The sequence below is a fragment of the Serratia sp. 201 genome (assembly GCF_037027545.1).
GTDB lineage: Bacteria > Pseudomonadota > Gammaproteobacteria > Enterobacterales > Enterobacteriaceae > Serratia > Serratia bockelmannii.
Genome location: NZ_JAXCHC010000003.1, coordinates 513325 through 569548, shown reverse-complemented (window position 1 = coordinate 569548; position 56224 = coordinate 513325). Strand labels below are relative to the sequence as shown.

Annotated in this window: 55 protein-coding genes and 1 tRNA gene (2 of these 56 running past the window's edge); 26 read left to right on the top strand and 30 right to left on the bottom strand. The window is 59.0% G+C overall.

The window, feature by feature from the left end:
- The 3 genes from galR to WA302_RS18305 form a co-directional block, all read left to right on the top strand.
- On the top strand, positions 1-863 hold the 3' portion of the coding sequence (gene galR, locus WA302_RS18315; protein WP_028127674.1) for an HTH-type transcriptional regulator GalR. 157 nt of this gene lie to the left of the window's left edge; the window shows 863 of its 1020 coding nt (coding positions 158-1020); its start codon lies beyond the left edge, outside the window; the stop codon is at positions 861-863.
- A gap of 158 nt (positions 864-1021) precedes the next feature.
- A complete protein-coding gene (locus tag WA302_RS18310; protein ID WP_049206122.1) occupies positions 1022-1366 on the top strand; it encodes a type II toxin-antitoxin system RelE/ParE family toxin in 345 nt (114 codons plus the stop codon).
- Between the two features lie 5 nt (positions 1367-1371).
- Positions 1372-1674, top strand: coding sequence for a helix-turn-helix domain-containing protein (locus WA302_RS18305; RefSeq protein WP_025304078.1), 303 nt, complete (start codon positions 1372-1374; stop codon positions 1672-1674).
- 27 nt (positions 1675-1701) lie between these two features.
- Here the strand turns inward: WA302_RS18305 and lysA are convergent, their stop codons facing one another.
- Positions 1702-2964: a diaminopimelate decarboxylase gene (lysA, locus tag WA302_RS18300; protein ID WP_089196221.1), complete on the bottom strand. Its 1263-nt coding sequence runs from the start codon at positions 2962-2964 to the stop codon at positions 1702-1704.
- Between the two features lie 133 nt (positions 2965-3097).
- Here lysA and WA302_RS18295 point away from each other — a divergent pair, with 133 nt between their 5' ends.
- Positions 3098-4021, top strand: coding sequence for a LysR family transcriptional regulator (locus WA302_RS18295; RefSeq protein WP_049208169.1), 924 nt, complete (start codon positions 3098-3100; stop codon positions 4019-4021).
- 27 nt (positions 4022-4048) lie between these two features.
- On the opposite strand, the gene WA302_RS18290 is transcribed toward WA302_RS18295, so the two are convergent.
- On the bottom strand, positions 4049-4957 hold the full coding sequence (locus tag WA302_RS18290) for a LysR family transcriptional regulator (RefSeq protein ID WP_025304081.1): 909 nt from the start codon (positions 4955-4957) through the stop codon (positions 4049-4051).
- Positions 4958-5065: 108 nt separating this feature from the next.
- Between WA302_RS18290 and WA302_RS18285 the strand changes: the two genes are divergently transcribed.
- Both WA302_RS18285 and WA302_RS18280 read left to right on the top strand, forming a co-directional pair.
- Entirely contained in the window at positions 5066-5950 is an 885-nt protein-coding gene (locus WA302_RS18285; protein WP_025304082.1) for an MBL fold metallo-hydrolase, read from the top strand.
- A 68-nt stretch (positions 5951-6018) separates the two neighbouring features.
- A complete protein-coding gene (locus WA302_RS18280) occupies positions 6019-6666 on the top strand; it encodes a DsbA family protein (protein ID WP_025304083.1) in 648 nt (215 codons plus the stop codon).
- A gap of 28 nt (positions 6667-6694) precedes the next feature.
- On the opposite strand, the gene WA302_RS18275 is transcribed toward WA302_RS18280, so the two are convergent.
- Positions 6695-7402, bottom strand: coding sequence for a hypothetical protein (locus tag WA302_RS18275; protein WP_049206125.1), 708 nt, complete (start codon positions 7400-7402; stop codon positions 6695-6697).
- A 205-nt stretch (positions 7403-7607) separates the two neighbouring features.
- Here WA302_RS18275 and WA302_RS18270 point away from each other — a divergent pair, with 205 nt between their 5' ends.
- Positions 7608-9335 (top strand): ABC transporter ATP-binding protein/permease, encoded by a 1728-nt coding sequence (locus tag WA302_RS18270; RefSeq protein WP_025304085.1) that lies wholly within the window; start codon positions 7608-7610, stop codon positions 9333-9335.
- A gap of 36 nt (positions 9336-9371) precedes the next feature.
- On the opposite strand, the gene agaF is transcribed toward WA302_RS18270, so the two are convergent.
- The 6 genes from agaF to agaR are packed head-to-tail and all read right to left on the bottom strand — an operon-like array spanning position 9372 to position 14052.
- Entirely contained in the window at positions 9372-9806 is a 435-nt protein-coding gene (agaF, locus tag WA302_RS18265) for a PTS galactosamine/N-acetylgalactosamine transporter subunit IIA (RefSeq protein ID WP_025304086.1), read from the bottom strand.
- 10 nt (positions 9807-9816) lie between these two features.
- A complete protein-coding gene (locus WA302_RS18260; RefSeq protein WP_025304087.1) occupies positions 9817-10710 on the bottom strand; it encodes a PTS system mannose/fructose/sorbose family transporter subunit IID in 894 nt (297 codons plus the stop codon).
- On the bottom strand, positions 10700-11479 hold the full coding sequence (gene agaW, locus WA302_RS18255) for a PTS N-acetylgalactosamine transporter subunit IIC (protein ID WP_019455697.1): 780 nt from the start codon (positions 11477-11479) through the stop codon (positions 10700-10702). Before agaW ends, WA302_RS18260 begins: the two co-directional genes overlap by 11 nt.
- A gap of 14 nt (positions 11480-11493) precedes the next feature.
- Positions 11494-11970: a PTS N-acetylgalactosamine transporter subunit IIB gene (agaV, locus tag WA302_RS18250; protein ID WP_019455696.1), complete on the bottom strand. Its 477-nt coding sequence runs from the start codon at positions 11968-11970 to the stop codon at positions 11494-11496.
- A gap of 1 nt (position 11971) precedes the next feature.
- Positions 11972-13255: a D-tagatose-bisphosphate aldolase, class II, non-catalytic subunit gene (locus tag WA302_RS18245; RefSeq protein ID WP_336064652.1), complete on the bottom strand. Its 1284-nt coding sequence runs from the start codon at positions 13253-13255 to the stop codon at positions 11972-11974.
- A gap of 23 nt (positions 13256-13278) precedes the next feature.
- Positions 13279-14052, bottom strand: a complete 774-nt coding sequence (agaR, locus tag WA302_RS18240) for a transcriptional repressor AgaR (protein ID WP_004931804.1) — start codon at positions 14050-14052, stop codon at positions 13279-13281.
- Between the two features lie 503 nt (positions 14053-14555).
- Here agaR and WA302_RS18235 point away from each other — a divergent pair.
- Complete coding sequence (locus WA302_RS18235; protein ID WP_142591605.1) at positions 14556-15776, top strand: CynX/NimT family MFS transporter; 1221 nt, start codon at positions 14556-14558, stop codon at positions 15774-15776.
- Between the two features lie 183 nt (positions 15777-15959).
- Here the strand turns inward: WA302_RS18235 and WA302_RS18230 are convergent, their stop codons facing one another.
- Together WA302_RS18230 and WA302_RS18225 are read right to left on the bottom strand one after the other, a co-directional pair.
- Positions 15960-16073: a YmiA family putative membrane protein gene (locus tag WA302_RS18230; protein WP_049232362.1), complete on the bottom strand. Its 114-nt coding sequence runs from the start codon at positions 16071-16073 to the stop codon at positions 15960-15962.
- Between the two features lie 388 nt (positions 16074-16461).
- Positions 16462-18114 carry a multidrug ABC transporter permease/ATP-binding protein gene (locus WA302_RS18225; RefSeq protein WP_025304090.1) on the bottom strand — a complete coding sequence of 551 codons (1653 nt, stop codon included), beginning with the start codon at positions 18112-18114 and terminating at the stop codon, positions 16462-16464.
- Between the two features lie 178 nt (positions 18115-18292).
- Here WA302_RS18225 and WA302_RS18220 point away from each other — a divergent pair, with 178 nt between their 5' ends.
- The 3 genes from WA302_RS18220 (at position 18293) to lldD (ending at position 22302) form a co-directional block, all read left to right on the top strand.
- On the top strand, positions 18293-19213 hold the full coding sequence (locus tag WA302_RS18220) for a LysR family transcriptional regulator (protein ID WP_049208175.1): 921 nt from the start codon (positions 18293-18295) through the stop codon (positions 19211-19213).
- 323 nt (positions 19214-19536) lie between these two features.
- Positions 19537-21120, top strand: a complete 1584-nt coding sequence (locus tag WA302_RS18215; protein ID WP_043139775.1) for an L-lactate permease — start codon at positions 19537-19539, stop codon at positions 21118-21120.
- A 42-nt stretch (positions 21121-21162) separates the two neighbouring features.
- Positions 21163-22302, top strand: a complete 1140-nt coding sequence (gene lldD, locus WA302_RS18210; RefSeq protein WP_025304093.1) for an FMN-dependent L-lactate dehydrogenase LldD — start codon at positions 21163-21165, stop codon at positions 22300-22302.
- Between the two features lies 1 nt (position 22303).
- On the opposite strand, the gene WA302_RS18205 is transcribed toward lldD, so the two are convergent.
- Positions 22304-23113 carry a MoaF C-terminal domain-containing protein gene (locus tag WA302_RS18205; RefSeq protein WP_197837475.1) on the bottom strand — a complete coding sequence of 270 codons (810 nt, stop codon included), beginning with the start codon at positions 23111-23113 and terminating at the stop codon, positions 22304-22306.
- Between the two features lie 35 nt (positions 23114-23148).
- Positions 23149-24366: an MFS transporter gene (locus WA302_RS18200; RefSeq protein ID WP_197832460.1), complete on the bottom strand. Its 1218-nt coding sequence runs from the start codon at positions 24364-24366 to the stop codon at positions 23149-23151.
- Positions 24367-25083: 717 nt separating this feature from the next.
- Here WA302_RS18200 and WA302_RS18195 point away from each other — a divergent pair.
- Entirely contained in the window at positions 25084-26001 is a 918-nt protein-coding gene (locus WA302_RS18195; RefSeq protein WP_060448428.1) for a TIGR03571 family LLM class oxidoreductase, read from the top strand.
- A 158-nt stretch (positions 26002-26159) separates the two neighbouring features.
- Positions 26160-26591: a VOC family protein gene (locus WA302_RS18190; RefSeq protein WP_049296182.1), complete on the top strand. Its 432-nt coding sequence runs from the start codon at positions 26160-26162 to the stop codon at positions 26589-26591.
- A 6-nt stretch (positions 26592-26597) separates the two neighbouring features.
- Here the strand turns inward: WA302_RS18190 and WA302_RS18185 are convergent, their stop codons facing one another.
- Positions 26598-28142, bottom strand: a complete 1545-nt coding sequence (locus tag WA302_RS18185; protein ID WP_049208178.1) for a BCCT family transporter — start codon at positions 28140-28142, stop codon at positions 26598-26600.
- Between the two features lie 158 nt (positions 28143-28300).
- Between WA302_RS18185 and betI the strand changes: the two genes are divergently transcribed.
- On the top strand, positions 28301-28897 hold the full coding sequence (betI, locus tag WA302_RS18180) for a transcriptional regulator BetI (RefSeq protein WP_025304099.1): 597 nt from the start codon (positions 28301-28303) through the stop codon (positions 28895-28897).
- 9 nt (positions 28898-28906) lie between these two features.
- Here the strand turns inward: betI and WA302_RS18175 are convergent, their stop codons facing one another.
- Entirely contained in the window at positions 28907-30676 is a 1770-nt protein-coding gene (locus WA302_RS18175; protein ID WP_060448450.1) for an ABCB family ABC transporter ATP-binding protein/permease, read from the bottom strand.
- A gap of 181 nt (positions 30677-30857) precedes the next feature.
- Between WA302_RS18175 and WA302_RS18170 the strand changes: the two genes are divergently transcribed.
- The gene (locus WA302_RS18170; protein WP_336064651.1) at positions 30858-31715 is read left to right on the top strand and encodes an AraC family transcriptional regulator; all 858 of its coding nucleotides are present in this window, start codon (positions 30858-30860) and stop codon (positions 31713-31715) included.
- Positions 31716-31749: 34 nt separating this feature from the next.
- Here the strand turns inward: WA302_RS18170 and actS are convergent, their stop codons facing one another.
- Together actS and ycaC are read right to left on the bottom strand one after the other, a co-directional pair.
- On the bottom strand, positions 31750-32499 hold the full coding sequence (actS, locus tag WA302_RS18165) for an amidase activator ActS (RefSeq protein WP_025304102.1): 750 nt from the start codon (positions 32497-32499) through the stop codon (positions 31750-31752).
- A 188-nt stretch (positions 32500-32687) separates the two neighbouring features.
- A complete protein-coding gene (ycaC, locus tag WA302_RS18160) occupies positions 32688-33317 on the bottom strand; it encodes an isochorismate family cysteine hydrolase YcaC (protein ID WP_025304103.1) in 630 nt (209 codons plus the stop codon).
- Between the two features lie 189 nt (positions 33318-33506).
- Between ycaC and WA302_RS18155 the strand changes: the two genes are divergently transcribed.
- From WA302_RS18155 to WA302_RS18145, 3 genes are all read left to right on the top strand, one after another.
- Positions 33507-34373 (top strand): LysR substrate-binding domain-containing protein, encoded by an 867-nt coding sequence (locus WA302_RS18155; protein WP_158523811.1) that lies wholly within the window; start codon positions 33507-33509, stop codon positions 34371-34373.
- A gap of 127 nt (positions 34374-34500) precedes the next feature.
- Positions 34501-35070: an HdeD family acid-resistance protein gene (locus WA302_RS18150; protein ID WP_043142563.1), complete on the top strand. Its 570-nt coding sequence runs from the start codon at positions 34501-34503 to the stop codon at positions 35068-35070.
- A 135-nt stretch (positions 35071-35205) separates the two neighbouring features.
- The gene (locus WA302_RS18145) at positions 35206-35544 is read left to right on the top strand and encodes a hypothetical protein (protein ID WP_025304105.1); all 339 of its coding nucleotides are present in this window, start codon (positions 35206-35208) and stop codon (positions 35542-35544) included.
- 173 nt (positions 35545-35717) lie between these two features.
- Here the strand turns inward: WA302_RS18145 and WA302_RS18140 are convergent, their stop codons facing one another.
- Together WA302_RS18140 and WA302_RS18135 are read right to left on the bottom strand one after the other, a co-directional pair.
- A complete protein-coding gene (locus WA302_RS18140; RefSeq protein ID WP_099817455.1) occupies positions 35718-36326 on the bottom strand; it encodes an OmpA family protein in 609 nt (202 codons plus the stop codon).
- Between the two features lie 3 nt (positions 36327-36329).
- Positions 36330-36806, bottom strand: coding sequence for a hypothetical protein (locus tag WA302_RS18135; protein WP_197835981.1), 477 nt, complete (start codon positions 36804-36806; stop codon positions 36330-36332).
- Between the two features lie 389 nt (positions 36807-37195).
- Here WA302_RS18135 and WA302_RS18130 point away from each other — a divergent pair, with 389 nt between their 5' ends.
- From WA302_RS18130 to WA302_RS18120, 3 genes are all read left to right on the top strand, one after another.
- Positions 37196-37810: a 2OG-Fe dioxygenase family protein gene (locus tag WA302_RS18130; protein ID WP_319869801.1), complete on the top strand. Its 615-nt coding sequence runs from the start codon at positions 37196-37198 to the stop codon at positions 37808-37810.
- Positions 37807-39039 carry a cysteine desulfurase-like protein gene (locus WA302_RS18125; RefSeq protein WP_025304109.1) on the top strand — a complete coding sequence of 411 codons (1233 nt, stop codon included), beginning with the start codon at positions 37807-37809 and terminating at the stop codon, positions 39037-39039. The genes WA302_RS18130 and WA302_RS18125 overlap by 4 nt, the downstream gene beginning before the upstream one ends.
- A 295-nt stretch (positions 39040-39334) precedes the next feature.
- Complete coding sequence (locus WA302_RS18120) at positions 39335-40327, top strand: LacI family DNA-binding transcriptional regulator (protein WP_025304110.1); 993 nt, start codon at positions 39335-39337, stop codon at positions 40325-40327.
- A 120-nt stretch (positions 40328-40447) separates the two neighbouring features.
- Here WA302_RS18120 and WA302_RS18115 read toward each other — a convergent pair whose 3' ends face one another.
- The 4 genes from WA302_RS18115 to WA302_RS18100 all read right to left on the bottom strand — a co-directional run bounded on the left by WA302_RS18115 (position 40448) and on the right by WA302_RS18100 (position 44925).
- A complete protein-coding gene (locus WA302_RS18115) occupies positions 40448-41845 on the bottom strand; it encodes a c-type cytochrome (RefSeq protein ID WP_261456820.1) in 1398 nt (465 codons plus the stop codon).
- On the bottom strand, positions 41842-43494 hold the full coding sequence (locus WA302_RS18110) for a GMC family oxidoreductase (protein ID WP_049208193.1): 1653 nt from the start codon (positions 43492-43494) through the stop codon (positions 41842-41844). Before WA302_RS18110 ends, WA302_RS18115 begins: the two co-directional genes overlap by 4 nt.
- A complete protein-coding gene (locus WA302_RS18105) occupies positions 43491-44078 on the bottom strand; it encodes a sugar dehydrogenase complex small subunit (RefSeq protein WP_049206132.1) in 588 nt (195 codons plus the stop codon). Before WA302_RS18105 ends, WA302_RS18110 begins: the two co-directional genes overlap by 4 nt.
- Positions 44079-44454: 376 nt before the next feature.
- Positions 44455-44925, bottom strand: coding sequence for a YhcH/YjgK/YiaL family protein (locus tag WA302_RS18100; RefSeq protein ID WP_025304114.1), 471 nt, complete (start codon positions 44923-44925; stop codon positions 44455-44457).
- 573 nt (positions 44926-45498) lie between these two features.
- Between WA302_RS18100 and WA302_RS18095 the strand changes: the two genes are divergently transcribed.
- Entirely contained in the window at positions 45499-46449 is a 951-nt protein-coding gene (locus tag WA302_RS18095; protein ID WP_197822583.1) for a 2-hydroxyacid dehydrogenase, read from the top strand.
- A gap of 87 nt (positions 46450-46536) precedes the next feature.
- Entirely contained in the window at positions 46537-47847 is a 1311-nt protein-coding gene (locus tag WA302_RS18090) for an MFS transporter (protein WP_060448423.1), read from the top strand.
- Between the two features lie 202 nt (positions 47848-48049).
- Here WA302_RS18090 and WA302_RS18085 read toward each other — a convergent pair.
- From WA302_RS18085 to prfB, 3 genes are all read right to left on the bottom strand, one after another.
- Positions 48050-48123, bottom strand: a tRNA-Gly gene (locus WA302_RS18085).
- Positions 48124-48270: 147 nt separating this feature from the next.
- The gene (lysS, locus tag WA302_RS18080) at positions 48271-49788 is read right to left on the bottom strand and encodes a lysine--tRNA ligase (RefSeq protein WP_004931697.1); all 1518 of its coding nucleotides are present in this window, start codon (positions 49786-49788) and stop codon (positions 48271-48273) included.
- 9 nt (positions 49789-49797) lie between these two features.
- Positions 49798-50896, bottom strand: a protein-coding gene (gene prfB, locus WA302_RS18075; protein WP_096242572.1) for a peptide chain release factor 2 whose coding sequence is annotated in 2 segments (ribosomal slippage) — positions 49798-50820 and positions 50822-50896 — 1098 coding nt in all. Because the reading frame shifts where the segments join, the coding sequence is not laid out codon by codon here.
- A 261-nt stretch (positions 50897-51157) separates the two neighbouring features.
- Here prfB and WA302_RS18070 point away from each other — a divergent pair.
- Together WA302_RS18070 and WA302_RS18065 are read left to right on the top strand one after the other, a co-directional pair.
- Positions 51158-51544: a type II toxin-antitoxin system RelE/ParE family toxin gene (locus WA302_RS18070; RefSeq protein WP_049296187.1), complete on the top strand. Its 387-nt coding sequence runs from the start codon at positions 51158-51160 to the stop codon at positions 51542-51544.
- A complete protein-coding gene (locus tag WA302_RS18065; RefSeq protein WP_025304117.1) occupies positions 51537-51881 on the top strand; it encodes a helix-turn-helix domain-containing protein in 345 nt (114 codons plus the stop codon). Before WA302_RS18070 ends, WA302_RS18065 begins: the two co-directional genes overlap by 8 nt.
- Before the next feature lie 50 nt (positions 51882-51931).
- On the opposite strand, the gene recJ is transcribed toward WA302_RS18065, so the two are convergent.
- The 3 genes from recJ to xerD are packed head-to-tail and all read right to left on the bottom strand — an operon-like array spanning position 51932 to position 55335.
- Complete coding sequence (recJ, locus tag WA302_RS18060) at positions 51932-53665, bottom strand: single-stranded-DNA-specific exonuclease RecJ (protein ID WP_033639478.1); 1734 nt, start codon at positions 53663-53665, stop codon at positions 51932-51934.
- A gap of 6 nt (positions 53666-53671) precedes the next feature.
- The gene (dsbC, locus tag WA302_RS18055; RefSeq protein ID WP_025304118.1) at positions 53672-54388 is read right to left on the bottom strand and encodes a bifunctional protein-disulfide isomerase/oxidoreductase DsbC; all 717 of its coding nucleotides are present in this window, start codon (positions 54386-54388) and stop codon (positions 53672-53674) included.
- 26 nt (positions 54389-54414) lie between these two features.
- Positions 54415-55335: a site-specific tyrosine recombinase XerD gene (gene xerD / locus WA302_RS18050; RefSeq protein WP_154747450.1), complete on the bottom strand. Its 921-nt coding sequence runs from the start codon at positions 55333-55335 to the stop codon at positions 54415-54417.
- Between the two features lie 85 nt (positions 55336-55420).
- On the opposite strand from xerD, the gene fldB reads away from it, so the two are divergent.
- Positions 55421-55939 (top strand): flavodoxin FldB, encoded by a 519-nt coding sequence (gene fldB, locus WA302_RS18045; RefSeq protein WP_025304119.1) that lies wholly within the window; start codon positions 55421-55423, stop codon positions 55937-55939.
- Positions 55940-55976: 37 nt separating this feature from the next.
- On the opposite strand, the gene creD is transcribed toward fldB, so the two are convergent.
- Positions 55977-56224, bottom strand: the 3' portion of a protein-coding gene (gene creD, locus WA302_RS18040) for a cell envelope integrity protein CreD (RefSeq protein WP_025304120.1). 1117 nt of this gene lie beyond the right edge of the window; only the last 248 of its 1365 coding nucleotides appear in the window; its start codon lies beyond the right edge, outside the window — the gene reads right to left on this strand; its stop codon occupies positions 55977-55979.

The following is a 56224-nucleotide window of genomic DNA, read 5'->3' as shown; positions in this document are numbered from 1 at the left end:
CGCTGGCGCAGCAATCCACCGAGACGCTGGGCCTGATCGTCTCCGACGTTTCCGATCCCTTCTTCGGCGCAATGGTCAAAGCGGTCGAGCAGGTGGCCTACGCCACCCATAATTTTCTGCTGATTGGCAACGGTTACCACGACGCCGAAAAAGAGCGCCAGGCGATTGAACAGCTGGTGCGGCACCGCTGCGAAGCGCTGGTGGTGCACGCCAAAAGGCTGAGCGATCAGGAACTTTGCGGCTGGATGCAACAGATCCCGGGCATGGTGCTGATCAACCGCACGCTGCCGGGCTTCGAAACACGCTGCGTGGCGCTCGACGATCGCTACGGCGCCTGGCTGGCGACCCGTCATCTGATCCAGCAAGGGCATCAGCGCATTGCCATCATCTGCTCCACCCACCAGATTTCCGACGCTACCGACCGGCTGCAGGGCTATCTCGACGCGCTGCGGGAACACGGTATCGCGGTGGATGAAAAGCTGATCGCCTATGGCGAACCGGACGAGATCGGCGGCGAACAGGCGATGACCGAGTTGCTCGGCCGCGGCCGTTCGTTCTCCGCCATTACCTGCTATAACGATCCGATGGCCGCCGGCGCGCTGTCGGTGCTGAGCGATAACAGCGTCGACGTACCGGGGGAAATTTCGCTGATCGGTTTCGACGACGTGTTGATTTCGCGCTACCTGCGCCCACGCCTGACCACCATTCGCTACCCTATCGTCGCGATGGCCACCCAGGCGGCAGAGCTGGCCCTGGCGCTGGCCAACCGGCAACCGCTGCCGGAAATCACCAACATGTTCAGCCCGACGCTGGTGCGCCGCCACTCGGTCGCCACCCTCAACAACGCGCACGAACAGCCGTAATGACATCGCTGCATGGGTGAGCAGTCACCCATGCGTTCATATTGCGTAGCCCGCCGCATTTCCCGCTTTTGGATTTTTTCCGCTCCCTGCGTTCGTGCATATTGATCGAACAATAACCTTTACGCTATATAGCCTAAACGCTATATTCTGAGCGTGTCATGTGGCAAGTGGTGACCGTCGAACGGTTCGACGACTGGTTTTTAGCGCTGAACAACGCCCAGCAAACCAGCATCCTGGCGGCGATCTTCAAATTACAGACGTTCGGCCCGCAGTTGGCGCGGCCGCACGCCGATACGCTGCATTTTTCCGACGCGGCCCGGCAGTTGAAGGAGCTGCGCGTTCAACATCGCGGGCGCCCTTTCAGAGGGTTTTTCGCTTTTGACCCACAGCGGCAAGCGGTATTGCTGTGCGGCGGCGATAAAACTGGCGACAAACGCTTTTACCAGCGCATGTTGCCCATCGCCGCCATGGAGTTTTCACATTATCTGGCAACCCGGAGGTAGTACAGATGGCCAAACCTTTATCCCAACTGATCGATAAACTCGATCCCGCCGTCGTTGCCGCAGCCAGGCAAAAAGCGGACAAGGAAATTTTCGAACTGCGGCTGGCAATGCTGAGGGAAGAGCTGGCGGTCTCTCAGGTTGAATTGGCGAAGCGGCTCGGCATCAGCCAACCCTCCGTCGCCAATTTGGAAAAGCGCGGCAGCGAAATAAAGCTGTCGTCGCTCAAACGCTATATCGAGGCGATGGGCGGCACGCTATCGCTGGATGTGCAATTGCCCAATGGCCAGCACCGCCGCATGACGCTGTAAAGCGGGCGCCAGGCGCCCGCCCGCTGATCAGATAAGCTCCAGCGCGATCAGTTCTTCGATGGTTTGGCGGCGGCGGATCAAGCGCGGCTCGCCGTTTTCGAACAGCACTTCAGGCAACAGCGGACGGCTGTTGTAGTTGGAGGACATCGATGCGCCGTAGGCGCCGGTATCGTGGAACACCAGATAATCGCCGATCTGCACCGGCGGCAGCTCACGGGTTTCCACGCCGCCGCCCGCCTGCTGGGTGAAGACGTCGCCGGATTCGCACAGCGGCCCGGCGATCACCGTGTCGCGCAGCGGTTGCCCCGAGGTGTCACGCCCATCGGCCGGCAACAGCGAAATATGGTGATAGCTGCCGTACATCGCCGGGCGCATCAGATCGTTAAAACCGGCATCCACCAGCACAAAGTGGCGGCTGCCCATGTTTTTCACCGCCCGCACCTCGGCCACCAAGACGCCCGCTTCCGCCATCAGGAAACGCCCGGGTTCAATCTCCAGCTGCACCGGGTGCCCCAGATGCGCGGCGATGCGCTCACGCGCCCGGTTCCACAAACCGAAATAGTGTTCGGTATCGATCGCCTCTTCGCCGTACTGATACGGGATAGACAGGCCGCCGCCGGCGGAAATGGCGCTGATGTCATGACCGAGATCGATCACCTGCTGCACCATCGCATCGCAGACGCGCTCCAGATGCTGGTAATCGACGCCGGAACCGATGTGCATATGCACGCCGATCAGTTTCAGGCCGTAGCGGCGGATTTTCTCCACCGCCTGCGGCAGATCGGCATACCAGATGCCGTGCTTGCTGTTTTCGCCGCCGGTGTTGGTTTTCTGGCTATGGCCGTGGCCAAATCCCGGGTTAATGCGCAGCCACACCGGATGCCCTGCGGAAACCTGGCCGAGCTGATCCAGCATGTCGATGGAACCGGCGTTAACCGGGATCTTCAATTCGCTGACGCGCGCCAGCGTGGCATGATCCAACACGTCCGCGGTAAACACGATCTCACTCGGTTCGCCGCCCGGCTGAAAACCAGCCTGCAGCGCCCGTTCGATCTCGCCCAGCGACACCGAATCCACCTTCACGCCCTGCTCGCGCATCAAACGCAAAATATGAATGTTCGAACAGGCCTTCTGTGCGAAACGAATGGTGTCGAAGTGGCGCAGTTGAGCGATGCGCTGGCTGATGATGTCCGCATCATAGGCCCAGACCGGGCAACCGAAACGCTGCGGCAAGGCCAGCAGGTTAGCGGCATTCAACGCGGTGGAGGTGTCGTGCAACGAGCGAGGCATGGCGATATTCCCAATTCGAAAATGACGGCAGATAGAGTCATAGTGCCGCACGCTGAACTGGGTGGAAAATATCTATTTAGCCGCAGTCTATTCATTTATGATATGGCTTTCTCTACAGTCGAGCGGCCTTGCCATGCACAGCATCTCTTTGCGGCAGATAGAAATCTTTCGGGCGGTGATGACCACCGGCAACCTGACCGAGGCGGCGGCCCTGCTGCAAACCTCGCAACCGACCGTCAGCCGCGAGCTGGCGCGCTTTGAGAAGCTGATCCGGCTGCAGCTGTTCGACCGGGTGCGCGGGCGCTTGTCCCCCACGGTACAGGGCCTACGGCTGTTCGAAGAGGTGCAACGCTCCTATTACGGCCTCGATCGCATCGTCAACGCCGCCGCCGGCATCCGCCAGTTTCAGCAGGCGCAGCTGTCGATCGTGTGCCTGCCGGTATTTTCCCAATCGCTGCTGCCGGCGGTGTGCCGGCCCTTTATCGAACGTTACCCGGAAGTCAGCTTCAGCGTGATCCCGCAAGAGTCGCCGCTGCTGGAAGAGTGGTTGTCGGCCCAGCGCCACGATCTCGGGCTGACGGAAACCACCCTGACGCCGGCGGGCACCGAGCGGGTAACGCTGATGACGTTGAATGAAGTCTGCGTGCTGCCGGCGGGCCATCCTTTGCTGGCGAAAGACCCACTGACGCCGCAGGATTTCGCCGGGCAGAACTTTATCAGCCTGTCGAGCACCGACAGCTATCGCCACTTGCTCGATGCGCTGTTCGCCGAGCAGGGCGTCGAGCGCCGCATGGTGATGGAAACGCACAGCGCGGCGTCGGTGTGCGCCATGGTGAGGGCCGGCGTGGGGGTGTCAATCGTTAACCCGCTGACGGCGCTCGACTATGCCGGCAACGGCGTGCACGTGCGATCCTTCAGCATCGACGTACCGTTCACCGTCAGCCTGATACGGCCGCTACACCGCCCTTCGTCGGCGCTGGTGACGGCCTTTATCGACCATTTGCATCAACAGGCCGCACTGTTCTCCGCTCGCCTGGCCGCTGCCGTCAAGCGGTGAAAACGGCGTGGGAATGTTGCCGAAGCCTCAGCGCAGCGTCGCCTGCCACTGCGGATCGCTGGCGAACCACTCCACCAGAAAGTCCAGCATGGTACGCAAGGTGGCAGGCATCTGGCGGCGCGAGGTGTAGATGCCGTAGATGCCCATCGACTGCGGCCGGTAACCCGGCAGCAGCTCCACCAATTCGCCGCTGGCCAGCAGCGGCGCCGCCGAATAGTAGGGCTGCATGGAAATGCCCGCGCCCTGCACCGTGCCGGCCATCAGCACCACCGACTCGTTGGCGCTCAGGTTGCCGCTGACCGCCACCGCCGATTTCACCCCCTGAGCGTCAAAGTGCCACAGGCTTTTGCCGAAATAGGAATAAGTCAGGCAGTTGTGCAACGCCAGATCCTGCGGCTGGCGCGGCGTGCCGTGCGCCGCCAGATACGCCGGCGCGGCACACACCACCGATGCGCAGGTGGACAGCGGCCGGGCGATCAGGTTGGGATCCAGCTCGTTGGTGATGCGCAGCGCCAGATCGATGCGCTCTTCCACCAGATTCACCGCCCGGTTGTTCATCTGCAGATCGACCGCCACCTGCGGATGGCGCTTCAGATACTGAGCGACCGCCCCCACCAGCGCCGTTTGCCCGAGCGATTGCGAACAGGTGATGCGCAGCAGGCCGCGCAGTTCGTCGCTCTGCCCTTCCTCCACCAGATCGATTTCCCCCGCCAGCGCCAACATTTGTCGGCAGCGCTCCAAAGTACGCTCCCCGGCGTCGGTCAGACTAAGCTTACGGGTAGTGCGGTGCAGTAAACGCGCCCCGGCCCATTGCTCCATCTGCGCCAGGTAGCGCGTCACCATCGCGCGCGACATCTCCAGCGTTTCCGCGGCGGCGATCATGCTGCCGCGATCGACGATGGTGACAAAAACCTCAGCGGCGGTAATGCGATCCATAATTAGTCCGATTTATGCAACGAATAATTGCTTATTATCCGGTTTTTCTATCGCTTTATGCAACCTAACATCATTACAACATTAACCGATACCTAAGGACCTCTGCCCATGTTTAAGAAATCACTGTTAACTCTGGCCTTCACCGGCGTCGCCACCCTGAGCACTTACGCCACCGCTGCCGATACCCTGACCATGGAAGTGTATAACCCAGGCGAGAAAAGCGTGTTCCCGGTGTCTTCCGAAATCGTCAGCGGCAAACACGAAGTGGCGCTGATCGACGCTCAGTTCCAGCGTAACGATGCTGAAGAGCTGGTGAAAAAGATCAAGGCGACCGGCAAGAAGCTGACCACCGTTTATATCAGCCACTCAGACCCGGATTTCTATTTCGGTCTGGACGTGATCAAGGCGGCCTTCCCGGAGGCGAAAATCATCGCTTCGCCTGGCACCATCAAAGACATCAATGCGACCAAAGACGGTAAAGTTGCCTACTGGGGCCCGATCCTGAAAGACAACGCGCCAAAAACCGTGATCGTGCCGCAGCCGCTGCAAGGCGATAGCTTCACCATCGACGGCCAGAAAGTGGAAGTGAAAGGCTTGAACGGCCCGACCCCCGATCGCACCTTCGTGTGGATCCCGGCGCTGAAAGCGGTCGTGGGCGGCGTCGCGGTCGCCGGTGACAATATCCATCCGTGGATCGCCGACAACCAGAGCGTGGAATCGCGCCAGCACTGGCAGCAGACGCTGAAAAATATCGAAGCGCTGAAGCCGCAGGTCGTCGTACCGGGTCACTTCCTGCCGGGCGCCGCGCAAACGCTGGCATCGGTGCACTTTACCCAAAAATACCTGACCACGCTGGAAGCCGAACTGCCGAAGGCCAAAGATTCCGCCGCGCTGATTGAAGCGATGAAAAAGCACTACCCGACGCTGAAAGACGAATCGAGCCTGGAACTGAGCGCAAAAGTGCTGAAAGGCGAGATGAAGTGGCCGCAATAAGCGCCCCTGCGTGATTGAACCAGCCCTGGCGCCGCGGTGAACTGCCGCGCGCCAAGCGAGGAGTAAAAATGACCGAAACCACTCTGCATTATATTTTCGATCCGCTGTGCGGCTGGTGCTACGGCGCCGCGCCGCTGGTGAAAGCGGCTCAGAGCCTCCCCGGGCTGAAGGTCGTGCCGCACGCCGGCGGCATGATGACCGGCAACAACCGCCGCCAAATCACCGACGAATGGCGCAACTACGTCATTCCGCACGACAAACGCATCGCCGAGATGACGGGCCAGCCTTTTGGCGAAGCCTATTTCAACGGCCTGCTGCGCGACACCACGGCAGTGATGGATTCCGAGCCGCCGATCACCGCTATCCTGGCGGCGGAGAAACTGGCGGGACGCGGGCTGGACATGCTGCACCGCATTCAGCGGGCGCACTACCAGGAAGGCCGGCGCATCGCCGACACGCCGGTGCTGGAAGCGTTGGCGAAAGAGCTGGGGTTGCCTTCGGCGGCGTTTATCGCCGAAATGCGCTTTAGCAGCGGCGCGCCGACCGCGCAACACATCGCGGAAAGCCGGGCGCTGCTGGCCAAAGTGCAAGGCCAGGGCTTCCCGACCTTTGCGCTGCAGGACAGCGAAGGCCGCCTGCATCTGCTGCCGGCCGGCAACTATCTGGGTAACGTGGAAGCCTGGAAAAACCTGCTGGGCGCCGCCGCGCTGGCGTAACCCTTCTCGCCCCGATCGCCGGGGCGGGTCATTCGACCCGCACGAACCGCCCTTCCGCCCGCACGTTGTGACCGAACCCGCAATCCCCCCGCGTGTGCATCTCCAGCGCTTGCTCGCCAAACTCCAGCATGACGTCGCAGACCTGCGCGCTTTCCGAGTCATGCTGATGGTAGACGGCTTTGCCGTGCTCAATGGGCAGCTCGGCGGTGAAATCGCCCATGTTCGGCCCGTAATACAACCCCATCTGCGGCATGGCGTAGCCGGAAAAATCAATCAACCACCGCTCGCCCTGCGGCTTCACCGTCACTTCGCTCCACACGCCGCGCCCGGCGTATTGCCAATACACGCCGGCCGGCCCCTGCGGCTGTGGCCACTGCGCCAGGCGTTGGCGCAACAGGCTCATGTTGTGCTGCGATTTGTCATCGTGCGGCGCCAGCGCCAGATAGGCCTGCGCCTTGAGCAATTCGCCGGCGTGCATCAGCGACAACGCCACGTTGTTGTAAGCCGTGGCGACAGCCTGCTCGCTCAGGCCGCAAAACTCGCTCCAAGCCGCCTGATCGCGAAAGATGTCGGCGGCTTTAGCGTAATCCTGCCGCTGATAGGCCTTTTTTCCCAGTTCGGCGTAGCTCGCCACCTTTTGGCAGTCGGCGGCGATGTCCGGCTCGTCAATGTGCGCCCAGGCCCGGACGCTGGCGAAGACGCCGCAGGTCAGCAACAGAGGAAACCAAGCCTTCATCGTTTATCCTTTCTGCAAAAATTCGGCGCCAGTATAACCGCCCGGCGCCGGAGTGTATGCCGCAATTGCGCCCAGCTGCACGCTGCCGGCGATTCAGCCGCTTTATTTCAAACGGTTAGCGGAGTTAAAACTGCTTACAGTCACGGTTTGTTTGTTACCGGCCCGCAGCCCATGCTGAACGAAATACCGCAATTATCGAGCCGTTATGAACGCAACCCCCTTGCAGAAACACGCCGTGTGGCAGCTGATCAAACCCTTTTGGGTGTCGGAGGAACGATGGCGCGCCTGGATGATGCTGATCGCCATCGTCATCCTGTCACTCGGCCTGGTCTATATCAGCGTGCTGATCAACCAGTGGAACCAGGTGTTCTACGATGCGTTGCAGAACAAAAACTACCCGGTGTTCAAGGCGCAGCTGTGGCGCTTTACCTATCTGGCGCTGATTTTTATCGTGTTGGCGGTCTACAAGATCTACCTCACCCAGGGGCTCCAGATGCGCTGGCGGCGCTGGATGACGGAAAAGTTCATGGGGAAGTGGTTGGCGCACCAGGCGTATTATCACACCGAGCAGCAACAGATCGTCGATAACCCCGATCAGCGTATCGCGGAAGATCTCAACGTATTGACCCAATATACCCTGTCGCTGTCACTCGGGCTGCTCTCCAGCCTGGTGACGCTGTTTTCCTTTATCGACATTTTATGGCACGTCAGCGGGCCGATGACCTTCGCGCTCGGTCAGCACGCCATCACGCTGTCCGGCTATATGGTGTGGTTCGCGCTGCTGTATGCGGTGCTGGGATCGCTGCTGATCTGGTGGGTCGGCAAACCGCTGGTCATGCTGGGCTTCAACCAGGAACGGTACGAGGCGAACTTCCGTTTCGGCCTGATCCGCATCCGCGAAAACAACGACGCCATCGCGCTGTACCACGGCGAACCGCGCGAGGCACAGCAGCTAGGCGATCGTTTTGACACCATTCGCAGCAACTGGTGGGCAATTATGCGCATCACCCGGCGGCTGAACATTGCCACCAACTTCTACAGCCAGTTCGCCATCGTGTTTCCCCTGCTGGTGGCCGCGCCGCGCTATTTCTCCGGCGCCATTCAGATGGGCGGCCTGATGCAGATCGCCTCGGCCTTCGGTCAGGTACAGGGGGCGCTGTCGTGGTTTATCGACGCGTTTAACGACTTGGCGACCTGGAAAGCCTGCGTTAACCGTTTGGCCGGCTTCAACGCCGCCGTCGATCAGGTTCACCATCAGCCGCGCGGCATTCAGCTGCGGGAAGAGGCCGCCCATCCGTTAACGCTGGATAATCTCAGCCTGAACTTACCCGACGGCCAGCCGCTGCTGGCCGGCGCCAAGATGACGCTGCAACGCGGCGATCGCCTGCTGATCGTCGGCCCTTCCGGCTGCGGCAAATCGACGCTGCTGCGGGCCATCGCCGGCATTTGGCCTTACGGCGCGGGCGCCATCGGGCTGCCGGCCAACGCCAATACCCTGTTCCTGCCGCAGCGCAGCTACATTCCGATCGGCACGCTGCGCGAGGCGCTGAGCTACCCGAGCCAGGCGACACAATACAGCGACGAGCAGCTGATGCGGGTGCTGGAAAACTGCCGCCTGAAGCACCTGCAGCGCTGGCTGGATACCGCCGCCAACTGGAGCCACCGCCTGTCGCCAGGCGAGCAACAGCGGCTGGCGTTCGCCCGCGCCCTGCTGATTCGCCCGAGCATCCTGTTCCTCGACGAAGCCACCAGCGCGCTGGACGACGAAACCGAGCAACTGATGTACTGCCTGCTGGTGGATGAACTGCCGGACGTGACGCTGATCAGCGTGGCGCACCGCAACAGCGTGGCGAAGTACCACCAGACCTGCTGGCGCTTCAGCCGCAGCGAAGATCAACCGGCGCGCCTGGCGCTGAGCCCGCTGCCGGTATAACCCGCAGAGCCGGGCGCTACTGCGCCCGGCGTTCGTTCAGATGCCGTCGGTCTGCACGTCTTCGCACTTCACTCGGCGGCGCTCATGCCACAGGCTGGTCAGGCCCCGTTTGCCGCACGCCAGCGCCACCTCGCGAAACTCATCCAGGCTCAACCCGTCGCGCTCCAGCATCATTTCCGCCGCCAGCTGCATATTGACGCCGGTGAGCACTTCGCAATCGCCCTGCTCATCCGCCAGTTCGCAGGCACTGCGAAACGGCGAACCGCCGAGCATATCGGTCAGGAACACCACGCCGTCCGGCTGCATCACCGCAGCCAGCGCCGAGCGTAGGGCGTCCCTGAGCTGCGCGGTACTCATCTGTTCGGGGAAATCAACCGCCGCGCAGTGCCGCTGCGGCCCCACCACCTGTTCCACCGCCTGCAACAGCCCGGTGGCAAAACCGCCGTGGCCGGTAATCACAATGCCTGGCATCGCTCGCTCCTCACAAAATGCCGATAAATTTGCCCACTACGCCAATCGCTACGGTGACGCCTATCAGCTTCACCGGTGAGAATCCGCGCTTCATCAGGAAGAAAATAAGCAGCGTGAAACACAGCGGCAATAAATTGGGCATCAACTTGTCCAGCACGTCGGTCTGCAAGGCCACACTGGCCTTGCCGGCATGCATTACCAGCGGCGTGGACAGGTGCACATACGACGCCACCAGCGCGCCGATCACCGTCATGCCAACGATCGACGCGGCGTGAGAAATGCGCCGGGTGTGGGTCTTCAGCAGCGCCAGCGCGCTGGTGCCGGCCTGATAGCCGTAGTGCGCCAGCCCAAAACGCAGGCCGAAATGAAACAGGTTGAACAGCAGCAGGAAGACGATAGGCCCGAACAAGCTCCCTTCCAACGCCAGCGAAGCGCCTATCCCGGCACAGATCGGCAGCAGCGTCAGCCAAAATAGCGCGTCGCCGATACCGCCGAGCGGCCCCATCAGCGCCACTTTCACCGCGCGAATGGTGGAGATTTTCTCCTTGTTCTGCTCCATCGCCAGCACCAGGCCGGACAGGAAGGTGACGTCGAACGGGTGCACGTTGATAAATTCCATGTGCATCTTCATCGAGTTGGCCAGATCCTGCGGGTTGCGGTGGATCTTGCGCAGCCCAGGGATCAGCTGATACAGCCAGCCGCCCGCCTGCATGCGTTCATAGTTGAACGACGCCTGCAGCAGCAGCGAACGCCAGGCCATGCGGTTGATGTCGCCGCGCGTCAGCGCCTCGGCGGGCTGGCTGTCCAGATAGTCGTCCTGCTCCACCTGGCTGGTGGCCAGCGCCTGCGCCATGCGCTGCTCGGCCTTTTGCGCCAGCAGATCGTCGGAATCGTTAAATGCCATCTTCGGCGTCCTCCTGCGGAGCGGGCCGGGCGGTCGCCTCTGCCGCGCCGCGTTGCGTGTTGAAGAAATCAATCAAAGCGATCGCCAGGGCGCCCAGCGCCACTGCCAGGATCGGCAGCTTGAGGAACGTGACCGAGATGAAACCGAGGATAAAATAGGCCACGTAGGTTTTTTTCATCATCACCTTCATCAGCAGCGAGAAACCGATCGCCGGCATCATGCCGCCCGCCACCGCCAGCCCGTCCAGCAGCCAGCCCGGCGCTTTCTGCACCATGGCGCTGGCCGCGTCGGCGCCGAAGTAAATCGGTAGGAACGCCACCACGAAATAGAAGATGAACAGGATGCTGATGCCGAGATAGTTCACCCGTTCGATGCCGCGCCAGTTCAGCTCTTTCACCATGCGATCGCAGCGGTGCATCATCGGTGAGAACAGCGTAAACAGCAGCGTGATGCAGCCCTGCACCGCAATCGAGAACGGCACTGCCACGCCGATCGCCACTTTAGGATCGGCCTTGGTCAGAATGGCGAACGCGGTGCCGATCACCCCGCCGATCACCACGTTCGGCGGTTGGGCGCCCGCCAGCGGCACCATCCCCATCCACACCAGCTCCAGCGTCCCGCCCACCAGCAAGCCGGTGTAGACGTCACCCAAAATCAGCCCCACCAGCGGCCCCATCACCACCGGCCGGTGGAAGTGGGTTAGACCGTCGAACAGGTCAACCCCCGCCAATCCGGCCAACAGCGCAATCAATAACGCATCCGTCAACATGCTTCCCCCCAGGCTCAAAAGAGCAATTTGCCGATCGCCTCACCCGCCTCATCCGGCACCCGGCGCACTTCGCACTCCACGCCCAGCGCCGCCAGCGCGCGGAACGCGGCCACGTCGCCGTCGTCCAGCGACACCGTTTTGTGCACCTGCCGCTTCCCCTCGGCGAAGTGCATATTGCCGACGTTGACGAAACGGATCGGCACCCCGCCGCGCACCAGCGTCAACACGTCCTGCGGTGTTTTGCACACCAGAAAAATCTTCTGCCTGTCCGCCGCCTTGTGGATCACGTCGATGGTTTTCTGCAGCGTGAAGTAGCGGGTCTGCACCCCTTCCGCCACCACCATGTCCATCAGGTTCTGCTGCACCGGATCGGCGGCGGCCTCGTCGTTGGCCACCACCACCAGGTTGGCGCCGAGGGTATTGGTCCAGGTCACACCCACCTGGCCGTGCACCAGGCGATTGTCGATGCGGGTCATTAAAATGTTCGGCATGTCAGCGGCCCTCCGGGTAACAGGCGGCATGGTAATCGTCGAGCACCTGCGTCACTTTATGCAGCACCCACTCCTGCGGATCGGCGCTTAATTCGCCGGCGTTCAGCGCCCGCGCCTGATCCGGCAGGTACTGGCTGAGCAGCGCCAGCGGTGCCGGGCTGCGGCGCAGGTTGTCCAGCAACCCGTCGACGGCCTGCTGCACCTGCGGCTGCGGCCAGTAGTAACGCACCCGATCGCTCAGGCTGTAGTGGCGATCGAGAAACTGCTGGTGCGGCGTGCCGTGGTAATAGCGGCTCCACTGCTGCGGCTGCTCGCGCATCACCTGCTCCAGCGTGGCGCACAGCTGCGCCGACTGGCGTTCCCCCAGCCATTCACGCTCGATGCGATCGAGGGCGAACAGCGCTTCGCGCAGCGCGAAGGTCAGCGCCGGCCCCACCTTCAGGATGGCGAAGTGATCGCGCACCAGTTGGCGGTAGGCCTGCGGTGGTTGGTAGTCCGTAGAGTGCGCTTCATAGATCATGCCCGGCTGCCTTTCGATGAAGTGGCTCAATGCGTCGGCGCGCTGCGGTTGGTAATGCTCAACGCTGTGGTGATCGAACTCGACGCCCGGCTGTACCACCAGCGCGATAGTTCGCTGCCAGGCATCGTTCAGCTCGGCTTTTTGCCAGGCGATGCGGTGCGTTTCCAGCGTTTGCGCCACCGCCTGCGGCGTGGTGACCTGCAGACCCGCCAGCGCCTCCTGCGCGCCGCCCGGGACCGGCACTTCGGTGCCGATTACATAGACCGGCGCTTCGCCGCCGCTCTGCGCCCAGGCCCGCTCCGCCACCGCGCACAGGCGCGCCGCACGCTCGGCGACCGTGGCATCCCCCAGGGGCGAGGGATCGCCGGCGCACGACATGGAACAATCGAGGTGAATTTTGCGAAATCCGGCGCGAACGTAATCGTCGATCAAGGTTTCCGCCAGCGCCATCGCCTCCTGAGCCGGGCGATCTTGCCAAGCGTTGGGCCCCAGGTGATCGCCACCCAGCCACACGCGCTCGCGCGCCAGGCCCACTTCATCCGCCAGGCGCCACAGCGCATCGCGGAACTGGGCCGCCGTTTGGCCGGTATAGCCGCCGAATTGATTAACCTGGTTGGACGTCGCCTCCACCAATACCGGCGTGCCGCGCGCTTTGGCCTGCCGCAGCGCGGCCTTCAGAACCCAGGGATGGGCGGAACAGACGGAAAAGATCCCGACCGGCATACCGGCCTTGTGCTGCTCGACAAGCTGTAACAACTGCTGCATGAAGCCCCCATGCAGGCGCCCTGCTACCGATCGGCGATGATGACCTCCACGCCCAGCTCGGTTAACGCCCGCTCGTAATCGTCCGGAAGACGGCTGTCGGTGATCAGCCGATGGATTTGTCCGGCTTCGCGAATCATGCAAAAGCTCTTGCGACCGAATTTGCTGGCATCCGCCACCGCGATAATCTCGCGTGCCACCTCGCACATCACGCGATTGAGGTGCGCCTCACCGGGGTGAGGCGTGGTGATGCCGGCGCTCAGATCGAACCCGTCGACGCCCAAAAACAGTTTGTCGAAGCGGTACTGACGCAATTGCTGCTCGGCAGCCGGACCGTAGAGCGAGTAAGAGTTGCGGCGCACGCTGCCCCCCAGCACCATGACTTCCACCCCGTCGTTTCCCGAAAGCTCGTAGGCAATGTTCAGCGCATTGGTCATCACCACCAGATCGCGCCGCCCCTTCAGGAACGGCACGATCTGCGCGGTGGTGGAACCGGAATCGAGGATCAACGCATCGCCATCGCGCACATAGCCGGCCGCCGCGTTGGCGATCAGCGTTTTGACGTCGCGATTCAACCGCCCTTTGTCCCGCAACGGCCGATCGAAAGCGAATTGCTGATTGAGCATCGCGCCGCCGTAAGCGCGCAGCGCACACCCTTTTCGTTCCAGAAAGCGCAGATCGTTGCGGATCGTCACCGTGGATACCGCAAACTGTTTGCTGAGCTGCTCCACGCGCACGCTGCCGTGCTCGCATAACAGATCGATAATGTGTTCACGTCGCTTTGCGGTATTCACTGGCATGAGCTGCGGTCCTCAGGTTTCCGGCATCGCCGGGGAGAAGATGGCTTTCGCTCTACTGCGCAGGCATTACAGCAAAGCGAAAGCAATGAAATTGTGATCGGGCTTACAGCCCCGTTTTAGCAAAAAAACCGCCAAAAAACCTTTCGAATCGAAACGAATCGAAAAGCAAAAAGTGGAATGGGAGAAAAATGAAATGCCATGACGAGCGCTAACCCCCGGAGCGCTGAGACGTGGGCTGCACGGAAAGCGAAAGCGGCGCATGGTGCGCCCCACGCCATGACTTTTAGTTCACTCAGTGACCAGGATCACATAATGATAATTATCCTGCGGCCGGCGGGGATTAACCGCCACCATCCCGCCGGGCCATCCCCTTGTCAGTACGAGCCATCTTCCCTACACTTGCGATCAGATATCGGCCCCTTGTCGGTACGTAAGCGTTAACGTCAATCAACGCATCACGCCATGCAGCGCTGATTGACTGCATGCCCTGGTGCGAGGAACCCATGCCGCAACCCGCTTCATCCCCAGCGTCCACCGCGACCCCGCGTCGCCGGTTACACCGCCCTATTTTGCTGATCGTCGGCATTATGCTGATCGCGGCCAACCTGCGCGCCGCCCTGACCAGCGTCGGCCCGCTGCTGGAGCAGATCCAGCAACAGCTGGTGTTGTCCGCCACCGCCGCCGGCCTGATCAACTCACTGCCGCTGATCCTGTTCGCCATTCTCTCGCCGCTGACCCCAGCGCTGGCGAAACGCATCGGCATCGAGCGCACCCTGGGCCTGGCCCTCGCGCTGCTGGTCTGCGGTATCGTGCTACGTTCCCTGCCGCAAGACGCCATGCTCTGGCCGGGCAGCGTCCTGATCGGCGCCGCCATCGCCTTCGCCAACGTGGTGCTGCCAACGCTGGTGAAAAGAGATTTCCCACATCGCGCCGCCGCGATGATCGCTGCCTATGCGGCGGTGATGTCACTGGTTGCCGCCATCGCTTCCGGCCTGGCCGTGCCACTGGCCTCCCTGGCCAACCTCGGCTGGCGGTTCTCTTTGCTGTGTTGGGGTTTGCCCGCGCTGCTGGCGCTGTTGGTGTGGCTGCCGCAGCTGCGGCGCTCCGCCACCCCCGTCGCCAAAGAGCCGCAGCCAACAGAGCTGCAACGCTATCGCTCTCCCTGGGGCAGTGCACTGGGTTGGCAAGTAGCGATGTTCATGGGGCTGCAATCGATCGCCTTCTACACCATCATCGGCTGGTTCAGCGCCTTTGCCGCCAGCCACGGCACCTCCGCTCAGCAGGCGGGTTTCGAACTGTTCGTTTACCAGGTGGTGGCAATCGTCGCCAACTTTGTCATGGTGGTGATTTTGCCGCGTGCGCGCGATCAGCGGGCAATAGCGTTGGGCAGCTCGCTGCTGATCTTCATCGGCGTCGGGGGATTATTGGTGCAACCCGCCAGTTCACTGGTGTGGCTGACGTTTGCCGGGTTGGGGGCGGGGAGTTCGCTGGTGCTGGCGCTGTCGTTCTTTGGATTGCGCAGTCAGCATCATCATCAGGCGACGCTGCTGTCGGGTATGGCGCAATCCGTCGGTTATCTGTTAGCGGCGCTGGGGCCCACCCTATTTGGCTTACTGCACGATCTGACGGAAGGCTGGCGCTGGCCGTTGATCGCCCTGCTCTGCCTGACCGTCTTGCAAATGCTGTTCGGCGCGTTGGCCGGCCGCAGCCGCGTGATCAGCTAACGCTGCGGCGCGATGGGGGCCGCGCCGCCTCAGAGTCGGTGTCCTGCCATAAATCTTCAATAAAGGCGCGCTGCTCATCGCTCAGCACCCATGACGGCGGAATTTTGGACGGTGCGCGACGCTCAGCGCCCTCACGGTTTTTAGCCTGCTTTTTGTTCACGAATCGCCTTCCTGCTTAACCTGCTAACTCAGTAACCAGTAAATCACGGCGGCGGTTAACAGCCAGAATAGCCCGCTACCGATAAACACACACAGCCATGCTCTACGTTTGATATCAGATCCATCCTTGCTCACCACAGCGCCCTCAACCAATAGATTAAACCATTCAAACATTAATTATCGATCTGTTTTAACGATCAATAAAGTCGTTTTTTCCTATGGAAATTTAAAAAACAGCTGCTAGCCATAGATCTGCATTACCGCCCTGGTAAGAACGGCACCGTGGATATCACTGTTATCGGCAGGCGATAACTTGAATTGATAGGCGAACGAACGTGCAGTGTGTCATACCTTGAAAGGTCAAAATTAAACCACTGGTAAATAATTCAACTATCAATTATTTGACTGGCCGTAAGCCAAATCGACAACAGACAGCGCTAAAGGCGGGGGATAAAATGAAACGACATACTGGGATCATACGAAGAGAAGCACCGGCCCGCTTTGGTCTCGCCCGGGCCGGCGTGAGTTAACCGATTCTGCTGACGGAATCCCGGCTGGCATGTTCACGCTCGCTGCCGGTCAGCTCACGTAAATGACCCGAGCGCATCTCAAGCAACCGATCGGCGTATTCGAAATAGTGATCGTCATGGCTGATGGCAAACACCGTTTTGCCCAGCGCACGCAGTTCTGGCAATAGTTCACGATAGAAAATGCGCCGGAATTGCGGATCCTGATCCGCGGCCCATTCATCCAACAGCAAGATATCGCGCTGTTCCGCCACCGCCAGCAGCAAAGCCAGACGCTTGCGCTGCCCCTGCGACAGTTGCGGATTGGTCACCCTGGTGCCGTCGAACTGCAGTTTGCTTTTCATATTCAACCGCTCGAGCCAGGCGGCGACCAGCTTCGCATCGGGTTCACCGCCTTCCGGCCCTTGTAAACGATCGAACTGATGAAAATCGGTGAAAATCGCCGAAAATAGCCGGCGGTAGTCCGGCATATCCGCCGCGGTCTGGGCGACGCCATCCAGCACGATGTGGCCGCTCACCGGTCGGTACAATCCGGTCAACAGCATCGCCAGCGTTGACTTTCCGCTGCCGTTGCCGCCGATCAAAAAGACCAGCTCGCCACGCCGCAGCGTCAGATTAAGCGGCCCGACGGCAAAACCGGGCTGCTGTTCCTTATCTGCATAGTGAAAAACCACGTCACGCAGCTCCAGCGTCTGCCAGGAACGGCAGGCGGCGACAGGGAACGCCGGTTGGTACTCGGCCAAGTGCAGCGTCTTCAGCTTGTTGAAGGCGACTTCGGCGCTGACCAGCGTCGGAAACGCCCCCACCGCCTGCAGTAATGGCGTGCGCAAGAACAGCAGCGTCAGGGAATAGGTGGCAGCCACCGCCGAGTCCGCCCATCCCAGGCTGTTAGCCATAAAGAACACCAGCCCAATCGCGCCTAACATCATGATATTTGACCAGTTGAGCGCACTCAAATGGAAGGTATCGGCGCGAATGATATGGTGGCGGTAAGCTTGCGCATCGGGTTGATAGGTCTGTTCGTACAGCGCCTGCGCTCGCTTGCGGTTTAACGTCAGTTCCTTGCGACCGTCAATCACCGATTCGTAATGATGATAGAGACGCTCTTCCGACTCGCGCAAACTGGCCATATGGCGATAAACCCGCGAGACCAGGCAGCCGCTGCCCACCACGGTGACGGCGACCCACACCGCCGTCACCGCCAACATTTTCGGCGATAACCACCCCAGATAGGCCGCCGACCCCAAGGTTAAAATCACCCCTTGCACCAGTTCGGGCAAGCGCACGAAGGCGACGGTGATATTGCGGACATCGCTGGACAGGCTCGCCAACAATGAGGCGCTGCCTAACTGTTCAAGGCGTTCAATATCGGTATCCAGGATGCGCTTCACTAACTGCCCGCGCAGGCGGTAGACGAAGTAATGGCCCAATGTCGTCAGCGCCAATTGCGATCCCAGCGTGACCGCCATCAGCAATGCCAGCAGGGCGAGAAACATTGGCAGTACGGCCAACGCATCGCCGCCGGCGTCCATCAGGTATTGATTGATAAACGCAATAATACCGATGCCTAAGCCGGCGCTGGTCATGGTCAATGCCATAACCGCCAGAAATGGCCAACGATACTGGTGATAAACCACCCGTAGCAGTTCCATGAAAAAACCTCTGAAGTCGCGATCTGGCAGGCATTGTAAGCGGCACGAGAATGAGATCAAGACGAATTCTCATTGCTCGCGCAGCCTCTGATTTCGACGCCAAGGGCATTTTGATGATTGCTTATTGAAACGAGAGACTTACACTGACGCCTCTATCCGCTGAAGGGAACAGCCGATTATGCTCGCCACTCACGAATACGCCAACGACCTGATTCTGTTCGCCCTGATTGTCGACTACGGCTCGTTCAGCAAGGCCGCGGAGAGCGCCGGCATCACCAGTTCGGTGGTCAGTAAACGCATCGGGCGGCTGGAGAAATCCCTGGGCGCCCGGCTGCTGTACCGCACCACGCGCAGCCTGACGCTGACCGAAAGCGGCCAGGCGCTCTACCAACAGGCCAAAGAGATCGGCGCCAAAGTGCAGGAGGCACTGTACGCCGTCAGCGAAAAAAGCGAAGAATTAACCGGTACCATCCGCATGTCGGTGCCGACCATTTCGGGCGAGCTGCTGCTGAGCGAGAGCGTGGCGGAGTTTTGCGCACTGCATCCCAGTCTAAAGGTCGAAATGCGGCTGGAAAACCGCTTCGTCGATCTGGTGGAAGAAGGCATCGATCTGGCGATCCGTACCGGCACTATGCCAGATTCGAGCCTGATTGCCCGGCCGATCTTCGATTCCCGCTGGGTGATCGTCTGCTCGCCGGGCTATTTGGAAAGCCACCCGGAACCACGCAGCGCCGAAGACCTGCTCGGCCACAATTGCCTGACCTACACCTACCAGGAGAGCGGCACCGCCAACTGGCTGATGAAACGGCCGGGGCGCAACGAAATCTACGAGCTGCAGGTTAACGGCAACCTGTCGGCCAACAATGCGCGGGCGATCCGCAAAGCGGTGATCGGCGGCCACGGCATCGCCATGGTGCCGCGCTGCATGGTGTATGAAGATTTGCAGGACGGCAAACTGACGGAGATCCTGGCCGGCCACTGCGGCAAGGTATTGGGCATTTACGCCGTCTATCCTTACACCCGCAATCTGCCGTTAAAAACTCGCCTGCTGATCGAACATATCATCGGTTCCTACCAAAATATCAGCCATTATTTTTGAGTTTTCCTCTCGGATTATTTCCCCGCTACCGCAAAAGCCCGCGGGGATTACGGCATTTTTGGACATAATCTATTGAACATTAGCGCCTAATTAATGTGAGCTCGCGCACTCATCACACAGCAAAGATACCTATCACACTGATTTTAAATCAATTAATTTAACCCCTTCTACCGGCGATTTTCTCACCGCCGACGCCGTTCGCCGATGTTAAAAAATTACCGCATGGCATCGTCACCAACGTTGTGATTAGAATGAAAATGTTGCGGTAATTAACCTTTCAGCTACATATCTCTGCCCATAAAAATAATAACCCTGAGGATCTTATGCCCCTGCTTTTTAGTATTGCGCCCATCGTCCTACTGATTTGGATGATGACCAAAAGGAATGGCGTGCCCTCTTACCTCGCCCTGCCGCTGACGGCCGCCGCGGTGTATGCCGTACAGCTCCTGTGGTTCGATGCCTCGCTGCGGCTGCTGCATGCGAATATCATCACCGCGCTGGTGTCGACGCTGACGCCGATCACCATCATCGCCGGCGCCATCCTGCTCAACAAACTGATGCAGGTAAGCGGCGCGGAAAACGTGGTGCGGCGCTGGCTGGAAACCATCAGCCCCAATCCCGTGGCTCAGCTGATGATTATCGGCTGGGCATTCGCCTTTATGATCGAGGGTGCCAGCGGCTTCGGCACCCCGGCCGCCATCGCCGCGCCGATTCTGGTCGGGCTGGGCTTCAACCCGCTGCGCGTCGCCCTGCTGACGCTGGTAATGAACTCGGTACCGGTCTCCTTCGGCGCCGTGGGCACCCCCACCTGGTTCGGCTTTGCCAATCTCGGCCTGTCGGACGCCAGCCTGCTGGAGATCGGCCGGCAAACCGCGCTGATCCACTTCATCGCCGGCTTCGTCATTCCTCTGCTGGCGCTGCGCTTTATCGTTTCCTGGCAGGATATCCGCCGTAACCTGCCGTTTATCCTGCTCAGCGTGCTGAGCTGCACCCTGCCCTATCTGCTGCTGGCCCAGGTGAACTATGAGTTCCCGGCGCTGGTCGGCGGCGCCATCGGCCTGGCGCTCTCGGTGCTGCTGGCACGCGGCGGCATCGGTCTCGCCCGCAGCGACAAACTGCAGAACGCCGGGCAGGCGGTGCCGTTCTTGCAGGTGGTCAAGGCCATGACCCCGACCCTGCTACTGATTGCTATTCTGATAGTGACGCGCGTGCATCAGTTGGGCCTGAAGGCGCTGCTCAACAACACCACGCTGCTGTGGCAGGAAAACCTCGGCTGGCTCGGGGAGCTGCGCATTAGCCAGGCGCTGATCGTCGAACTGCAGCAGGTACTGGGCACCTCCGCCGCCGCCGGCTACAAAACGCTGTATGTCCCGGCGCTGATCCCGTTCCTGTTGGTGGTGGTGCTGTGTATTCCGCTGTTCCGTCTGAATGGCGGCCAGGTGCGGCAAATGTTCAGCGAAACCGGCGGGCGCATCGCGCGGCCCTTTATCGCGCTTTTCGGCGCGCTGGTGATGGTCAACCTGATGATGCAGGGCGGCGACAACGCGCCGGTGATCCTGATCGGGAAAGCGTTGGCGGCGCTGACCGGCGAGAGCTGGCTGCTGTTCTCTTCGTTCCTCGGTGCGCTGGGCTCGTTCTTCTCCGGTTCCAATACCGTTTCGAACCTGACGTTCGGCGGCATTCAGCAATCGATCGCCCAGAGCAGCGGCCTTGACGTCAATCTGACGCTGGCCCTGCAGTCCGTCGGCGGCGCCATGGGCAACATGGTGTGCCTGAACAACATTATCGCGGTCTGTTCGATCCTCGGGATCGGTAACGCCGAAGGCAAAATCATCAGAAAGACCGTGCTGCCGATGCTGGCGTACGGCGGGATTGCGGCCGGTATGGCAGCGATCCTCACGCTCTGACTGAACACTCGTTATCGCAAGCAAGACAAGAAGGTAAACACTATGATCATCTCCGCGTCAACCGACTACCGGGCCGCCGCCCAGGCCAAACTGCCGCCGTTTCTGTTTCACTACATCGACGGCGGGGCCTACGCGGAGCATACGCTGAAGCGCAATACCGCAGATCTGGCCGATATTGCCCTGCGCCAGCGCGTGCTGCGCAATATGTCCGAACTCAGCCTGGAGACCACGCTGTTCGGCGAGCAGCTGGCGATGCCGGTAGCGCTGGGGCCGGTGGGGCTGACCGGCATGTACGCCCGCCGCGGCGAAGTGCAGGCCGCGCGTGCCGCGGCCAAAAAAGGCATTCCGTTCACGCTGTCCACCGTGTCGGTCTGCCCGATCGAAGAGGTAGCGCCGGCGATCGATCGGCCGATGTGGTTCCAGCTCTACGTGCTGAAAGATCGCGGCTTTATGCGCAACGCACTGGAGCGCGCCAAGGCCGCCGGCGTGAAAACGCTGGTGTTTACCGTCGACATGCCGGTGCCCGGCGCCCGTTACCGCGACGCCCACTCGGGGATGAGCGGCCCTAACGCCGCCCTGCGCCGCGTGCTGCAGGCGTTTACCCATCCGCAGTGGGCCTGGGATGTCGGCCTGTTCGGCAAGCCGCACGATCTGGGCAACGTCTCGGCCTACCGCGGCAAACCGACCAGCCTGGAAGACTACATCGGCTGGCTGGGCGCCAACTTCGATCCGTCGATTTCCTGGAAAGATCTGGAGTGGATCCGCGAATTCTGGGACGGCCCGATGATCATCAAAGGCATTCTGGATCCGGAAGACGCCAAAGACGCGGTGCGCTTCGGCGCCGACGGCATCATCGTCTCCAACCACGGCGGCCGCCAGCTGGACGGCGTGCTGTCGACCGCGCGCGCCATGCCGGCGATCGCCGACGCAGTGAAAGGCGACATTACCCTGTTGGCCGACTCCGGCATCCGCAGCGGCCTGGACGTGGTGCGCATGATCGCGCTGGGCGCCGACAGCGTGCTGCTGGGGCGCGCCTTCGTCTATGCGCTGGCGGCGGCGGGCGAAGCCGGGGTGGCCAACTTGCTGGATCTGATCGACAAGGAAATGCGCGTCGCTATGACGCTCACCGGCGCGAAATCCATCACGGAGATCAACGCCGGATCGCTGGTCAGAAACGCCTGACTCACAGCGGCTGCACGCCCTCCGGGTAGGGGTTGTAGCTCATCTTGCTGATGAAGGCCCCGGCCGGTGACACCAACACTCGGCCGGCGGCGTCCAACCCGAGGAAGGTGCCGGTGCAGCGCCCGGAGATAAAGTCGAAGAAGAACACCGAGCACACCGGGATAATCTTTTCCCGGAAGGTGAACAGGAACATCTCGTCCTCAAACTTGTAGTAAGTGGCGTAATCCATGTCGCCGTGCCCGAACTGCTCGCCGCGCAGGTTTTGCCAGGCGTAGCGCTCGGTGTTGACGTAGAAGTGCTCGTAGTAATGGTTGGGGCTGTAGACGTTCAGCGTGCGATAGCCGATCAGCTCGCGGGTCAAATGCGGTGCGATGCCGCCCGGCGTGACGCCTGCAATCAGCCCAACGTGGAAGCTTTGCTTGAGGCGAGACCCCTTTTCTACCGCATGTTCAGGCAGCAGCGTGCTGCGCACCAGCAGCGCCCGGCCGCTGTCGCGGTTGAGCACCAGCGTCAGGCATTCGTTGCCCGGCGACTGCAGCGGAATATTGAAGAAATAGCGTGCGGCGGAGGTTTGCACCTCTTCGTAAGCGTCCTCGCCGCTCTCCCCGCCCCAGGCCCAGAGCACCCGCTGCCGATCGGCGCTGAAACGCAGCGTGATGTCCCCGCCGTCTTCAAAGGCGATCTGCAACGTTTTGCCGCGCCAGTCCTGGGTGCCCGGCAGCCGGTTGGTGTCGATGCCGCGTGCGAAATCGTCGTAATTCTTCCAGTCCGGTTCGGCATTTTGATTCAGTACGGATTGTTCTGCTGACATCTTCGCTCTCCTTGATTGAATGGGATAAAACCGTCTTACACGTCGGCAACGCTCGCCGGTTTCACCGTTCTGCGGCTCACCACCGCGGGTGCAGTTTCATCGAGAAAACAGCTCAGTACGCCGGCGCAGACCGCGCCGGCAGCCGCCAGCCACATCACGCTGACCAGGCCATAGCGATCGGCGATCAGCCCGGCGATAAACGGCGCCAGGCAGCCGCCAATCACCTCGCCGATCCCCATCACCAGCCCCAACGCGGTGGCGATGCGTGCCGGCGACACCGTTTCCGACGGGATAGTGGCCATAAACAGCGTGAAGCAGCCGAGGCCGGTATAAGACAGGAACACCAGCACGCCCAGCAGCCACGGGTTGGCGACGTAGCTCAGGAACAGCGGGCAGCACACCGCCAGCAGCGAAAAGAAAATCAGCGTCGGTTTGCGCCCGAGGCGATCGGAGATCGCCGGTACCGCCACGCCCCAGAAGACCCAGGCGGCGCCGATGGCGCTCATGATGCCGCCCATCGTGCCTTCACCGAAGCCACGGTCGGTCACCAAAAAGTTAGGGGTGAAGGTAATGATGATCATGAACCAGGTGACGAACACGCAGGAAATCAGAATGCACAGCGCCACGTTCTTGATTTTGAACAGCTCGCCGTAAGCGGCTTTGCCCGCCGCCTTACCGGTCGCCGGCGCGGCGATAAAGGCGGGATCTTTTTTGCCGTTCACATGGCGATAGATCAACCACGCCAGAATGATGCCCGGCACGGCGGTCAGGTGAAACGCCATGCTCCAGCCCCACTTCTGCGCCAGATAGATGATCAGCGGCGGCGCGATAATGCCGCCCAGCAGCCCCGGCGCCGCGCCCTGGATCAATCCCATGTTGAAACCGCGGCGCTGCGGCTGCGATTTTTCCACCATCAACGATTGCGCGATCGGCAAAACCGGCCCTTCGGCGATCCCCATGAGCGCCCGGAAGATCAATAGCATGGCAAACCCGCTGACCAATCCCGACAACGCGGAGAACAGCGAAAACACCAGGATCGACAGGATCAGCATCGGTTTGCGGATATTAAAGCGATCGGCTATCGCCCCCAGCCCCGCGCCAGACAGCGCCCAAGTCAATGCCAGCACCGCCGACAGCGTGCCGAGATGCACGTTGCTGAGCTTGAGGTCGGCGGCAATCATCGGAAACAGAAACGAGATGGTCAGACGATCGACGAACACGCAGCCGAAGACGAAAAATAAAATAATCAGCAACCGGTTCTCTTCACTTAATGCGCGGCGAGGCCCTGGCGATGTATTCATAGCGTCATTTGTCCATAAGTTAACTTATGAATGGCGACCCGCCATGGCATAAGTGTATTAAGCGCTCGGCCAAGAGAGACATTGGCCCTCCGTCACGACAACAACTCATTAACATATTAATGACATAAAATTATCGCAAGCCGGCGGTCTGTCAACCGGCGCTTTCTTAGAGACGAATGAAGTTTTTATCCGGTACTATTTTAAAATAGAATTATCACAATCAGATATTTTATCACTTTGTTTTTACAGACAATAAAATAATAACGGGTATTTTCCCGCGGTTAAAAATGCCTATTTTCACGCCATCTGTGAATAATCTCACCATTAACTCTTCAGGTTTATTAATTTGTTATCCCCTTTCAGTTAACGATAGGCAGCATTCGGATTCGTTTTTATCTATTGAATCATTTCGTTTTATTTCATGACCGCACAACAAAATAACTCTTACGAGGGAAAGGCTATTGGCAGGGTTACATCATTTAATCTGGACAATAACAAAAGCGCAGAGCGTGACGTAAATCACGGCAATCATGCCGTATCCTGCAAAGTAATTATGCTCGCAACAGCAATTATCTATTGCGATTAGGGCTGTTTATCTCAATTAAGCGCCATGCAACACTTCGTGCCATCGTTCGACACCGCGCCGCAAGGCCAGAGACGGAGTGACACATGAGCATCGAAAAACTAACCCGGGAGCCGCTTTCCATCGGTATTGAGCTGCCGTTGGACAATGATTGGTCCACCAGCGGGCAGCTGAAACGCCAGCAGGATGGGCGACCGTTCGGCGTGCCGGACATGAGCGAACACGCTGCGCGCATCAAGCTGGCCGATGAGCTCGGCTTTCGCGCCGCCTGGGTTCGCGACGTGCCGCTGTACGATCCGGACTTCGGCGACGCCGCGCAGGTGTTTGAGACCTTTACCTACCTCGGCTACCTGTCCAGCCTGACGCGCAATATTCTGCTGGGCACCGCGGCCGTGGTGCTGCCGCTGCGCCAGCCGTGGCTGGTACGCAAAGCGGCTTCCACGCTGCAAACGCTGAGCGGCGATCGTCTGCTGCTCGGCGTCGCCAGCGGCGATCGCCCTGTGGAATACCCGCTGTTCGGCGCCGATTACGCCGCGCGCGGTGAACGCTTTCGCACCAGCGTCGGCATTCTCAAAGGGGAAGCCGACAGCGCGCTCCAGCCTGGATTGCGCCTGCTGCCGGCCACGCCGCCGCCGCCGCTGCTGGTCGCCGGGCTGGCGCAACAAACGCCTGAGTGGGTGGGAAAAGATATGGATGGCTGGCTGTCGTATCCCGGCACGCCTGCGGACCACGTTTCGCGGGTCAAACTCTGGCGTAACGTGGCCGGTGACAAACCCTACGTCAGCTTTATTCATCTCGACCTCACAGATAACGCCGACGCGCCGATTCAGCGCCATCGCTTCGGCATCAAGAGCGGCCGCAATGGGTTGATTCAGGAACTGAGCGCCATGCGTGACGCCGGGGTCAACCACATCGGCCTGCATTTCCGCCGCAACCAGCGGCCGCTGGAAGAGACGATGCAGGAGATCGGCCAACTGGTGTTACCGGAATTCCATCGCGCCTGACGCCCGCTTTAGCCCGCTATTCCGACCTGAGCTGGTCTTTGCCCCGTTACCGGGGCTTTTTTATTTCCGCCGCTGCTAGTTCATAACAACTCAGTCTAATCCCTGCGGCCAAACGGCGGCATGATGACGGGGAAACGAGCCACCATGAGGAATGAGCAATGACGGCAAAACTGACAGAAGCGGGCTTTTGGCGCAAAACCGCCGACTCTTCATCGCTGCGCGAGCCGCGCGTGCTGATCCGGGTCTACGTCGACGAAGGCGAGATTGACCGCGCCATCGCGTTTTACGAGCAGCTGCACGGCGTGGAAGCGGATATGCGTTTCGACTTTCCCGAGCATCGGTTGGTGCTGGCAGCGGTAGGACCGTTTCTGATCCTGGAAGGCGCGGAAGAAAACCTGCGCCCTTTTCGCAGCACCGTCGGCACGCTGCTGGTCGATGACATTTACCCTTACCACCAGCGGCTGCTGGCGTCCGGAGCCGAGATCTTCTTCGGCCCAGTGGAAGTGCCCACCGGCGCCTGTTTCAATGCGCGCCTACCGGACGGCACGATTGTCGAGTACGTGCATCATCGGCCGCGCGCGGACGAATAAACCGCCTCAGGGGATCGCCGGCGTCATGGCGTAACCGCGCAGATCCTTGCGCAGGCTGACCATGTACAGCACGATCACCGCCGAGAACGGCAGGCCGCACAGCACCACTGCGGTCTGCATCGCGCTGAAACTGCCGGCGTACAGCAACCCGGCGCACACCAGCGTGGTGACCGCCGCCCAGAACACTCGCAGCCAGGCCGGCGCGTCATCGTGCGCGGAACCGCCCTGGCAGGAGAGGTTAGCTATCATCAGCGTGCCGGAGTCGACCGGCGTCAGGAACAGCACAAAGCTTATCACCACCACGAAACCGGCGGTCAGCTGGGTATAGGGCAGGTATTCGAACAGCTTGAACACCGCCATCGGCGGATCGCTTTGCGCTACCTGCCCCAGGATCGCCTGCCCACCTTCCAGCACCAGGCTGATGGCGGTATTGCCGAAGATCGACAGCCACGCCAGCGTGAACCCGAGCGGGATCAGCAACACGCCGAAGATCAGTTCACGGATGGTGCGGCCTTTGGAAATGCGTGCGATAAACAGCCCGACGAACGGCGCCCACGCCACCCACCAGGCCCAATAAAACAGCGTCCAGGCACCCTGCCATTGGCGCGCCTTGCCGTACAGATACATATCAAAGCTGCGGCTGACGAGCGAGGTCAGATAATCCCCGAGGTTCTGCAACATGCCGTTGAGCAGGTTCAGCGTCGGGCCAGCCAGAAACACGAACAGCAGCAGCAGGCACAAGAAGCCGACGTTGATGTTCGACAGCATGGCAATGCCCTTCTCGACGCCGGTGACCGCCGCCAGCGTGGCCACCACCATCATCACCACGATCAGCGCCAGCAATACGCCGGTGCTTTGCGGGATGTCGAACAGGTAAAACAGCCCCGAGTTCACCAGCAGCGCGCCGATCCCCAGGTTGGTCACCATCGAGATAACCGTCACCAGAATGCCGAAGCTGTCCACCAGATGGCCGACGCCACCGTGGATACGCTCGCCGAAGATCGGGTACAGCGCCGAACGCAGCGCCAGCGGCAAACCGCGACAATAGGCGAAATAGGCGAGCGCGGTGGCGATCAGCGCGTACAGCGCCCAACCGTGCAGCCCCCAGTGCAAAAAGGTCAGCGCCATCGCCTGTCGCGCCGCCGGCACGCTGCCGCCGCTGCCTTCCGGTGGCGACAGGAAGTGATCCAGCGGCTCATAGGCGCCGTAATACACCAGCGCAATACCGATGCCCGACGAGAACAGCATCGCCACCCAGGAGGGGTAGCTGAACTGCGGCGGCTCGTCATCCTGGCTCAGGCGAATATGGCCAAAGCGCGACAGCGCCAGCCAGAACACGAACGCCATGCAGGCGACCATCAGCAGCATGTAATACCAGCCGAACACATCGGCCACCCAACTTTGCGCAACATTCAACCACTGTTTGCTGGCGGCGGGAAACAGCACGACCAGCGATCCCAGCAGTAGGATCACTGCCGCTGAACCGAAAAATACCGGGACATTTAATCTGACAGGTTCTTCGTCAAGCGATGGGGGAGTTTTCATTGTCATTGGCAGGCTTCCATGATGCGAAAGACAGACGATTTAAATGCAACCTTCAGTTAACATTTTATCGTCATTTATTTGACATTTTCGCAGCATATAGAGTATTGATTGACCGTTCAATCAATCAAATTCAAAGTGTGATTTGCCTATCAGTTGGGGAAAATATGTACCGCAGAGACATTCCTGAGCAGCGCAAGGAGCAGCTGATTAATGCCGCCTTCGAAACCATCAGCGTGGTGGGGCTGGCCGGCGTCACCCTCTCTCAGGTGGCGAAAGAGGCCGGGCTGTCGACCGGCATCGTCAGCCACTATTTTGGCGATAAAGAAGGATTGTTGAGCGCGACCATGCGCAAGATCCTGCGCGATCTGCGCGACGCGGTGGCCGAGTGCCGCGCTCAGGCGGCAAGCGACAGCCAGTCGCAGCTGTGCGCCATCATTCAGGGCAACTTCCACCCCAGCCAAACCAACGCTATTTCCATGCGCGCCTGGCTCGACTTCTGGGCCGCCAGCATGCACCAGCCGGTGCTGCGCCGCCTACAGCGCGCCAACGATCGGCGGCTCTATTCCAATATTTGCAGCCAGTTCCGCCGCGAGCTGCCGCTGCAGCAGGCGCGCGACGCGGCGCGCGGGCTGGCGGCGATGATCGATGGGCTTTGGCTGCGCGGTAGCCTGGCCGGGGATGACACCGATCTGCAGCAGGATTACCGCATCGCCTGCGACTACGTGATACAACGGCTCAGGGCCGCGCCATCGGCGGAGTGAACGGCAGCGTCAGCGCGGTTCCTGCTCTTCGCTGTACTGGGTTTGCCACATGGCAGCGTAGCGGCCGTTCGCCGCCAACAGCGCCTCATGCCCCCCGCGCTCGACGATCTCCCCCGCCTCCAGCACGATGATCTCATCGGCATCCACCACGGTGGAGAGCCGGTGGGCGATCACCAGCGTGGTGTGGTTGCGGCTCACCTCGCGCAGATGCCCCTGGATTTCGCGCTCGGTCTGGGTATCCAGCGCGCTGGTCGCCTCGTCGAACACCAGGATGGCCGGATTTTTCAGGATGGTGCGCGCGATCGCCACCCGCTGCTTTTCACCGCCCGACAGCTTCAGCCCGCGCTCGCCCACCCGGGTGTCGTAACCGTCTGGCAGACCGACGATAAAATCATGGATATGCGCCAGCCGCGCCGCCCGCTCGATGTCTTCATCGCTGGAGCCGGTTTTGCCGTAACCGATGTTATAGCGCAGCGTATCGTTAAACAGCACCGTATCCTGCGGCACGATGCCGATCGCCTGCCGCAGGCTGGCCTGGGTCAGCTGGCGAATGTCCTGGCCGTCGAGGGTAATGGCGCCGCCCTGCACGTCGTAGAAGCGGAACAGCAGGCGCGACAGCGTGGACTTGCCCGCGCCGGAGGCGCCGACCACCGCCACCGTGTGGCCCGCCGGAATGGTAAAACTCACCTGCTTGAGGATTGGTCGGCGCGTGTCGTAACCGAAGCTGACCGCGTCGAACCGCACTTCGCCGCGATCGAGGCGCAGCGGCTGCGCATCCGGGCTATCGACGATCTCACGCTTCTCCTGCAGCAGATCGAACATATTCTCCATGTCGATAAGCGCCTGGCGCACCTCGGAATAAATAAAGCCGAAGAAGTTCAGCGGCTGATACAGCTGCAGCAGGTAGGCGTTGACCAGCACGAAGTCGCCGACCGTCATCGTCCCCTGGGTAATGCCCTGCGCCGCCATGGCCATCATCACGATCAGCCCGATCGAGATAATGGCGGTTTGCCCCAGGTTGATCGCGGTAAAACTGAATTGGTTCTTGATGGCGGCGTATTCGTACAGCCGCCGCGACAGATCGAAACGCTCGGCCTCGAACGCTTCATTGCCGAAGTACTTCACGGTCTCATAGTTCAGCAGGCTGTCGATGGATTTGCTGTTAGCGTCGGCGTTGGCCTTGTTGAGCTCGCGGCGAAAGCGGGTGCGCCAGCTCACCGCCAGCACGGTGAACAGAATGTAGCAGCCGACCGTGGTCAGGATCGCCAGCGCAAACCAGCCGTTCAGCATATGCCACATGATTGCCGTGACCAGCGAGAGTTCGAACAGGATCGGCACGATGGAGAACAGCAGCCGCGACAGCACCGTGGACACCGCCTGGGTGCCGCGCTCGATAGACAGCGACAGCCCGCCGGTCTGGCGCTCCAGATGAAAGCGCAGGCTCAGCGCATGCAGCTGGCGAAACACCCGCACGCCCAACAGGCGCGTGGCGTTCTGGCTGACGTGGATAAACATCACGTTGCGCAGCTCCTCAAACAGCGCACCGCCCACCCGCGCCACGCCGTAGGCGATAATCAGCCCCAGCGGCACCGCCAGCATTTTCGCCGTCTCGCCGCTCAGCGCATCGACCATCGCTTTGTAGGCCAGCGGCACCAGCGTGGTGCTGACCTTGGCCGCCACCATAAACACGAAGGCCACCACCAGATACCCCCGCAGCCGCGGGTTGTCTTTCGGCCACAGGTAGGGCAGTAGGAATTTCAGCAAACGGGAACGGTCCATCATGTAATATTCATCTTCTCGGTCGGGCTCGCGGCGCATGGCCGCGCGGGGGTTATGAGTTTGGCCTGGCCGGCGGCGAACGCCGCAGCCATTCCGTTTTCCTGCGGTGGCAACTCAGCATCATCCGTCAGGAGAAGCAGCAGCGACTCGGGCAAAGTTCAGGCATGGAGGAGACAATCACATGACCCAGACGTATGCAAAGCGCTTTGCGCAGGTCTTTGACTATATCGACCGCCACCTGGACGAAGCGCTTACCGTCGACACGCTGAGCGAAGTGGCCCATTTTTCGCGCTTTCACTTTCAACGCCAGTTTAGCGCGTATTGCGGCATCTCGGTGTGGCGTTATATCCAGTGGATGAGGCTTAAACGCGCCTCTTACCGCCTGGCGTATAACCCGCTGGAGCCGGTGATTGACATCGCGCTGGACGCCGGTTTTCAAAACCCGGAGTCCTTCAGCCGCGCCTTCAAACAGGCGTTCAGCCAAACGCCGAGCCAGTTTCGCAAACAGCCGGCCTGGATCGATTGGCAGCAGCGCTTTCCCGAGCCGAAACACAAAAGGAAACAACCCATGAAGGTAGACATTGTCGATTTCCCGGCCACGCCAGTGGCGATGATCGAACATAGCGGCCCGCCCGCGCTGGTCAACGAAACCGCCGCACGCTTTATCGAGTGGCGCAAAACCAGCGGCCTGTCGCCGGTCAGAAGCAGCCGCACTTACGGCATCGCACCGCACGATCCGACCACCACCGACGCGCAAGACTTCCACTTCTTCATTTGCGGCGAGGTCACTGCACCGATCCCGGAGGACAACGCCTCTGGCGTGGTGAATGGCACGCTGCCGGCCGGACGCTGCGCGGTGCTGCGCCATCACGGCTCGCTGGATGGGCTCTCGGAAAGTGCCCACTATCTGTACCGCGAGTGGTTGCCGGCCAGCGGCGAGGAGCTGCGTGACTTTCCGCTCTATTTCCACTACCACAACTTCGTGCACGAGGTGGCGGAATATGAACTGGTGACCGATCTTTATCTGCCACTGAAATAGCTGACATCCGGCCCCGTAAGGAGCCGGATTAATGTTAACAGGACGGCGACGATCCCTGCGGCGGCAGATAGCGCTGTGGATCGAGCGCGGTGGCGCGGTAGCGGATCTGGAAATGCAGGAACACCGAATCGGTGCCGGTGCTGCCCATGGTGCCAATCTTCTGCCCCGCTTTCACATCCTGGCCGTTGCGCACCAGCGTGGTGTCGTTGTGCGCGTAGGCGGTAATAAAGTCTTCGCCGTGCTTAATCATGATCAGGTTGCCGTAGCCGCGCAGTTGGTTGCCGACGTACACCACTTTGCCCTTGGCGGAAGCATAGATCGGCTGGCCGCGCTTACCGGCGATGTCGATGCCCTTGTTGCCGCCATCGGCATTGGAGTACGCCTGCACGATCCGGCCGCTGGTCGGCCAGCGCCAGCAACGTGCGGCGCCCGGCGGCGGCGTTTGCTTGGCGATCGCGGAGGAAGACGTTTTACGGCGCGTGGCGGCGGTTTTGGTCGGCGCGCTGCCGCTCAGCCGCAGCTTTTGCCCCACTTCCAGGCTATAAGGCGGGCGTATCTTGTTGATTCTGGCCAGATCGCTGACTTCGCTGTCGGTGATCCAGGCGATGTAGTACAGCGTATCGCCCCGTTTGACGGTGTAAGACTTGCCGGTGTAGCTGCCCTTCGGCAGTTTGTCGTAGTCACGGTTGTAGGTATTTTTACCCGAACACCCGGCCAACAATAGCCCCAATGTCAGACACACCGCGATGCGGCGCCACCTCGCCAGCTTGCTTCCTGTGCTCAAATCCTGTCCCCAATCGTCTTTTCGGTTCTGATACGCGTCAGCCGCACAGTGTAACATTTGCGCCGGGTCAGTCAAAAAGCGGGAAAGAGGCAACTATCGGAAAACAACTGGCACGGAGGCCACTGCGGCACGATCGGCGGGAGGAAAAATGGCGCCATAAGGCGCCAAATCATGCAGCGATGCCGGGGTTACTGTTTACCTGAGGTCAGCAAACTGAAGCTGGTCATCAGATTGCGATAGTCAGGGATATGTTGAGAGAACAGGTTCCCCAACCCTTCGATATCATTTCGCCAATCGCGGTGCAATTCGCACGCCGCGCCAAACCAACTCATCAGCTGCGCGCCGGCCTGGGACATGCGATCCCAAGCCGCATCGCGCGTAATCGCATTGAACGTGCCGGATGCGTCGGTGATGACGAAAACCTCATACCCCTCTTCCAACGCAGAGAGCGCAGGAAACGCCACGCAAACCTCGGTCACCACGCCGGCGATGATCAGTTGTTTCTTGCCCGTGGCCTTTACCGCCTTGACGAAATCTTCATTATCCCAGGCATTGATATTGCCGGGACGAGCAATATAGGGGGCGTCAGGGAACGTTTGCTTTAGCTCTGGCACCAAAGGGCCGTTCGGTCCGTTTTCAAAACTCGTGGTCAGTATCGTCGGTAAATTGAAGTATTTAGCCAGATCGGCCAGCGCCAAAACATTATTTTTGAATTTATCCGGATCCTGATCTCTAACCAGGGACAGTAGCCCCGTCTGATGATCGACTAATAACACGGCGGCCTGTGCCTTATCTAATCGGTTATATTTAAAAGTCATTCCCTTCTCCTTTATCATCAAAATCATCAAATTCCGATCGCCCCATGCATTCCAAGCATGTAGCATGCTTTCAAACGCTCCGACATCAGGCTAGCAATGAACCAGCCGGGTAAATAGAACGATTATTGGGAATGAGTATCTCACCACTGGGAAGGTCAACTTTATATGATAGATTTCAATGAGATGGTTATGTTTGCCAGAGTAGTTGAATGCGGTGGATTTCTTTCCGCCAGTAAGAAGTTTGGTATACCCAAATCGACGCTATCAAGACGAATATCCAATTTGGAAAAAAGGCTCAATGTCAGACTTATTCAGCGTTCAACGCGAAACCTCATGGTCACCGATATAGGAAAAGAATATTATCAGTACTGCCTGCAGATGATTAGTACCGCAGAGAAAGCGGAATACCTCATTATTAACAAAAGCGAAAAACCCACTGGAAAAATAAAACTAACCTGCTCAAACATTCTCCTGGATCTTGGCCTAACGGAAGTCCTGGCGAAATTCATGCTGCAATACCCCAAGGTCAATTTGCATGTGAAAATATTTAATCGCAACGTGGATATTATTTCTGAAGGGTATGACCTCTCATTAAAACTCATCGCCGATGAGCCCAAAAACAGCAACTTGGTGATGCGTCGAATTTGCGCTGTGCCCACCGCATTTATGGTCGCCCCCTCTGCAACTATTCAGTACCAAAGTATCAATACGCCCGAAGATCTCTCCAGTTTGCCAACGGTCGGGTGGTTATCGACCCATCTTCAGGCCGCCTGGACGTTTCAACAAGCCGATCGCGAAGTCAAAATAAACAACGAGTCGCGCATGGTGTGCGATGACATTCGCCTGATCAAGGAATCGATCGTAAAAGGCGTCGGTGTGGGCTGCCTGCCGCTGAAATTAGCCCGCCAGGAACTGCTCGACGGCAGCCTGAAAACGCTGCTCGACGACTGGACATTGGAACAACACAAGATTGTCGCGTTTTACCCTTCCAGACAAGGACTCCCCCCTTCGGTAAGGGCGCTGATTGATTTCATCGTTGATGAACTGGCCGAATAACACGCCGCTACCAAGCATAAACGCCACGCCGGATTTACCGCAGTGATTAAAAAGTGACTACTATAATAGAGCGCTCGGAAAAATAGAGTGCCCCCGAGGATCGCAACAAAGAGAATGGAGCTGTAACATGCTAAACCTTGATCGCAATAATCTGCCCCTCCTGAGCGAAGAACTGCTCAAAAAGCAACGCACCACCCTGCTGATCATCGCCTTCCTGCTGCTGGCGGGCGGTATAGTGTGCCTGGTTAATCCTTTCGCCTCCGGCGCGGCGCTGAGCATCGTGGTCGGCGTCCTGCTGCTGTTGAGCGGCGCCGGGCTGATTATCGCCATGATCGCCAACCGAGCGCAGAATACTTGGCCGATGATCGGCGGCATTCTGCTGGGTGTGGCCTACCTGATTATCGGCTATGTGTTCATCACCAGCCCGCTGGCGGGCATTCTGGCGCTGGCAGTGTACCTCGCCGTGCTGTTCGCGCTCGGCGGCATCGCCCGCCTGGCGGCTGGCTATATGCGCCGCGGATTGCCGGGCAACTGGCTGCAGTTCGTTATCGGCGTGCTCGATTTGATCATCGCCTGGATGCTGATCGGTTCAGGCCCGGCGGCGTCGGTCACGCTGGTGACGGCGATCGTCGGCATCGAGATGCTGGTCAGTTCCTTTGCGCTGTTCCAGGCGGCGAATCTGTTTAAACGCGCCTGACTCTACCGGCCCGCCATCGCGGGCCTCATCGCTTTCGTTGCTTCTAGACAAAACAAGGCGATACCCCCTCGGCTTGTCCGTGGTTATCTTCATCGGTAAGTGCCAATATAGGCGCAGACAAGGGAGCTGAAACCGATGACAACCCATTCCAACCCGTTGAACTCGCGGGAAGTCTGCCTGCAATTACGCCATTTCAATCAGGTAATCGGGCAACAATGCCGCAATATGGCGCGCCAAAAAACCACCTGCCCGTGCTGCCTGACGGACATCGCCACCGGCTGCGACGCCGGTATCAAACTGTGTGGACAGCAGTTGGCCAAACCCAACCCGCAAACCCCGTTATTCCGGCAGATTCGCAACTTGCTGCTCGATCTGCGCGCAGAAGCGATAGGAGTTCACAGAATAGACGTCCTGAACCGCACCAATAACGAAATCTCCTGGCTGTTGCGCGAGCTGTATTTCGAGACGTTCTGACCCCGCATTTTGTCGGGGTCGCTAAAGCGAAAGCCGAAAGTGGGATACAGGCTTTTGGCGACGCGATTATGTTCATCAATCATTAACGTCACCGGCTCCACGCCCTACAAGCAGTCAGCAGGAGAGCCCGTTTAAAAGCGGCTCTGGCAAAAGAAACGTCCACCGACGCGGGGTTAACCGGCGGCAACGGTTTTCGGCAACACGAAGTCAACCCGCCGATTCTTGGCCCGGCCCGTCGGCGTGTCGTTGGAAGCCACCGGTTCAGCCTCCCCTTTTCCCCGTTCACTCAGACGAGATTTTTCTACCCCATGTGCGATCAGCCAAACAGCCACCGCACGTGCGCGTCGCAGCGACAGATCCTGATTATATTTATCGCTGCCCACCGCATCGGTGTGTCCCTCGATCACCACGTTCCCTACCGGTTCGGCCGCGATAAATTGCGCCACCTGTTGCAGCGCAGGCTCCGCTTTAGCAGCAATCGCATCGCTGTCGAAGGCGAACAGGACATCGCTGCGCATCGATAACGTTACGGCATTTTTGCTGTCTCTGACGGAAATGTCGGCGGATTGTTTAGCCAAATCCGCTGCCTTACTCTGCAGATCAAGGACGCCGGCATTCAGCCCCGAAGGCAAACCAACCAAACCCAGCCGGGTGGCCTTAAGATCGAGTATCACCGGTTTCCCCACGGATGCCGGCTCTCCGCTGTCAGCCCATGAACCCAATGACACCAACCCAAAGGCTAATATCCCACCCACACAGGCGGCTTTCCTGAGGCCGTTCATCGCTCAACGATCCGTAATGGCTATCGGCCCGAGCGGCTCGACGTTGGCGATCGTCAGGTACACCTCTTTCACATCAGGTGGAGGCGCAGGGAAGCTGCCAAACCAGGTGGCGACATAGGGAATGCCTGAACTTGAGCTGAATGACACGCTGGGAGAGGCCAGTGGGACATTATTGCTATCGGTAAGCAGCAGGTATTTTTTATTACCCACCAGAATATAGAAGGATTTCTCAAGGCTGCTTTTATCCAGACTGCTATACAAGCCTTGTCCATTAAGGTTGTCTTTCAACCCTTTGAAACGCACTTTGATGGTCAGGATTTCACCGTGGCGCACGGCCTCGGTCACTTGCGCTTCGGCTACGCCGCTGCTGACGATCCCGGTAGCCAACGGTGTCACGGGGGGATCTTCCGCGAAGGCCATGCCGGGGAACATCATCGACGCAAACAGGCAGGAAATGACGAATTTTCTGACATGCTGCATGATCGGAGTCCTTATTCAGGGGGAATTGAAGATTGTTCTTTCAACAACCAGGCAATGCCACTGCGGTCACTCTGTCCCGGAATTATAGTAAAGCACCTCATATTCATGAGAGTTATCCCTGAAAGCGTAACCTTGGTCACGTTATGCTTGCGCATGAATTCTCCCCCCGTTAGCGCTTATTTTGCTGAATGACCCGCTTCATACCGGCATTCCCTTTCGCTCATCCTCTCTACTGTTCACCCCACTTTACGACCGCCGTCACACCTCGCCACCGCCAAATTGCGTTGGTTATAGAGTCGTCTACAATTCAATCGAATTACCCCCTACAACATCAGAAATTATTATTATTAGAGGTGATTATGTTACAGAAACACGAAAACGTAATAAGTATGACTGTACTAAGCCCGCAAGCCACCCAACAGCTGATGCCATCGTTCTCCTCCTTGCCCCACACGCAACACGCCGACGGAAAATATCGCCTGCGCCGTTACTCGGTCGTCAAATACCTCAACCCCAACGTCGCCGAAGTGGGGCCGCGCACTTTCATGCAGTCGGATCAGATCAACCACTTTCAGGGCAACGTAGTGCGCCGCTTCGAACCTATCGACAGCGCCGTGTTGCAGAGCGCCGGCATGGCAGAGATGTGCAACCTGTTTGCAGAAAGCAACGAACTGCTGGAAGGCGCCGAGATAGAGATCCACCAGATGCGCGTGGTCGCCATCGAGAAAGACACCCAGGTGGCGCCGGAAGGCATTCACCAGGACGGTTTCGACCACATCGCGATGATCGCCATTCACCGGCACAACATCGTCGGCGGTGAAATCATGCTGTATGACGACAGTCACCACGATCCCTTCTTTAAAAAAGCGCTGGCGGACGGCGAAGCCGTGCTGCTGGCGGACAGCAAACTGTGGCACAACGCCACGCCGATCAACGCCGTGAGCCCAACAGAAGAAGGCCATTTGGACCTCTTCGTCCTCACCGCGCGGGGAGAGAAAGCATGACCTTTACTCCCGAGCTCGCCCGCCGCCAGTTCAGCGCCCTGTCCCAGCTAATCGACGGCAAACCGGCGATCTTTTTCGACGGCCCCGGCGGTGCGCAGGTTTCACGGGGCGTGCTGGAAAAAATGACGGATTACCTGGGGGCATACAACGCCAACCTGGGCGGCCACTACTTCTCCAGCCGAGTCACCGGCGAGGTGATGGGCCAGGCGCGGGAATCGGTGCGCGCCTTGTTAAATGCCCCGTCGGCCGACACCATCGTCTTCGGCATGAACATGACCACGCTGACTTTTCATCTCAGCCGCATCATCAGCCGCGACTGGCAGGCCGGCGATGAGGTCATCGTCACCGCGCTGGATCACTACGCCAACGTCTCCAGCTGGCAGCAGGCCGCTGCCGACAGAGGGGCCGTGGTGCATCAGATACCGCTCGAGAGCGCCGACTGCGCATTGGATGCCGCGAAAGTGTGTGAGCGCATCAATGCCAACACCCGCCTGGTGGCGGTCAGCTACGCCTCCAACGTCACCGGCAGCATTGTCGATATCAAAACCATCGTCGAAGCCGCGCATCGGGTCGGTGCGCAGGTGTATGTCGACGCCGTTCATTACGCCCCGCATAACCTGATCGACGTACAGGCGCTGGGCTGTGATTTCCTGGTGTGCTCCGCCTACAAGTTCTTTGGCCCGCACGTCGGCATGGCCTACATCGCGCCGCAGTGGCTGCAGCGCCTGCGTCCGTACAAAGTCGAGCCGGCCACCGACGTCGGCCCCGGCCGTTTCGAGACCGGTACTCAGAGCTTCGAAGCGCTGGCCGGCGTCGCGGCCGCTATCGAGTATCTGGCGCAGTGGGGCTCGCCCGGCGCGCCGTTAAGGCAGCGTTTGCAGGAGAGCTTCGCCGCCTACCACCAGCATGAAGAGGCGCTGTGCCGCCACTTCCTGCAGCGGCTGCAGCAGCTCGACGGGGTGCGGCTTTATGGCAATCCCCAGGCGGACAGCGCGCGCCGCACACCGACCTTCGCCCTGACCTTCAGCGGCCATACGCCTGACGCAATCGCCCGCCGCCTGGGGCAGCACAACATCTGCGCCGGCAGCGGGCATTTCTATGCGTTGGGCTTGGTGCAACAGCTGGGGTTGCAGGACGGCGGCGTGCTGCGCATCGGCATGATGCACTACAACACTCAAGGCGAGATCGATACGCTGTTCAACGTGATCGCCGAAGATATTCTCAGTTAACCCGGCCACATCGCCCGCTCACCTTATTGAGCGGGTTGAGCGGGCGAAAAGGAATCAAACTGCCCGCCATTTCTTCCATGAGAGTCCACGGCACGCTGATGCGTGCCTTTCTTTCACTCCGTTACGAAATGCGGGGATAATGAACATACTCATGCTGGAACGGCAAAAGAAGCCGGGATCGGCGCATCGTGCGGTTGTCACCGAATACGCCGGAGGTAGCGCATTGCACGCATTCTCTTTTGACTCAGCAGTGGGCATAATGACAAACACGGTCTGGGTCAGATGAGTATGAATGGTGAAGTCGCAGCGAATTACGTTAAATGACATTGCTGTACTGGCGGGTGTAACCAAAATGACGGTCAGTCGCTATCTGCGCACGCCGGACAGGGTTAAACCGGAAACAGCTGCGCGCATTGCCGCCGTTATCGAGGAAGTCGGCTATCAGGCCGATCCCGACAATCCCGCCCTCTATTCCAATAGCCCTCCCCTCATCGGCGTTCTGGTTCCTTCTTTTAACAATCTGATATTTGCTGATGTCCTCGCCGGCATTGAATCCGTGACGTCTATACAGGGTTATCAGACGCTGGTCGTCAATTATGACTACAACAGCAAACGCGAAGAGGAGCAAATTGCCGCGATCCTGGCTTTTAAGATAAAAGGGCTGCTGCTGACCGAGTCGGTCCATAGTCTGCGGGCGGAAAAATTCCTGAAGACGGCAAAAATACCCGTTGCTGAAATCATGGGGCTGTCAGGCAATACAGATCGAATTAACGTGGGTTTTGATAATGTGAAAGCCGGCTACGATATGACCACCATGCTGCTGGCCAGCGGTAAAAAACGCATTATCTATTTTGGTTCAATGTCTGATATCCGCGATGAACAGCGTTATACGGGATACTGTCAGGCAATGGCTAACCATGATTTACCTACCGGTCGTATCTCCCCCAATAAGATCTCTTCCATTTCGATTGGAACAGGCATGATGACGCTTGCGAGCCAGATGTATCCGGATATGGATGGGATTCTCTGTACCAACGACGATCTGGCCGTGGGCGTGTTACAGGAATGTCTGGCAAACGGTATCAGCGTGCCAGCGCAAATGGCCATTGCCGGATTTCACGGTCTTGAGATCGGGCAGATCATTACTCCTCGGTTAGCCAGCGTACTGACGCCACGGTATGAGATGGGGAAAGTGGCGACAGAAATCATAATAAAAAAAATTAAAGGGCTGCCGACCATTGAACGTGTCGATCTCCACTTCCGCCTGTCAATGGGGGAGACAATATAGCTTGCCCCTGCCAGTGACTTTATCATTGGCCATCACTGCCCGCTTCGCCAGAAGACCATCTCTCGTTATCCCGGCCAGAAATTCGGCCAGATGGCGCCACCCACCTGACCGAACGCCCCCTTAACGTGCCTTGCGGCGGCGGAGCCAGAATAGGACCAGCAGAATAATGACGACCGCCGCGACGGCCATGCCAGGCAGAATCATCGGCTGTGCGCGCGCCAACAGCGGTTTCGGGCCCCCGGCGCGCACCTCACTCACGTCGGCCGCAGTCACGCTCAGCGTGCTGTTGCCGTATTTCTGCAGCACGAAGTTAGCGATATCGGCAACCTGCTTATCCGTCAGTTCTCCGACATAGGAACCGGCGCCAAAGCTCGGCATCAGGACGTGCTTACCGTCAACCCGGCGATCAACCCCCTGCAAAATGGCGGCAATCAGGTTTGACGGATTGCTCGCGGCCGTGGTGGAGTTGTTGAACAGCGAAGGGTAGGCCTGGTTCAAACTGCCGCTGCCATCCGGCTGATGGCAACTGGCGCAGTAGCCGCTGTAGAGCGCCTCGCCGCTATTGAGCGTGTGGTTGGCGTTGGGCGAATTGATGCCGCGGAGATGGTGCTCAACGTTGTAATGCGCTTGACTAAAGCTATTGCCCTGGCGCTCATCGCCCTGTGACGGCACGGTCTTCAGGTAAGTCGCTATCGCCTGCAGCTGCCGGTCGGTCAGGTATTGGAAGCTGTGCTCAACGGCTTCAGCCATTGGCCCCGCCGCTTGCGCGCGCCCTTCCGCCCGACCGGTTTTCAGGTAGGCCACTAACTCCTGCTCGCTCCAGCCACCGATCCCTTCTTGGCGATCTGCGGTGATATTCGGGGCGTACCAAGAGCCCAACGATGCCCCCATCAGGAAGCGCGAATTGTCTTCCGCCATCAGCACATTACGCGGCGTATGACAGGTTCCGCAGTGAGCCGGGCCCTGCACCAGCGCGGCCCCTTCGTTCCACGCCTCACCTTTCGTCAGATCCGGGGTGAAGCGCCGATTGTCCAAATAAAGCCTGTTCCACACCGCCATGGAGAGGCGGATGTTGAACGGAAACGGCAGATCGGTTTGGTGCTTGGCCGGCTCATCGACCGGGGCAACGCCATGCATGAAATAGGTATACAGAGCGTGGATCTCGTCATCACTCAGACGGGTGTAGGCGGTGTAGGGCATGGCCGGATAGAGATACGCCCCATCTTTCCGGATCCCGGCGCGCAGCACGTCGGCAAACGCCGCTTCGGAATAGCCGCCGATACCGTATTTTACCGATGGAGTAATATTGGTGGCGTAGATAGTGCCCATGGGGGAAGCGATGCCGTACCCCCCGGCAAAAGGTTTACCCTGCTGCTGCGTATTCGTATGGCAGGCCATGCAGTCCGAGGCGATAGCCAGCGCTTGCCCTTTAGCGATCAGATCGCCGTCCTGGGCATGCGCCGCAAAACCGCTTCCCAGCAGCAGCGTCGCTGCCAGCGCGTGGGTGATTTTATTCATTTGCTCTCCAGGGCTCGAAGTACGTCATTGGCCGCCTTGAGTCCAAGCGCCGCCATCGTCAACGTGGTGTTGACAACGCTGGCTGAAACCATGGCGCCTCCACCCGGGATCCAAAGGTTGTCGTGATCGTGAGCGCGGCAATTACCGTTCACCACCGAGTTCGTGGGGTCGCTGCCCATGATCGTGCCGCCCATAATGTGGTTGTTGGCATTCAGCTTGTCGTTAATCACAAACTCTTGCGCATCGAACAAGTCGCCAATCTGCCGTAGCTGGGTTTTGACCACTTCCAGCCCTTTGCGCACGTAATCGCCGACGTCGTAGTGGATGTCCGGGCAGGCCAGGCCATGCTTGTCTTTGCGAGTGGGGCTCAGGGTCAGACGGTTGTTCGGGTCCGGCAGCGGTTCCAGGCTGATGGAGAGATCCACCGAGCGGCTGGCGCGATCGCGCACTTCATCCTGCAGCGCCTTGCCGACCTTGCCCGTTTTCAGGACTTCAAGGGCGGAGGGGATCACCCGGTTGATGTTGTTGATGATGATCTTGTTGGCGGAGTGGTCGCTGCGGAACACGCCGTCACGATACCCCACCATGCAGCTGCTCTGCGCCGGGCCGCGGCCAACCCACAGGGCCTCTCGCGCCAGGAAGGAGCAGTGCAGGCCCGAGTGATCCATCATGTTGCGTCCCACCTGATCCGAGCTGTTCGCGATGCCGTTCGGGTTCTTTTCGTTGGCCGCCAGCAGCAGCAAGCGCGGGTTCTCAATCCCATTGCAGGCCAGAACGAACGTTTTACCGATCGCCCGATGGGAGTTGTGCGCCGTGTCATACCAGTGAACGGCGGTGACGCGGTTATTGTCGTCGGTGTCAATTTTGTACACCACCGCTTCAGGGATCACCTTCGCCCCCTTGTGTTCGGCCCGTTCAACGTGGTGAATACCGTTGTACATCGCCCCGATCGGGCAAATCGGCTGGCAATTGTTATTGCCGCAGCAGGTGGGCCGTCCGTTCCAGGGCCGGGTGCTGCGGCCTTGCGGAATGGGCACCGATTTAAAACCGTGAGGATTAACAATCTCAGCAATGCGTCTGTCGCCGTAGGCCCAGGGCACCATGTCCATCGGGTAAGGCCCGCTGCGTTCCGCAGGGGACTGCCACTCCGGATTATTCGGGCCGGCAACGCCTATTTCCTCTTCGGCTTTCGCGTACCACGGTTCGATATCTTCGTAAGAAATAGGCCAGTCTCTCCCCACGCCATAGAGAGATTTCATGCGAAAATCATTGGGATGGTTGCGCCAGCAAGAAGCGGCCCAGTGCCAGGTGGTTCCCCCCACCACACGCAAATAGCCCTGTTTAAAGCCAGAGCCATTGGGGCCGGTCAGTTTGATATAGTCGTTCTCCGGGAAATAGAGCGGCGCGGTGGCGTACTCCGATTGCGGGTAAAGCCCCTGAAAATCCGACCCCGCACGATTGTGCAGTGGCATATTGCGCCAGTTTTCCACAGCCTGTGCGCGCTCAATGCGCGGGCCTGCCTCAAGTACCAGCACCGAGTAGCCCTGGCTCACCAAAGCATCCGCCATCAGACCGCCCACAATACCGGAACCGACAATGACGACATCGGCCTCTGCATCGCCGGAAGCATTAATTATTGGGCTTTTCACACGCGGTCCTCATATTTTTTATCGGCTACGGCAGGCAAATCTGTTGCGGGAATGGAAGGTTGGCGGGTAACGCCCGGCGGCAGGCCGGTCCACCACAGCGGGCCAAAATTGCACCAGGTCGGCACGATCAGGGCATCCTGAACCGTGCGATACATCAGTGCCTCTTTATAGGTAATCAACTGACCCTGCTCGGCGCTTGAAGGATCTACGGTTCCGGTATACCACGCGGTCACGATGGCCTGAATAAGCTCCCTCTGCCCCTGTTCAATCGCATGTCGGTTCAAGGTTTCCGCATCGGTAGCTTGCTGGCTCAGGGTGAACAGGGCGTTGAGTTGCGAGTTCAACTGCGGAAAATGTTCGCGCAGTGCGGAAAAATAGCGGGCGGAGAGGGTGACGTCCAAATCGTCAAACTCGGTAATTTTTCTCGAAATTTGCAAAAATTGCGCGTATTCAACGGGCGAGGCGGCAATTTGTGCCCGTTCGGCATAGGTTATATTTGAATAAGGCAACAGGCTGGCGGCGACGATGACGCCCACCATTTTTCCCAGCGCCTCCCTGCGGGTAAGCACGATTTGCAACGACATTGTTAGCTCCGAAATAATTTATTTTTATATAGTTTTTTTAATATCTATCAGAACGCAGGCAAACCAAAATAAAAAATTGTGCCAATGGGGAGGAACCGCATTAAAAGATCAAGGCGTTATGAGATTGGCTACATCGACTACAGAGGTAAACTCACGGCCTTTAAGGATGTAATGTGAACCTGAAGAAAATATCCCTGTAAATAATACGGCGTAATCTCTGCCGTAAATTTATTCAACCCAACTCAATCTTTAAAAATTAGGGGCTATGGCTTTGATGGGAAAGGCGTATTCTTCGGAATCGCTGCAGACAGCGGATGAGCGAGGCTCTCCGCCGGGCAGCCTGAAGTCACGATACCAGCCGCCGCTGAACGTCTTGCTACGTCAGCAGGGCGCAGTCGATTTTCGCCACAATTTTACGCAGAGCTGCCGGTGCCGTGCAGGTACTCATCGGGCGGTGCAACTCACCCGGGAAGATAACAGCCAGTTCACCGGGTTGCAGGTGGATGAGAGTCTCACCGGGGATCGCCGGGCTAAACCCAAGATCGTGCGCCTCGTTAAACGGCTCACTCAGGGGCAGAGGTAGCCCCAGAACCCCGGCGCCAATCACTTCTTTCCCTTCCAGGACAAGATGGATATCCAGATACTGGCGATGAAACTCTGGCTTCTGGTCGGCCAATAGTTTGGTTTCCCCTTCAACGACGTTAAAGAACATCTGTTTACCCTGCACCTGATAGTGCCCGACAGGTAAATTGTACGGCTCATTTTCAATAATACTGGCCAGCATTTTACGGATGGCCGCCGGATAGAACCTATTATTTACGGCAGTGGTTAAAGCATCAATAATCATAATATTTTCTCTGGTCAATATCGGCTCGGTATTTCACCGACAAAAACAATGGTTGGATAGTGTTATGGCAACACGCAATCTCGGCGTAATTACGGCAGAATCACTATTAGATCGTTCTACGGGCGCCACTATGAATAAACAACAAAGCAAACCGCTTTGTTTCTAATATTTACAACCTATCACCACTGTGAGTAAACTCCACCTGAAAGGCCATTCGGCATGGTGAAATAAGTCATGGCCTATCTCACGGTTTTTAGCCGTTTAAAACTGTGACAAAAGTCACTTAATTAAGTGTTACGAAACAGCGTTACTTATCCTGTGATCCACGGCAGAAAATCACTGGCTATTCACCCTTTTCATCAGAATCGACCGATTTCACACTCTCCGCCTACGGGCATAACGGGCTATCGCCCCCGATAATAATCGACAGAAGCCACGAAATTGCACACGAGATCACGCCAGCAGTAACATGCTTTTTTAACACTCTTTGGCGTGATGTAGATCGCAATAATAAGCGGTAAAAAAACGTCTGATACAGGATATCCCCTATTGTTTTCAGACAGGATCGCAACGATGCACACTGACACTCAACCTACCATTTTACTTATCGCGCCGGTGATGGATGCTTTACAGGCCGCGTTGGACGCCAGTTACCGGGTATTCCGTCTCTATGAACAATCAGATATTCCAGCCTTCCTGGCTCGCCATGGCGCAGACGTTCAGGCGGTGGTCACCCGTGGCGACGTGGGGGTAACCCGGGAGACGCTGGATCAGTTGCCGCAGGCGGGCATGATTGCTGTTTTTGGCGTGGGAACCGACGCTATCGACCTCAACTACACCCGGGAACGCCATATCAGCGTCGGGATCACCGCCGGCGTGCTGACCGATGATGTGGCCGATCTGGCGATGGGGCTAATGCTGTCCGCCAGCCGCCGCCTCTGCCAAGGAGACCGTTTTGTACGCGAAGGCCGCTGGGAAACGACGCCGCCACCGCTGGCGACCAAAGTGAGCGGTAAGCGCATCGGTATTTTTGGCATGGGGAATATTGGCCAAGCCATCGCCCGCCGGGCGAAAGGCTTCGATATGACCATCCTGTATACTGACCGCCGGCGCAAAGACGACCTGGATTACCCGTGGTGCGCCGATCTGCACACGCTCGCAGCGCAGAGTGATTTCCTGGTGATCGCGGCATCTGGCAGTGCGGAAAACCGCGGGATTATTGATGCCAGCGTATTTAACGCCATGCCCGATCGTGCCTGGCTTATCAATATCGCCCGCGGCAGCCTGGTCGATGAGGCGGCGCTGATAAAGGCGTTACAAAATCATGTTATCGCCGGGGCCGCTCTGGATGTGTTTGAAAACGAGCCCCATGTCCCGACAGCGTTTTTTGCGCTCGAGAATGTTTTGCTTCAGCCCCACGTGGCCAGCGCTACCGTAGAAACCCGCCAGGGAATGAGCCAATCCGTTTTGGATAATCTCGCAGGTTATTTTTCCCATCAGGATATTCCTGGCTTAATTCAATAAAAATGATCGCCTGAATGGCGCACCATCATTTTTATTCAGCCTAACAAAATATCCACTTATCGTGGCGGATATCATCGAGGCATTACTATGACCGATAAAATACCAGGAACTCGCTGGCTGCGGGTTATCGCGCCGATCCTTGTCACCTGCATTATTTCATTTATGGATCGCGTTAATATCAGCTTTGCTCTACCGGGCGGCATGGAACAGGATTTAGGTATTACCAGCCAAATGGCTGGCGTGGCCAGTGGGATATTTTTTATTGGTTATTTATTTCTGCAAATCCCTGGCGGACGACTTGCGGTTTACGGTAGCGGGAAACGTTTTATCGCCTGGTCGCTCGTGGCCTGGGCGATTGTCTCTATCGCCACCGGCTTTGTCACCCATCAGTATCAGCTGCTCGTGCTGCGTTTTATTCTCGGGATCTCCGAAGGAGGAATGTTGCCCGTCGTGCTGACCATGGTCAGCAATTGGTTCCCGGAAAAAGAACTGGGCCGGGCCAATGCCTTTGTCATGATGTTTGCCCCACTAGGGGGGATGCTGACCGCCCCAGTTTCCGGCGCGATTATTGCCACTCTCGACTGGCGCTGGCTGTTCATTATCGAAGGCTTGTTGTCGGTCGTGGTGCTGGCCATTTGGTGGCTGGTGATCAGTGACCGCCCGGAAGAGGCGCGTTGGCTGCCGGCGAAGGAACGCGACTATTTATTAACCGAGCTGGCCCGGGAGCGCAAAGCGCGAGAAGGGATGGTGCCGGCGGCAAAAGCACCGTTAAAAGCGGTGTTTCGCAACAAGGGATTAATGCGCCTGGTCGTGCTGAATTTCTTTTACCAGACCGGAGACTATGGATATACGTTGTGGCTGCCCACCATATTGAAAAACCTGACCGGTGGCAGCATGGCCAATGTTGGGGTATTGGCGATCCTGCCGTTTGTTGCCACTCTGGCGGGGATTTATGTGATTTCGATGTTCAGCGATCGCAGCGGTAAACGCCGTTTGTGGGTCAGGATCTCCCTGTACTGTTTTGCGGCGGCGCTGATAGCCTCGGTGATCCTGCATGAGCACGTGGTGGCCGCCTATATCGCGTTGGTGGTGTGCGGCTTCTTCCTTAAAGCGGCGACCAGCCCCTTCTGGTCAATTCCCGGACGCATTGCGACGGCAGAAGTGGCGGGCAGCGCACGCGGGGTGATCAACGGGCTGGGCAACCTCGGTGGGTTCTGCGGCCCCTATCTGGTAGGCGTCATGATTTATGTGTACGGACAGAACGTCGCGGTTTGCGCGCTGGCGGCATCGCTGCTGCTGGCGGGAAGTATCACCTTCCTGCTGCCGAAAGAATGCGATCGCTCCTGCGAAGAAACGGATAACCGCCTGCCCTCCGGGGCTAAACAGAAATGGAGCTAAGCGGCAATGGCGCGGTGTGGGCAGCAACGGTGGCTCACACCCGCATCAGGACTGGATGGCGCGTTGTGTTATCGCGGTAAGATGCCAGGCCAGCGGCTTGCTCGTCTCACACGTCAACCCACACCAAACGGTGATGCAATCGTTGAGAATCAGCTTTTCTGAAAACGGTTATAGCTCAATGGGGTGATGTTTACGGAGGTTTTGGAGCGGGTGAAGGGAATCGAACCCTCGTATGCAGCTTGGGAAGCTGCCGTTCTACCATTGAACTACACCCGCATCGGTGTGCGACAGGCATTATAACCGGTTATCGGCGGCGGGCAAGCGGAGATGGCGCGTAACTGTCGATGTTTTAAGCGGTTAAGTCCCGTAGACGAAAAAAAACCGGCGCAGTTGCCCGCACCGGTTGTTTCACGCTAAACGCGATTATTTCTGCGGGCGCATCGCCGGGAACAGAATCACGTCGCGGATGGTGTGGCTGTTGGTGAACAGCATCACCATACGGTCGATACCGATGCCCAGACCGGCGGTCGGCGGCAGGCCGTGCTCCAGCGCGGTGACGTAGTCTTCGTCGTAGAACATCGCTTCGTCGTCGCCGGCGTCTTTGGCGTTCACCTGATCGGCGAAACGCTGTGCCTGGTCTTCGGCGTCGTTCAGCTCGGAGAAGCCGTTGCCGATTTCACGGCCGCCGATGAAGAACTCGAAGCGGTCGGTGATTTCCGGATTCACGTCGTTGCGGCGCGCCAGCGGCGACACTTCAGCCGGGTACTCGGTGATGAAGGTCGGCTGAATCAGATGGCTTTCCGCCACTTCTTCGAAGATCTCGGTCACGACGCGGCCCAGACCCCAGCTCTTCTCAACCTTGATGCCGATGGATTCGGCGATGGCCACCGCTTTACCCATGTCGGCCAGGTCAGCCAGATCGGTTTCCGGACGGTATTTCTTGATTGCCTCGGTCATGGTCAGCTTCTCGAACGGCTTGCCGAAGTCGAACACTTCGTCGCCGTACTGCACCTGAGAGGTGCCCAGCACTTTCTCGGTCAGGGTGCGGAACAGGGTCTCGGTCAGCTCGATCAGGTCTTTGTAATCCGCGTAAGCCATGTAGAGTTCCATCATGGTGAACTCTGGGTTGTGACGCGGAGAAACGCCTTCGTTACGGAAGTTGCGGTTGATTTCGAACACGCGTTCGAAGCCACCGACCACCAGACGCTTCAGATACAGTTCCGGCGCGATGCGCAGGTACATGTCGATATCCAGCGCATTGTGGTGCGTGATGAACGGACGCGCGGACGCGCCGCCCGGGATCACCTGCATCATTGGGGTTTCGACTTCCATGAAGCCGCGTTCCACCATGAAGTTACGGATAGCCGACATCACCTGCGAACGCACTTTGAAGGTGTTGCGCGACTCTTCGTTGGCGATCAGATCCAGGTAACGCTGGCGGTAACGGGTTTCCTGATCTGCCAGGCCGTGGAATTTGTCCGGCAGCGGGCGCAGCGCTTTGGTCAGCAGACGCAGCTCGGTGCAGTGGATCGACAGTTCGCCGGTCTTGGTTTTGAACAGCTTGCCGCGCGCGCCGAGGATATCGCCCAGGTCCCACTTCTTGAACTGCTCGTTGTACACGCCTTCAGCCAGATCGTCGCGCGCGACGTACAGCTGAATGCGGCCGCCCACGTCCTGCAGCGTAACGAAGGATGCCTTACCCATAATGCGGCGGGTCATCATACGGCCGGCGACGGTCACTTCTACGCCCAGCGCTTCCAGCTCTTCGTTGTCTTTATCACCGTACGCGGCGTGCAGTTTGTCGGAGGTGGAATCGCGACGGAAGTCATTCGGGAACGCAATGCCGTTCTCACGCAGGCCGGCCAGCTTCTCGCGGCGGGACTGCAGTTCGTTATTGAGATCCAGCGCCTGATCGGCGCCCTGTACTTGTTGTTCAGACATTTCTATTCCTCATAACCCGGCTTTCAAACTTGCCTCAATGAATTTATCCAGGTCGCCATCCAGTACGGCCTGCGTGTTACGCGTTTCGACGTTGGTGCGCAAATCCTTGATGCGGGAGTCATCCAGCACGTAAGAACGGATTTGGCTGCCCCAGCCGATGTCGGACTTGTTGTCTTCCATCGTCTGCTTATCAGCATTTTTCTTTTGCATCTCAAACTCGTACAGCTTGGCTCGCAGCTGTTTAAACGCTTGATCCTTGTTCTTATGCTGAGAACGATCGTTCTGGCACTGCACCACGATGTTGGTTGGCAGGTGAGTAATACGTACGGCGGATTCGGTTTTGTTGACGTGCTGACCGCCCGCACCGGAGGCGCGGTACACGTCGATACGCAGATCCGCCGGGTTGATTTCGATATCGATATCGTCGTCCACTTCCGGGTAGATGAACACCGAGCTGAACGAGGTGTGGCGACGGCCGCCGGAATCGAACGGGCTCTTGCGCACCAGGCGATGCACGCCGGTTTCAGTGCGCAACCAGCCGAACGCGTAGTCGCCGATGATCTTGATGGTGGCCGATTTCAGGCCCGCGACGTCGCCGTCGGATTCTTCGATCACTTCGGTCTTGAAGCCCTTGGCTTCGGCCCAGCGCAGGTACATGCGCAGCAGCATGCTGGCCCAGTCTTGCGCTTCGGTGCCGCCGGAGCCGGCCTGGATATCCAGGTAGCAGTCGGCGCTGTCGTATTCGCCGGAGAACATGCGGCGGAATTCCAACTGATCCAGCTTGCTCATCAGTTGATCCAGCTCGGCGACCGCTTCGTTGAAGGTTTCTTCGTCGTCGGCTTCCACCGCCAGTTCCAGCAGCCCGCCGACGTCTTCGCCGCCCTGCTCCAGCTGATCGATGGTTTCAACGATGGCTTCCAGCGCGGCGCGCTCTTTGCCGAGCGCCTGTGCGCGCTCCGGCTCGTTCCAAACGTCCGGCTGCTCCAGCTCGGCGTTGACTTCTTCTAGGCGTTCCTTCTTGGCATCATAGTCAAAGATACCCCCTAAGAACCGCAGTCCGCTCGGACAGGTCCTGAATTCGGTTTTTTACCGGGTTAATTTCAAACATGGTTTCGTTCTTTTACGTTGATGTCGTCGATGGCGGAATGCCATTGGAACCGCTAATTCTAACGGATCCGGGCGGCAGTTTATAGCGAGTTGGTCAGTTTTTGTGGCGATCGGGCGACAAAGCGGGTGGCAGGAAGAGCAGGAATTTCACCAGCGTTTTATTACCGGTGCCCCTCACGCCGCTAAGCTGTTCAAGTATTGAGCAATGTGGTCATTGAGACTATAGTCGCTATGATGACTCACAGGGACAGGCGGTGCCAAAATGGACATTTTCGTCACGGATGATTTCGACAAATTTATGAAGAAAAATCGCATCGTCGATCAAAAGATTTGCACCGCGGCTCACGAACTCGCACACGGTAACCATGACGGCGATCTGGGCGGCGGCGTCTACAAGAAACGTATTTCGCTCAATCGGGGTAAACGGGGTGGCGCTCGCTCCATCGTGGCGTTTAAACGCGGTCGTCATCAGTATTTTATTGATGGATGGCTGAAAAACACCGTAAAACAGAACGGTGCAAAAGAAATCAACGATGATGAATTGGCAACCTATCGCGAGCTCGCCAGAGATTTTCTTGCCATGCCGCCGGAAATTATCAAACGAGCCATCGATAGCGGCTACTTGCGAGAGGTGAAATGCGATGACTGATAATCGCCTGCTTAGACTGCAAAAAATGGCACAGCGTTTTAATGAGATCGGTGCGGTGTCAGACGATACCGTACGCAACATCGCCACACGAGTACAGGCGCAGGAACAACATGCCCAGCGTGAGCAGCATGATCAAATGGACGGCGCACGCATCAAAATGCTGCGCAGACGGCTCGGCTTGAGCCAGGCCGATTTAGCGGCCGTGGTCAACATGTCGACCACCAGCGTACAAAAATGGGAACGTAACGCGGTAAAACCCCAGGGAGCCGCGCTCAGAATGCTGGAAATTATCGAACAGAAAGGGGTCGCCAGCCTGATCATCTCACCACGAAACTGATGAGCGTTCGTGCACCAGTCACTGACCGATGCACGAACGTCAATTTCGCCTCAGCGCGGCCAAAGATGCTGGATCAGCAGCTGCACGTTGCGGTTGCCGCGAAACTCGTTGACGTCGAGCTTGTAGGCCAGTTCCACCTCGCGCACGCTGCTGTCAGGCCACAGCGTGGTGTCCACGTTGAACGCGATGCCGTCGAGCAACGGGCCGCCGCCGAGCGGCTCCACCATCAGCTTCAGGTGTTTCTCGCCCACCAGCCGCTGCTGCAGGATGCGGAACTTGCCGTCGAAGGTCGGTTCCGGGAACGCCTGGCCCCACGGGCCGCCCTCGCGCAGCAGCTCCGCCGTTGTCAGCGACAGCTCCTGCATCGCCAGTTCGCCGTCGGACCAGATCACCCCTTCCAGCATCGCCGGATCGAGCCATTCACCCACCAACTCGCCGAAACGCTGGCGGAACTCGTCGAATTTGGCCTCTTCCAGCGACAATCCGGCCGCCATCGCGTGGCCGCCGAACTTCATCATCAGCCCGGGGTTCAGCATATCCAGCCGCTCCAGCGCATCGCGCATGTGCAGGCCGGGCACCGAACGGCCGGAGCCTTTCAGTATGCCGTCGCCCGCCGGCGCGAACGCGATCACCGGGCGGTGGAAACGCTCTTTGATGCGCGAAGCGAGGATGCCCACCACGCCCTGGTGCCATTCCGGGTGATACATCGCCAGCCCGTAAGGCAGCTCGGTGCTGGTGCGCTCCAGCTGATCGCACAGCTGCAGGGCTTCCACCTGCATGCCTTGCTCTATCTCGCGTCGCGTCTGGTTCAGCGCATCGAGATCGTTGGCCAGCATACGCGCCTGCGCAATGTCGTCGCTCAGCAGCAGCGCCACGCCGATAGACATGTCGTCCAGCCGGCCGGCGGCATTGAGGCGCGGACCGAGAGCGAAACCGAGATCGTTGGCCGCCAGTTGGCGGGCATCGCGATTAGCCACTTCAAGCAGCGCGCGGATGCCCGGTCGGCATTTGCCGGCGCGGATGCGGTTTAACCCCTGATACACCAGAATACGGTTGTTGGCATCCAGCGGCACCACGTCGGCCACGGTGCCGAGCGCCACCAGGTCCAGCAGCTCCGCCAGATTGGGCATCGCCAGCGCGCGCTGCTCGAACCAGCCGCTGTCCCGCAGGCGGGCGCGCAGCGCCAGCATCAGGTAGAACGCGACACCAACCCCCGCCAGCGATTTGGACGGGAAGGCGCAGCCGCGCAGGTTGGGGTTAACGATCGCTTCGGCCGCCGGCAGGGTCTCGCCCGGCAGGTGATGATCGGTCACCAGCACCTGCATGCCCTTGGCGTGCGCCACGTCGACGCCGGCGTGGGAGGAGATGCCGTTATCGACGGTGACAATGAGTTCTGCGCCGCGTGCCGCCGCCTGCTCCACCACTTCGGGGCTCAGGCCATAACCGTCTTCGAAACGGTTAGGCACCAGATAATCGACGGCTGCGCCGCCCATGCTGCGCAGCGCCAGCACCGTCAGCGCGGTGCTGGTGGCGCCGTCGGCGTCGAAATCGCCCACCACCATGATGCGGCGGCCGTCGGCCAGCGCCTGTTGCAGCAGGCTGACGGCGTCGTCGATGCCGTCCAGCTGTTGCCAGGGCAACATGCCCTTGACGCCGCGTTCCAGCTCTTGCTCAGCCTGCACGCCGCGCAGGGCGTAAAGCCGACGCAGCAGCGGCGGCAAACTGGCGGGCAGATGCGTGTCGTCCGCCGCCGGGCGGCGGCGTAGTTGCGTTTTAATACTCACCGGCGATTAACCACCGGCTTTGGTGGCGGCCTGGTGCGCATCCAGCATGGCGGCCATCTCTTTCGGCCCCTGATAGCCCGGGATCATCATGCCGTTTTCCAGGATGATGGCCGGCGTGCCCTGAATGCCGAACTGCACGCCCAGCTCGTAATGCTTGCTGATGTCGGTTTTGCAGGTCGCCGGAGAAACGGCATCGCCCTTCATGGCGGCGTCGAACGCCTTGGCCTTGTCGGCGGTGCACCAGATCGACTGCATGTCTTTTTCAGCCTGGGAAGCCAGCCCCTGGCGCGGGAATGCCAGGTAACGCACGGTAATGCCCAGATCGTTGTACTCTTTCATCTGCTGATGCAGTTTGTGGCAGTAACCGCAGGTGATATCGGTGAACACGGTGATCACGTGTTTCTCTTTCGGCGCTTTGTAAACGATCATCTGATCTTTCAGCGCGTCCATCTTGGTGCCCAGCAGTTGGTTGGTCACGTTGACCGGCTCTTTGCCGCTGACGTCAAACAGCGGGCCCTGCAGGATGTGCTTGCCGTCTTCGGAGGCGTACAGCACGCCGCTGTCGGTCAGCACGGTTTTCAGGCCGTTGACCGGCGAAGGCTGTACGTCCGCCTGCTGGATACCCAGGCTGGCGAGCGCTTTTTTGATCGCCGCGTCATCGGCATGGGCGGCGCCGGCCACCGAAGCCACCAGCAGAGAGAGCAGCATTAAACCTTTTTTCATTGTTCCAATCCTTTCGAACCCGCCGCTCAGGCGCGCGGGTGATGCTGTTGATGTAGCTGTTTCAGTCGTTCGGTCGCTACATGTGTATAAATTTGCGTGGTCGAGAGATCGCTGTGCCCTAACAACATCTGTACGACACGGAGATCGGCCCCATGGTTCAGCAAATGGGTGGCGAACGCGTGCCGCAACACGTGCGGCGACAGACGCTCGCTGTCGATGCCCGCAAGGATGGCATAGTGTTTGATGCGATGCCAGAACGTCTGTCGGGTCATTTGCTGGCAGCGGGTGCTGGGGAACAGCACATCCAGCGTCTGGCCATTGACCAGCCATGGGCGGCCGTGCTCCAGGTAATTTTCGATCCAGTAGACCGCCTCTTCGCCCAGCGGCACCAGCCGCTCCTTGTTGCCCTTGCCGATCACCCGCACCACGCCCTGGCGCAGGCTGACGTCGCTGATGCTCAACCCCACCAGCTCGGAAACCCGCAGCCCGGTGGCGTACAACACTTCGAGCATCGCCTTGTCGCGCAGCTCCAGCGGTTGATCGACGCAGGGCGCCTGCAACAGCGCATCGACCTGCGCCTCGCTCAGATCCTTCGGCAAACGCTGCGGCAACTTGGGAGACGCCAGCTGCGCGGTGGGATCGTCGGCGCGCAGCTTCTCGCGGTACAGATATTGAAACAGGCGCCTCATGGCGCTCAACAAACGCGCGGAGCTGGTGGCCTTGTAGCCGCCGTCCACCCGCTCGGCGAGAAACGCCTGCAAATCCAACGCCTGCGCCTGCAGCAAGGTGGTATTTTGCTGGCCAAGCCAGGCGCCCAGGGCCTGCAAATCCAGCCGGTAGGAGGCCAGCGTATTTTCCGCCAGATTGCGCTCAAGCCACAGCGCATCCAGGAATTGTTCAATCAGCGCATTGTCTTGCTGTTGCACGCGGTCCTCTCTTTGTTGCATTTCCACCCGCGCCATTATGCCTTAAGCCGACGCAAATCAGGTATACTCGCTGCAATTCTCTAAACAGCAACGTAACGGTTTACACATGAAGATTGGTCTGTTTTACGGCTCCAGCACCTGCTACACCGAGATGGCGGCAGAAAAAATCCGTGAGATTCTGGGTGAAGACCTGGTCGACCTGCACAACCTGAAAGACGTCTCGCCCAAGCTGATGGAGGACTATTCCATTCTGATCCTCGGCATCCCGACCTGGGATTTCGGCGAACTGCAGGAAGACTGGGAAGCGATCTGGCCGCAGTTGCCAGAGCTGGATCTGAAAGGCAAGATCGTCGCCATGTACGGCATGGGCGATCAGCTCGGTTACGGTGAGTGGTTCCTTGACGCGCTGGGCATGTTGCACGATCACATCGCGCCGCTGGGCGTGCAGTTCATCGGCTTCTGGCCAACTGAGGGCTTCGAGTTCACCAGCCCCAAACCGCTGAGCGCCGACGGCAAACACTTCGTCGGCCTGGCGCTCGATGAGGTCAACCAATACGATCTGAGCGAAGAGCGCCTGCAGCAATGGTGCGAACAGATCCTGCTGGAGATGGAGCCGCTGCTGTAGCCGCTATCGGGCGCTGAGCGCGCCCGATTCCCCTCGCTTATTTCCACAGCCGGAAGCGTGGCTCATCTTCCCCGACCGGTGTTTCCTTGGTCAAACGCGCCGGATCGGCCACCTGATACCAGTCCAGTTTGCGCGTCAACAGCATAATGCCCGCCAGAATGGCGAACAGCAGCCCGGCTCCCAGCACCAACGCATTGTCCTCCGACTGCAACAGCAAATAGAGCACGCCGTACAACAACAATAGGCTCGCGGCGAACAGCGCACCGCGCAGCTTGCCGCGCAGTA

Excerpts from the sequence above, each read along its gene's own strand:
- WA302_RS18100 (WP_025304114.1), bottom strand. The coding sequence starts at position 44,925 with ATGATTATTGATGCTTTAACCACTGCCGTAAATAATAGGTTCTATCCG.
- WA302_RS18225 (WP_025304090.1), bottom strand. The coding sequence starts at position 18,114 with ATGGAACTGCTACGGGTGGTTTATCACCAGTATCGTTGGCCATTTCTG.
- WA302_RS18185 (WP_049208178.1), bottom strand. The coding sequence starts at position 28,142 with ATGACAATGAAAACTCCCCCATCGCTTGACGAAGAACCTGTCAGATTA.
- WA302_RS18195 (WP_060448428.1), top strand. The coding sequence starts at position 25,084 with ATGAGCATCGAAAAACTAACCCGGGAGCCGCTTTCCATCGGTATTGAG.
- lldD (WP_025304093.1), top strand. The coding sequence starts at position 21,163 with ATGATCATCTCCGCGTCAACCGACTACCGGGCCGCCGCCCAGGCCAAA.
- WA302_RS18135 (WP_197835981.1), bottom strand. The coding sequence starts at position 36,806 with ATGCAGCATGTCAGAAAATTCGTCATTTCCTGCCTGTTTGCGTCGATG.
- agaF (WP_025304086.1), bottom strand. The coding sequence starts at position 9,806 with ATGCCAGGCATTGTGATTACCGGCCACGGCGGTTTTGCCACCGGGCTG.
- WA302_RS18235 (WP_142591605.1), top strand. The coding sequence starts at position 14,556 with ATGCCGCAACCCGCTTCATCCCCAGCGTCCACCGCGACCCCGCGTCGC.
- WA302_RS18275 (WP_049206125.1), bottom strand. The coding sequence starts at position 7,402 with ATGAAGGCTTGGTTTCCTCTGTTGCTGACCTGCGGCGTCTTCGCCAGC.
- WA302_RS18115 (WP_261456820.1), bottom strand. The coding sequence starts at position 41,845 with ATGAATAAAATCACCCACGCGCTGGCAGCGACGCTGCTGCTGGGAAGC.
- WA302_RS18270 (WP_025304085.1), top strand. The coding sequence starts at position 7,608 with ATGAACGCAACCCCCTTGCAGAAACACGCCGTGTGGCAGCTGATCAAA.
- WA302_RS18260 (WP_025304087.1), bottom strand. The coding sequence starts at position 10,710 with ATGGCATTTAACGATTCCGACGATCTGCTGGCGCAAAAGGCCGAGCAG.
- WA302_RS18280 (WP_025304083.1), top strand. The coding sequence starts at position 6,019 with ATGACCGAAACCACTCTGCATTATATTTTCGATCCGCTGTGCGGCTGG.
- agaW (WP_019455697.1), bottom strand. The coding sequence starts at position 11,479 with ATGTTGACGGATGCGTTATTGATTGCGCTGTTGGCCGGATTGGCGGGG.
- WA302_RS18150 (WP_043142563.1), top strand. The coding sequence starts at position 34,501 with ATGCTAAACCTTGATCGCAATAATCTGCCCCTCCTGAGCGAAGAACTG.
- WA302_RS18065 (WP_025304117.1), top strand. The coding sequence starts at position 51,537 with ATGACTGATAATCGCCTGCTTAGACTGCAAAAAATGGCACAGCGTTTT.
- WA302_RS18310 (WP_049206122.1), top strand. The coding sequence starts at position 1,022 with ATGTGGCAAGTGGTGACCGTCGAACGGTTCGACGACTGGTTTTTAGCG.
- dsbC (WP_025304118.1), bottom strand. The coding sequence starts at position 54,388 with ATGAAAAAAGGTTTAATGCTGCTCTCTCTGCTGGTGGCTTCGGTGGCC.
- WA302_RS18155 (WP_158523811.1), top strand. The coding sequence starts at position 33,507 with ATGTTTGCCAGAGTAGTTGAATGCGGTGGATTTCTTTCCGCCAGTAAG.
- WA302_RS18290 (WP_025304081.1), bottom strand. The coding sequence starts at position 4,957 with ATGGATCGCATTACCGCCGCTGAGGTTTTTGTCACCATCGTCGATCGC.
- WA302_RS18245 (WP_336064652.1), bottom strand. The coding sequence starts at position 13,255 with ATGCAGCAGTTGTTACAGCTTGTCGAGCAGCACAAGGCCGGTATGCCG.
- WA302_RS18095 (WP_197822583.1), top strand. The coding sequence starts at position 45,499 with ATGCACACTGACACTCAACCTACCATTTTACTTATCGCGCCGGTGATG.
- WA302_RS18305 (WP_025304078.1), top strand. The coding sequence starts at position 1,372 with ATGGCCAAACCTTTATCCCAACTGATCGATAAACTCGATCCCGCCGTC.
- lysS (WP_004931697.1), bottom strand. The coding sequence starts at position 49,788 with ATGTCTGAACAACAAGTACAGGGCGCCGATCAGGCGCTGGATCTCAAT.
- WA302_RS18145 (WP_025304105.1), top strand. The coding sequence starts at position 35,206 with ATGACAACCCATTCCAACCCGTTGAACTCGCGGGAAGTCTGCCTGCAA.
- WA302_RS18220 (WP_049208175.1), top strand. The coding sequence starts at position 18,293 with ATGCTCGCCACTCACGAATACGCCAACGACCTGATTCTGTTCGCCCTG.
- WA302_RS18175 (WP_060448450.1), bottom strand. The coding sequence starts at position 30,676 with ATGGACCGTTCCCGTTTGCTGAAATTCCTACTGCCCTACCTGTGGCCG.
- agaV (WP_019455696.1), bottom strand. The coding sequence starts at position 11,970 with ATGCCGAACATTTTAATGACCCGCATCGACAATCGCCTGGTGCACGGC.
- xerD (WP_154747450.1), bottom strand. The coding sequence starts at position 55,335 with ATGCAACAAAGAGAGGACCGCGTGCAACAGCAAGACAATGCGCTGATT.
- WA302_RS18105 (WP_049206132.1), bottom strand. The coding sequence starts at position 44,078 with ATGTCGTTGCAAATCGTGCTTACCCGCAGGGAGGCGCTGGGAAAAATG.
- agaR (WP_004931804.1), bottom strand. The coding sequence starts at position 14,052 with ATGCCAGTGAATACCGCAAAGCGACGTGAACACATTATCGATCTGTTA.
- WA302_RS18130 (WP_319869801.1), top strand. The coding sequence starts at position 37,196 with ATGACTGTACTAAGCCCGCAAGCCACCCAACAGCTGATGCCATCGTTC.
- WA302_RS18140 (WP_099817455.1), bottom strand. The coding sequence starts at position 36,326 with ATGAACGGCCTCAGGAAAGCCGCCTGTGTGGGTGGGATATTAGCCTTT.
- WA302_RS18295 (WP_049208169.1), top strand. The coding sequence starts at position 3,098 with ATGCACAGCATCTCTTTGCGGCAGATAGAAATCTTTCGGGCGGTGATG.
- WA302_RS18090 (WP_060448423.1), top strand. The coding sequence starts at position 46,537 with ATGACCGATAAAATACCAGGAACTCGCTGGCTGCGGGTTATCGCGCCG.
- lysA (WP_089196221.1), bottom strand. The coding sequence starts at position 2,964 with ATGCCTCGCTCGTTGCACGACACCTCCACCGCGTTGAATGCCGCTAAC.
- WA302_RS18070 (WP_049296187.1), top strand. The coding sequence starts at position 51,158 with ATGGACATTTTCGTCACGGATGATTTCGACAAATTTATGAAGAAAAAT.
- betI (WP_025304099.1), top strand. The coding sequence starts at position 28,301 with ATGTACCGCAGAGACATTCCTGAGCAGCGCAAGGAGCAGCTGATTAAT.
- WA302_RS18170 (WP_336064651.1), top strand. The coding sequence starts at position 30,858 with ATGACCCAGACGTATGCAAAGCGCTTTGCGCAGGTCTTTGACTATATC.
- WA302_RS18285 (WP_025304082.1), top strand. The coding sequence starts at position 5,066 with ATGTTTAAGAAATCACTGTTAACTCTGGCCTTCACCGGCGTCGCCACC.
- WA302_RS18125 (WP_025304109.1), top strand. The coding sequence starts at position 37,807 with ATGACCTTTACTCCCGAGCTCGCCCGCCGCCAGTTCAGCGCCCTGTCC.
- WA302_RS18205 (WP_197837475.1), bottom strand. The coding sequence starts at position 23,113 with ATGTCAGCAGAACAATCCGTACTGAATCAAAATGCCGAACCGGACTGG.
- WA302_RS18190 (WP_049296182.1), top strand. The coding sequence starts at position 26,160 with ATGACGGCAAAACTGACAGAAGCGGGCTTTTGGCGCAAAACCGCCGAC.
- ycaC (WP_025304103.1), bottom strand. The coding sequence starts at position 33,317 with ATGACTTTTAAATATAACCGATTAGATAAGGCACAGGCCGCCGTGTTA.
- WA302_RS18215 (WP_043139775.1), top strand. The coding sequence starts at position 19,537 with ATGCCCCTGCTTTTTAGTATTGCGCCCATCGTCCTACTGATTTGGATG.
- fldB (WP_025304119.1), top strand. The coding sequence starts at position 55,421 with ATGAAGATTGGTCTGTTTTACGGCTCCAGCACCTGCTACACCGAGATG.